Source organism: Bacillus cereus group sp. BfR-BA-01441, from assembly GCF_022663075.1.
Taxonomy (GTDB): Bacteria; Bacillota; Bacilli; order Bacillales; family Bacillaceae_G; genus Bacillus_A; species Bacillus_A cereus.
Genome location: NZ_JAKUEU010000037.1, coordinates 1 through 48,919, shown reverse-complemented (window position 1 = coordinate 48,919; position 48,919 = coordinate 1). Strand labels below are relative to the sequence as shown.

Here is a 48,919-nt window from a genome sequence, read left to right as displayed (position 1 = left end):
AATGAATAATGCAGTTGATCAGTCCAATGCAGGTATGCAAAAAATGATTCAAGGTGTTAACCAAGCGAATTCAGGTTTGCAAGGAATGAACAATGCAGTTGACCAGGCCAATAAAGGCATGCAACAAATGCTAAATGCCACAAATAAAATGCAAAAAGGATTAGAAAAGACGATTAGTGGTGTAGACGTATCCGTTAAAGAAATTAATAGTATATTTGACGCACCTAAGAAAGCGCCACAGTCAGATTTAAAAACAATTCATTTGGATTTTGATTTCTCTAATATCGTACCTACAAGTTCACCAGAAGAAAAATTACGTCAGCAACAGCGTGATGAAGCAATGTCTAATATACTTGCTTTTATGCCAGTTACAGGTAACTTCGTCTCTCTTGCTGAATTACTTTCAGGTAAAAATTTAAATAGTGATGCTGATTTACAAGCGTCTGATTATGCATTAAATATGCTAGCCGTACTCGGTGGTGGAGAAATTAAAGCTGGTGCAGCTTTTTTAGGTTCAATAAGTAAAGTTACCAAGAGACAGAAATTTACCAACACGAAGATAGATTTATCTTGGTTAGATAAGTTTGGTGATAAATATGCAGCACATGAAGTGACAGGTACTGTTAAAGTGGCTGGGCAAACTAAAGATATTAGTAGAAGGGTTTACCGTATGAAAAATATAGATTGGGATTACGTCGCTCCACCATCCGTTAATAAAAGCGGAAAGTCGAATCTTCAATTAGCTTTAGATGGCGGGGTACCTTTTACAAAAGATAATCACAAAATTGAGTTACATCATTTAACGCAAAAAGAACCTGGAGCAATGGTTGAAATACCAGCTAATAAACATGATGAATTCACTAAAGCATTGCATGGTTTAGTAGAATCAGGAGAAAGCTTTAGAAACGACAAAGAGCTATATAAACAGTATAATAATTTTAGAAATAACTATTGGAAAATGAGAGCAAAAGAACATTTAGAAGGGAAATAAATAGATGAATGACAAGATTATTTCAATCATTTCCACATATGAAAAAGATGACGATTTTATGGGAGGGGTAAATGAAGATACAATTCGAGAAGCAGCTCAAATGCTAAACATTAATTTCCCAAACAGTTATCATTGGTTTTTAAAACAGTATGGTAGCGGCGGACTGGATGGTATGGATATCCATGGTTGTGAGACAACAGCTGAGGATTCTTCCGTTGTTTACCACACCAAGTTATATAGAGAAACATATAACCTTCCTGAACAATACATTGTTTTAAATGATATCGATGGTACTGTGACATGTTTAGATACCAATCAAATGAAAGATGGCGAGTGCCCTGTTGTCTTTTGGAGTCGTTTTTCAAAGGAACTGTATGCCATTACTTATGAAAACTTCAGCGAATATCTATTAGATTCTTTACAAGAATCTGTAGATAATTTGTATGATGAGGATTAATTGATTATAGAATACTGAGAATCATATTTTATGTAATAATATATATTTATAGGTTTCATATGATTTTATTGTTTTGATTTACAAAGAAAAAGCCGATTATCTCTAAACTTAGAGGAAACGGCTTTTTTTCTATGAAAATTTGCTTAGCGTACGCTAAGGAATTATTCGGTGTCTTTTTTTAATATATCAATTAATAAAATGAGCTATATAAATAATTTGTTATACTTCCGTGTACCCTAGCTGATATAATGTATAAGGCAATTATTGGTTAATGAATAGCGTACATATATTAGGGAGGTACATAAGTCATGGAGTTAATAGTTTCTTCATTTGTATTAGTGGTAGTATTCTTTATTCTTTCGATAGTTTTAAGTGGTAAAGGTCAGCGAATAGCAAAAGAAGTTTTAAAAGAGCTTATTAATGGTCCTGAGGGGAAAATGTTGGTAGGTTTTTTTGGAACTTTAGCAGTTATAGGAGTAATTTTTGTCATTTGGCTTTTATTGAACTAAGCATTCCGGTTACTCAGGCTGATACAAGGTGCAAGAAAATTACTGGATAATTAAAGGTACATATATATTAGGAGGTACATAAGCCATGTTAGAGGTAGTTTCGTCATTGTGCTTACTAATTCTCTATTCCATTGTTTATCTCTTTTCAAGTGGAGAAACTAAGCAAATAGCAAAAAAAAATTTAAAAGAAATTCTTAATAGTCCTGATGGAATAATAATATTAGTCTTTGCTGCGGCACTTTTAATCGGGGGGATATATTTATTATCATTATGATTTCAGATATCTTAGCTTAAAACGTATAAGAAAATTAATAGCGTGCATTAGGGAGGTACATAAGTAATGATAGATATAATATTCTCATTCTTCTTAGTGGTTACTTATTTCATTATTTATCTCTTTTCAAGTGGAGAAAAGAAACAACAAGCAAAAGAAAATCTAAAAGAAGTTATTACAGGTGCGGATGGTAAACTCCTATTAGTTACTGTTATGGGAATTCTAATCATGGTAATCTGGTTATATTTTTATGGTTTAGGTTTATGAATATAAACTAAAATTATATCCAAGTATACGAGATAATGGTTCACCTGGGAAGTATGCGTATTATGGTGGAGAATAGGACACTGGTGGTCTTTTTGGAGAAGCTAAATGTGTTATGAAACTGATGAATCGGATAATAGGTAGTATATAAAGGTCTTATCTTTTTATAGGAAGATAAGGCTTTTTTATGCATAAAGAAAAGACACCCTAAGGTGCCTTCCTCCGACTTGAACCATCTTAATTTTAATAATATGTATTGGACGCCAATCCAAATATTATCTTACCATGTTTAGTTGCTTCATACATTGAGAAATGTTGATCAAATCTATATTGTATTATAGATATCTACGTTTGAATTCCTCAGTGAATTTAATAAAATCATCAATTAGTTTATTACAATGTGCATCTAAATCTTCAATTTTCTTTCTTTCATGAGTGAATATTTCGTCCCCTTGTATAATGTCATTATTAAAGTCTATTGAAAGTTCGATATACTCTTTTGATACATCAGCAAATCCGTCTGCTCTATATGGTTGATGTTGATACTGTTGATATGATTGAAAATGTTGTGTCGGTAAACTATAAGGATGAAGATATAGATCTGGTGGTGGATCTGGTTGTGGAATATGCCACCACCACGACGGTACTTCAGGTATCCAAGGTTTAGGTATGGTGATTAACATAGGACTCGATCTATAAAAATATCCATTCAAGTTCGTTCTTCCTAACATAAATTTGATATTTATTTGATGTATTATATCTATTTGGAAACATTATGGATATTTGTCCTTTTAGAATTGGGGGAACATCTAAAAGGGGTAGCACGCACATTTTAACTTTTTTATACGCTAAGGGATTCTCAAAACTCAATAACACGATTTGAATTAAGTTTTTGATTTAAGGATGAGTTTTGAGACACTATTTAGGCTCTTTTCAGCACCTTTTACATTGGAACGCACTTGTCTCAAATACATACGTTTTTGAGATCAGATGATTCTCTTAGAGTAGTAAAATCAACGTTTTTTCATGTTGAATTTTGCTTAGCGTATATTTTCGTTAAAATGTTGGTGATACGCCATATAGAACGGTTAAAAATTTGAATTATACTATGCCAAGACCGATTCCTTTCGATGATATAAATGATTCTATGTTTAAAAAAGAAATTGCAGCAGGATATAATGAGGGACCTTTCCATTACTCAGCTGATCATCTCTTTAAACCAAAACGAATCGTAACTCGAGCAGAGCTTGCTCAAACTTTCAAAAACGCCTTTTGGTTAAGCAAGAAATTTGATCACCAATTTGATGATATGCAAGGACACTGGGCAAATGAAGCTGTACAAATATTATATAGTAACGCTTTTACTAGTGTTGTAGGGAATAATAATTTTAATCCAAACGGTACAGTAACGCGTGAACAATTAGCAGCATTTTCATATAGAGCTATTCCAATATCAAACAGAACCCTACGAGATAATGCCAAGTAAAAAACGATTAAAAGACTGACTCTTCTGAGTCGTTTTTTTATTTGCAGGAATTAAAAAAATGCTATGGAATACTCTCACTAGGAGGTGTTGTGACGTTATGACGGACGAAATTGTTTATTCTGCGAGTGAAGTATACAAGCGATTAGGAATTTTCGATAGCACCCTTAGAAAGTACATGGAAGTATTACAACGAGAGAAATTCATCGTAAAGAAAGATAACCGTAGCAGACGCCAATACACAGACAATGACATTATGGTGATCGAGAAATTAATTGAACTGAGTAAGCATGACGGTATGACGCTAGAAAAGGCAGCGAAGATGATTGCGCAGCAAATAGAGAAAGTTAATCCGGATCTAATTAAAGAAGAGATTGAGGAAACGGACTTAGTGCCATTCCACATTAAACAACAATTACAGGAACAGTACAGCGTTATGGCGCAAGAAATGAATCAGAGTATGTTAGCAATGGAGAGACGATTAAGCGAGCAGGCAAAGCAATGAGGAAAGCAAAGCGAGCGTAGAAGCGCATAATGAACGAGTGAAAAAACGATTGGAAGCGCGAGATGATACGCTTCGTGAGATGCAGGAAACGAAGAGAATAATGCAGGAATTTCGAGATGAGGTTGCTGCAGCGAAAGAGAAGAAAAAACGTGGTGGAAGTTCTGGTAATAAAATATATAAGTAAGTAGAAAAGTAAGAAAGGAATGCTTTTCTACTTACTTATAATTCCTAAGGTCCTCTCACCAAGTTACCAGTAGCTTGTCAGAGTTTTAGCGAATATATATATGTAATTCAACTAAAGAAAATAGAATAAAAAAGCCACCGGCAAATGTTAAAAATATTAAGGAAAAAATTAAATTTGAAATTAATAATATCTTTATGCATTTCTCTTTACGTAAGGACCTAATTGAAAAAGTAACACCGATAGTTAGTGGAGTGATAAACGCAAAAAATATATAAGTAAGATCACGAATAGTATCTTCTGTGGAAAATCTTCCAGGGACGGGATAAATAAGTTCATACATATAAGCATTATAAATATATAAAGCTATGCAAAATATAATATTTGCGCCAATTGCGATACATGAATTTTTTAACACTTTCATCTGTCTACTCCTTTAAGTAAGTCATTCCTGATATTACAACAAATAAAAAAAATTTACATCTTAATATTATGTCGAATACAAATAAAAAAAGGTTCCTTCGAGATATATGCAATTTGGGATTATAGATTTTATTGTAGTTCTATTATCAAATTCCGTTATAAAAAAAGCCGTGGTGGAAGTTCTGGTGAGAACAAGTAGGTTCCCTTGTGGGAGTAGGGTTCCTCTTTGTCTTTGCTACGGATAATGATGCGCTTTGTTAAACCCAATTTAAATAAAACATTAGGAGGAATGTACTTATGTCTAACGAAGTTTTGCCTTTCACAGTAAGACTAGCTGCTCCAGAAGATTTTTCGGATATATCAAATATAAACAAGCAAGTTCAACAGTTGCATATAGAGGGAAGGCCAGATATTTACTCTGATACTTCAGCTTCTTTGGATCACAATGCATACGAAAAGTGGCTTAATAATAAAACCATAGAGATATTTGTAGTAGAGGACAATAATAAAGCGATTCTTGCTTACATAATTTTAGATATTAAAGAACCATCCGAAAATCCAAAGTTAGTTGAGCGAAAAGTACTCTTTATCCGCAATATTGGTGTAAGCGAAATATGTCAAGGAACAGGAATAGGAAAAATATTAGTACAAAAAACATTTGAGTATGCTAAAGAAATACAAGCAACAAGTGTAGAATTAAATGTTTTAGAATTTAACAAAAAAGCTATACAATTCTATGAAAAACTTGGATTTAAAACACAGAGTCGGCAATTGGAATTTGTATTACATGATGTTTAAAAATATTTCCTATACTGATAATCGTGTAAATGAGCTAGTGGAGAAACCATTGGAAGTACGGGATGAGACGCTTATGAAAAACACTACGTGAGATGCAGGAATATCGGGATGACGTTGCTGCGGCGAAAGAGAAGAGAAAGCCGTGGTGGAAGATCTGGTAATGAAAAATCTCTAAGTAAGTAGAAAAGTAAGAAAGGCACGCTTTTCTACTTACTAATATTTTTTATAGAAGTAATTTTGAAGAAAAAAAGAAAAGTTTTTATATTTATTATTTTATATATTAATATAGTTAGTTTATCAAATTAAAATAAAGAAAGGAGCGCTTATTTTGTCTAAAGTTTTAGGACTTTTTAAGAAAGTAATACTTGGTGTAAATACTCAATATCTTGTGAAATCATATTTTATTTCAATTTCTATAACTGCTTTGTTTATTTACATGGAAGTAACGAGGTATAGTGGTGCGGATGTTAATGTTATTGCGGAAGTATCTAGTAGGACTACTCCATCAATCGGTGCAATTTTATATTGTTTATTAGCTTGTGTTTTATTCCCTTTTGCAACGATTGTATGGGATGATCTTATTACTACTATAACGAGTGGCAATATTCTTATTCTGCCATTACCTTTTATGTTAATTTGGAAAATATTCAAAGTGCTTGTTTTATATGGATTTGGTCCATTCGTTGCGCCTATTGGCATGATTTATATTTATTTTGGCAATGGCTACCATAGAAGATAAATAAGAGTGGATTCCTTATGAGAGGAGTGATCCGCTTTTTTCTTACTATCAATAATGTTGTGTTATGTTAACTTTATATGAATATCCTATACATCTAAAGTTACAAAAAATTGAACTTATTAATGATACAATTAGGATAATGGGGGAATATTATGGGATATTTTAATCAGTTTTATGTAATACTGTATTTTATAAGCGGCATTGCTGTATTCTCATTCTTCAATTCTGATTCACCAAAAACTAAGGATAAAAATCTAACATTCATAATGGTCAGCTTAGGGGCAAATCTATGCACAATTCCAGTAGCTTTATTTATAGGTGTGATGGCAACAGACTCTCCATATAGTACTGTACTTGATTTTTGGGGAGGATTTCTCTTTATTCAGGGAATACCGCTCCTTCTCCTACTTGTAGCTTTAATATGGTGGTTTATCCAAAAGGTAAAAGGAAAAATCGGCACATAGAATTTTAAAATGTCTTCCGCTAACGATGGCGGTTTTAATAAGAGAGAACAGAAAAAGAAGTATCCTTAATGAAAAACAGGGATACTTTTTTTTCTTTATTTATTTTCTAATGTCTCATAGAGACGTATATACATGTCTTTATATGCTTTAGAATGTCGGTTTGACTAGTTGAGAATTTACATAATGTTCAACTAGCATGTCAATGATGTTTTATCCATACCTTCTTGTTCCTGTATAAATGGTTTAAGAGGTAGCACGCACATTTTAACTTTTTTATACGCTAAGGGATTCTCAAAACTCAATAACACGATTTGAATTGAGTTTTTGATTTAAAGATGAGTTTTGAGACACTATTTAGGCTCTTTTCAGCATCTTTTACATTGGAACGCACTTGTCTCAAATACATACGTTTTTGAGATTAGATGATTCTCTTAGAGTAGTAAAATCAACGTTTTTTCATGTTGAATTTTACTTAGCGTATATTTTTGTTAAAATGTTGGTGAAGTAAATGTGCTAAGAGTTGCTGTAGAAACTGTACAGTCTGGGAATTAAAACGTTGATTGAGTCCTTCCTTCTGGACTCATAGAAATACCTGTGTTAGCTTCTAATCGACTACATAGTTGTGTCAATGAAGTATTTGCTATGTTTTCACTTAACCAAATACAAAGAGCTACTAAATCTTGTGCAAGATATTTACTTTTTCGTTTCACAAATCCTATCTTTCTAGCTGATTGCTCCAAAACATGTGGTGACATATATCGTTGCAACTCTTCAGAAAACAATTTTAGTTTATCAGAAGTCGATAATTCCATATCAAAACGCCATCCTTTCTGTATATTTCTACAAAAGAGTAGCATTTTTTAATTATATGGATACAATTTTTTTTAGTTTGATGGTGATAACGTAGGACTTCTACTACAAAAGTAGTAGGTTTTTATTTGAAGTTCATCCTTATGATTGATTTGTCTTGTTGTTTCTTTTGATAAAATAGTAATTAGATATATTGAACTTACAGGTGTATTACAATGATTACACTAGTCGAATTCGCCATATAAAACCTCAAAGTGGGTTCAAGAAACAGGTCCCAATAGAGAGAAGGCCATGAAGGGGATAGTCATTGAATATCCATTTTATTTCAAAACAGATATTGAATACAAATGATAAAGGCTATATAAAGGTTAATTGGGAGGATTAATATGAAAGTTTTCGATTTATCTAAAACGGTTATTAATCAATCAAAGAATGATCTTATTTATAAAACAGAAGATGAAAAGTATTGGGTGTATGAAGTTATTTTTCGATCAAAGGAAGGTATACCACCTCATAGTCATCCGTTTGGAGAAGACTGTGCCGTTGTATTGTCAGGTCATTTAGACTATTACGTTTCTAATAAGAAAACAATACGGGCATCTAAAGGAGAAATTGTATTTGGATGGAAAAATCATATTCATGGTTACATAAATAACGAAATTGAACCATTACACCTATTAATTCTCGTTACGCCGAACAAAATCGGATTAGAGTATTTACCCGATGATGATCCGAAAATCATTCATGTATCTGAAGAAAAACGACTAATAAAGCAGCTCGAATATCGAGTAGCAAGTTCTCCATTTTCTTCTTTTGAAAAAATAATAGTAGATGGAACATATTCTGAAGCATGCAGTGGGAAAGAAATTGTAGCTTTTATTCATTGTGAAGATAAAAAAGTATACATATTTGAGAATGAGTATACCGAGATAACTACCACAAATCCTACAGTGTTTATCAAGTATAGTGCTAAAATTTAAGCATAGACATCTCCACATCAACATCAACTTAAAAATTTAATAGTGTCCCCAGAACGAAACTTTGTGTTACTTTATAACAAAAAAATTGTACATTTTCATTTGAAGATGTCAATTTTCTCGTTTTGAGGTATTTGCTTTTCTTAGTTTGATGGGCATGTGGCGGCACCCCTATATACAGAATTCACTAGTAAGATATACTCTTGTTAGAAATGCGACAAGAGTGGGAGTGAGGCTATATCATACCTTACATGATCTCTGGTGTACTTAATGAACATCCACGTGTCGCCATGGCTTACCGTGATAGCGTCGATCGTGACAAATTCGTAGATTTTTATGACAAGGTAACATTACCCGAAGTCACTCTGGCTCCAGCATCGAAATAGGTTAGATTGCTAAAGGTACCTCTATTGTTTCTCGTAGACGAAGCATACACTTCTCAAACATGCCCTTGTTGCCAAAGAAGAAAGAAAGTGCGGACACGTAACTACGTTTGTGTGTGCGGCTACGAAGAACACTGGGACATTCACGGTGCCCGCAACATTTTGGCAAAAGAACTGTACGGAAAGATGTGTCATATCCCGGAAGAAACGAAGAGAAAGTATTTGTGGATTGCGTAAGCAAAAAGTAGTAGACGGTGTGTTCCCACCCTTCTGCATGTGCAGAAGTTGCTTAGTCAAATGAAGAAAAGGAGTCCCTGCATAGGTGCAGAGAGGAGATGGAAAATCCGCTTCTCATGGGACCTTGTCTTTGTTGATGCTAAGAAATCCCCACTTCAAGCGGAAGCGAGTAAGTGGGGGAGGTTCATAGTGAATTATCTTTGTACTTAAATCACTTAATCTCTAAAATCATTGCTAGATCGATTGCATAATTCGTGCGAGTTCTTTTTCTAAAGCAGCGGGCTCGTTTGCATAATTGTAAATCCCTAAAAACTTCTCTATAGCCTCTGGATGGGAACTGATTAGCTTGTTGACAGCATCCTGTTGTTCAGATATGCGTTCATTCTTCGAAATTTGGCATCCCATGTGAAACCGAACCATAAACTCATCTTCTATTGCCTTTTGATATTCTTCAGACATTTGATTTGATTGATCGGATTGTCCCTTATATTTTGATAGAATATTGGATAATATACGTGCTCCACATATAGCATCATGGATACCCTGCGCCATGCCAGGATCTTTAAAACAAACTGCATCTCCAACCAACGCCCATCCTTTTCCCATTCCTTTATACCAGTAATTATCATATCCGAGAATGCCTTTGACCGGTTCTACTAGTTCTGCATTTTTCAAGCGCGCCCCAATTGTTGTATTCGGAAAGTTATCTGTAAAGAAATTGCGTAGACAGCTTTCCGGATTTAATTTCAACCGTTCTATCAATTCCTTATTTTCTAATGGGAAAATGCCGACAATTACATATAAATCATCATTCGTCGGAAAGAGAATGGCTGTGTTATCTTTTATCTTGTATACTTCAAATTTAGGGACATTATCGTGGCGAAATCCAGAGAAATACCCGAAATAGATGCCGACTGTTGCCGGAATACTTATTTTGAGTTCACTTTTTACCAGTTTGCGAATAATAGAGGATCGGCCGTCTGCCCCGACTACCAGGCGAGCTAAAAATTCTTGTTTCTCGTTGTCGCCGTCTAAACCTTTCACGCCTATCACTGTTTCGTCATCACGGATGACATCCGTCACACGAAATCCTTCTAAAACAGTTACATTCATTTGGGATTTGGCTTGTTCAAGTAGAATATGATCGAGATAAGTTCTTCTAATACAATAACAACTTTCCTCTCCGTAAACCTCAGGGATGAGACCTTCTATCACGGTATCCTCAAATTGAAATTTAATATCCCGTACCGGCGGTGCTTTTGTTTCCAATAACTTGTCCAGGACACCAGTTTCTCGAAGAAGAGCGACAGTATTATTGAAAAAGGTATGGGTTGATAATGTGTCCCTTGGAAAATTCGCTCGGTCCACTAACAACACATGGAAACCTGCCTTAGCAAGATAAATTGCCAGGGTAGAGCCGGCACATCTAGCACCGGTAATGATGACATCATACGTCTTATTCATCGTATCACTCCATTTTCAAGTATAATTATTAACTTGCTTATCCATTAGCAGGGTTCTAAAGTTAATGCCCCTACGAGTTAAAGTAATGGGGAAAATTGATAAGAATGCACTACATACATAAAGTATGGAAGCTAAAACGAAATAAGTACAGAAAATTCTCACCTGCTATACAATTAAAAAGAATTTGTGGTAAAAATCGGAATGATAATTTAAGTATTAAATAAAGGTCCGTTTACTTGTCTCGTGAAGAGTTAATAGATGTATATTCACAAAAATGGTTGTTAAAACATCGACTCCAAACTCCTTGTATAAAGTTTTGGAAATCAAGTCCATTTGCTATGTTAAATGCGCTATAATTTTGGGGTAGTCGTCCTTATCATATGTTGAATGAATTATATCCAAATCGTTTTAAAGAGTGGGAATTAAAAAAACGCCTACAGGATTCTGGACAAAAGAGAAGGGACTCGAAGCATTACGTTGGACAATTGAAGAAAAAGAAAAATTAACAAAAGTTGATTACAAATATATAGTAAAAGATGGTTAAGGGAACAAGGATTATCTACACCTTTACAAAGGTTTTGGAGAGGAAATATAAATTTAATGTAGCAAGATTTATATAAGGTTCCGTTACCCAAATGACATAAATCCTATACTAGGGGTCACTGTACATGCCCATCAATTTGAGATTATAAACAAACTGAACTTTCGTTTAGCTGGATTAAAACATTCTTAAAAATGCGCATACCAAATAAGCCCTAACGGGTTTCACTTTTTTAATTATGCAATTTTCATTTGTTTTCTCAATCCATTATACTCATAGACAACTCCCATAATATCAAATACAGTCTTCTTCTCATATCTGTGAGATTTTCGTCCATTCTTTTGTAGAAGATGAAACAGGCGGATTAAAATCTTTGTTATTTCTTGGGTGTTTTGCTGTGTGGCTTGATAAAGAATGTATAGATGGTCTTGAATCATTCCAATGGCTTTATATTCGCTTAATTCTCTTTTCTTCTTTTGTAAAATTAATTGTCGCATCTTAAACATAGTAGAAGAACATAGAAAAATAGCGATAAGTTTTCCGTAAATGTGGCATTCTAATCGCTCTCGTTTGATATTGTGCCAATCATGGATTTGAAATAAGGATTTCCAAGTTTTAAAGATAATTTCAATCTGCCAGCGAAGGGAATAAAAATCATGTATTTGTTCCATCGGAACCCATTCCAAAGGTGTATTGGTAACATAAATGTTCATACCAGCTAATCGTTTGCTTTTCTCTGAGTACGTAATACCCTTTTTATTTTCCGTATACACTTGTTTTTTCTTACGTTCTCGAAGTTGTTTTTCAGTTAAACGATATATAATAACTCGTGTAAATAGTTTTTTATCCTTTCCAATATAAGCATCTGTTATTTCATAGACCTGTCCTGGTTTTAAGGTATTCATAATGTGTTCTAAATCAACTTTGATGTACTGAGACTGTTTTTTTACTGTCCCATTTCGAAAGTATTCAGGAAACTCATTTTTGATATATACCATATTATTTAGTTTAAGCCGCGATATATAATACACGCCACGTTGGTCTATTTGATCTAAATCGTCCAGTGAATAATAGCCTAAATCCCGAATACATAGATCGCCAGGTCGTAAGGTCGCTAAACATTCTGTTCCAAAGGTCTTATCATTATTCTTCGCCGGTCCAACTTGAAAATTTAAAAACTGTCCGCTATGTAAATCATATTCTAATTGAATCTTTATACCCGCTGTTTGTGCACAACCCCTGACCCAGGATACACACTAGTTAAATGTTTTGTCACTTGAAAAATCGTTGCATCTAAAATACGAATCCGTTGAAAATAGGTAATTGAAGAGCTTGGAATCACTGATGTTTCACAAATTCTATTTTTTAATAATATGGAGAAAATATGTTTTTAAAAGCAAACAGCCTTCTTATTGAAACGTTTATTTAGTCCTTCTGGACTCATAAGAGTTCCTGTAACAGCATGAAGTTGACTACATACACAATCGCACTAAAGAATCACTCGCTACCCGTTGACTTATCCAGACACAGATAGTAGCTAAATCACGACCTGAAAACTTACACTTTCGTTGTACAAAGTCTAGTTCTCTAGCAAGCTTCTCTAAAAATGAAGGACTAAGATGTGGATATAATTCTTCAGCAAATAATTGTAGTTCACTTTGAATCGGGAGATTCATAAAAAACGTCATCCTTTCTAATCTAGCTTGTTTAGAAAGAATAACGTTTTTTATACCTTAGGATAGTGAAAACTTCGAGTTTTTCTTACAAATATCGTGAATTCATTTCGAATTAGCGAATTTTTCTGTTAATTAAAAGGGACAAACTTGGATATATATGCCAATATCAGGGGGGGTGTAAAGAAAACTGAAAAAATGGAGGCAATTATGAAAACTTTCATATATATGGTGAGACACGGGGATTCACCGAAATTTGGAAAAGAAGAGACAAGAGGATTAACTGAAAAAGGAAAATTAGATGTTCAACGAATAACAGATGCATTACAAGGTGAGGAAATCGACGTTGTTATCTCGAGTCCATACAAACGCTCAATTCTAACTGTTCAGCAGTTAGCGAAGCAAATAGGAGAAGAAGTTATAGTATTTGAGGACTTAAAAGAGAGAATTTTTATTGCTGAAGAGGAACGAATGTCGGATAAAGAATTATTCCCTTTGATAGAAAAGTCATTCATAGATCCCAACTTCGCTTTAATGGGAGGAGAGTCGAATGTCGACTGTCAGAAATGTGCTATAAAAGTTTTAAAAGAATTATAAAACACCTATCGAGGACAGAAAGTAGTATTAGGCACTCATGGAGCTGTAATGACTCTGATGATGGGATATTATGAAAGTAAGTATGATTTTAATTTTTTATTACAGACATCAAAACCAGATATATATAGAATGGAATTCAATGGGCAGGAATTGGTGGAAGTTAAAAGATTGTGGGAAATTTCATAGATTGACTTTATTCATCCATAGCTTACCTAAATGACGTGTATTATAAGAAAAAGGGTTACTACGGTAACCCTTTTTCTTATGACATTGACGGGGATTGAGTTTAACAATATAAAAATTCGGTTTCTTAGCGTACAAAACTCACGTTTTGTTCTTGCTATCCCGAGGTGAAATGGGAGGGAATGTTTTTGGGCAGGATATTTTTAAAGTTATTTTTTAAATCAATCCTATTTGTTTTCTTATGTGGTATTGTTGTTTTTTCTATATTTCAGATTATTTTTGTCTGGAGTGTTTCGACAGGATTAGGAAGAGATGATATAGTCGGGTTTTCTGATAATAAATATGTAATCGGTCGTCCACCTGTTAGCTATAATTTATATAAAAAAGATAGTGGGGAAACTATATTAGATAATGTTATTGGTTATAAAAAAGGAAAAACTAAAAGCTATATTCGGAATGAAATTGAGTTTGTAGTGATAAATGAGACAAAGGGTAGCTATGAATTGTATGAAATAGAAAAGGCTTCAGAAAAGGATATAGAACGGCTGAAAGAAATGAAGAAATTAGAATAAAAGAGACTATCTGAAAGATAAAAATGTCCACTAGTTATTGTTAGATCTAAAAAATGTTTTAGACTGATAACTGGGATTTATTTTATGAAAAGAATTATTATTAAAATAAAGCATTAGGGGTTCAGTACCATGCTCTCAAGCTAATATTTTGAGGAACTATCAACTTAAGAATTTTATAACACCCCAAAACAAAAAATTGTACATTTTCACATGAAGATGTCAATTTTCTCGTTTTGGAGGTATTTGTATTTCTTAGCTTGATAGCGATGTGGTGCTATCCCAATATGAATAATCGGGGGATATTACTTGTATCATGCAAGTAATTTGAAATATAATGCGTATTGTACAAAGTTCAAATTGTTTACTTGTTAATTTGTAAGAAGGGAAGGATGAAATGGGCAAAAAAGAGAAAGATAGCATTGAGATTATTGAGCATGAAATCGTCACGCTTATGCGTAGAGCTGATTTTAAGCGAACTTTGGATGGACATAAAGACAGCTTGGATCGTTCTGGTTATTTAATATTAAAGCTTTTGGCGGCTGAGGGTCCGCTTTCAATAAGAGTGATCGCGGAGATTTTCCATTTAAATATGTCTACTGTAAGCCGACAGGTACGAACACTGGAATCAGGCGGACTAGTAAATCGAAAGCCTGAGAAATCTGATGCAAGAGTTAGTATCATCAGTATGACTGATGATGGAAAAAATAAATTAGAATCATCGAGTAAGTACAGATGCGAAAGTTATATGGAAGTATTGGCAGATTGGTCGGAGGATGAAAAAAATATTTTCGCAAGCTTATTAACTCGTTTAAATCGAGCCATTGAAAAAAGAAGAAAATTACAATAGTGATTAAACAGGGGGACTAAATATGACATCATCATTAAATATTAACTTCAATAAAACAGCTCTAGTATTAATTGATTTACAAAAAGGAATTGTAGCTATGCCTGGAGGAGATGAAGTAGTAGAAAAATCGGTAAAGCTTGTTGAACGTTTTCGTAAAAAAGGTGGATTTATCGCTTTTGTTAAGGTTGATTTTCACGATGGAAAAGATTCGCTAAAACCTGTAATAGATAACCAAACAAGTGGTAGTACGATGGAAAAGCCTAAAGACTGGGCAGTGTTGGATCCAAGATTAAATGTCATGGACAATGATTATGTGGTGACGAAGCGTCAGTGGGGAGCATTTTTTGGAACAGATTTAGATATTCAGCTTAGACGACGTGAGATAGATACCATTGTACTTTGTGGTATCGCAACAAATATCGGTGTGGAAAGTACGGCACGTGAGGCCTTTCAATATGGATACAATCAAATCCTTATTACAGATGCAATGACAACCTTTAGTCCAGAAGAGCATGATATGTCGGTGCGATATATTTTTCCTAGGATAGGTCAGCTTCGTACAACAGAGCAATTTTTAGAACAGGTGAATAAATGAAAAATTGGCAAAACAAGCGGGGCTTATTCTTAACTGCTATAGCAACTGGTACGATGCTAAACCCGTTGAATTCTTCTATGATATCACTTGCTCTCCATAGTATACAAAAAGATTTCCAGCTTTCTTTTACGACTGTTTCATGGCTTATTTCTTCCTTTTACTTAGCCAGTGCAATCGGGCAGCCAGTTACCGGAAAGCTAGGAGACCTTATCGGAAGAAAACGAATGTTTCTAATTGGTTTGGTCTTAGTAGCTGTGTCAGCATTTGGTGCACCATTAGCTCCTACTTTTTCAATATTATTGATTATGCGACTAATTCAATCAGTTGGAAGTAGTGCCGTTTATCCAGCAGGTATCGGTCTAGTTCGAATGCATATCCAAGAAAAACAAGCATCTGCTCTGGCTGTTCTTTCAATCTTCTCATCTGCAATGGCTGCACTTGGACCGACAGTCGGTGGTTTTTTAATCGTTTGGGGAGGCTGGCCATCCATCTTCTTAGTGAATTTTCCATTTATTTTCCTAAGCTTCGTACTTGGATGGTATGTCTTACCGAAGGATTCTAAAGAAAATAAAATGAAGCTGAAAGCACTGATTAAACAAATGGATATTATGGGAATCCTGCTGTTTGCTGTAGGAATGATATTATTGTTATGGTTTTTATTATCTTTTAAAACCACCCCTCATTATTTATCAGGCATTTTAGGAGTGTTATTTCTCGGTGCTTTTGTATGGAGAGAACTGAAAGCGAGTACACCGTTTATTGATATACGACTTTTTAAATCACATCCTACTTTAACATGGGTGTATTTGCAATTTATCCTGCTTAATTTATTTAATTATTGCTTGTTCTTTGGCTTGCCAACCTATTTTCAGGATGAAATGGACTTTAGTATAAAAGAAAGCGGACTACTTATGCTATTTATGTCAGGTATCAGCATTGTTTTTTCTCCGATTTCAGCTAAATGGGTGGAGAAATCTGGAGCAAGACAGCCGATTGTATTTGGATCCTTTCTTATGCTAATTGGAGCTGTTTTGTTAACGATTTTCTTTATTCACGTTCCGCTAATTATTATGTGCCTAATTCTTATGCTAATTGGTATTAGCTATGGAATTGGAAATGTCGCCTTACAGGTAGCCATGCTTGATGCATCTCCAGCTAATATAGTTGGAACGTCATCCGGACTTTTTCAAACATGCCGTTACCTTGGCTCTATATTATCTTCTGTCGTCCTGGGATTAGTTTTTGGGGAAGAAATTACCCCAGGACATTTTGAAATCCTTGGTTCAGTCATGATTGCTGTAAGTATCATAAGTGTCCTCATGAATATGAAATTCTCAAAAGCGGCTTCACTTAAAGAGTAGACCTATAAAGGTTACTCAGCTTGTAGAGAAAGATACACTTTTTTCTTCACAAGCTTTTTTATTTAGTCTTATTTCTTTTTTTTCACGATTAGAATTTCTTAATAAAAAATTGAATAAAACAGATCGCTTTCCCTTATCCTAGCCTCGCTAGGTGGATTGCGATCTATTTCATATTTTGACACGCTGCAGTGAGTAGCACTTACTCACTCGCATTGTGTAATCCCCGTAACCTGCAATAGCGTAGCCTATGCAGTTCTTTTGAATCTGCGAAGCTTCACTCGAATTTCTCTTTTCTAAATTTATAGAGCATTTTTTCCAGAAACGGATAGTCTGTTAATATGCACCTTAAGTATGCAATTACCCCTTAACTATCAAGCTAACAAGAACAAGTTATCCCAAAACAATAAATACTAGCAACCTGCACAAAATTTTCGTTTTGGAGGTATTTGTATTTTTTAGTTTGATGGAGATATTTCTGTACCCCTAGATAGGTCTAAAAATTATACAGTTTTCTTTTGTCCTCTTAATCCAGTATACTCGTAAAAACCCCAAAAAACATTCTCATATGGGTGAAGTTTTCGTTGTTTTAGCTAGAAATATGTTCATTAACTGTGTATATAAATCATGGAGGATAGTTTAAAATCTAGAACGGTGAATCGTATCACAAATAAAGGGGAGTTTTGCAGACACCATTTTAAACTGATTGTTATGCTAGAGTTGCGTTAAATTACTTTTTGGGAAAAACTTATTTTACAGATGCTTCAAGTTCATTTAGGCGAAATAATAATGGAAAACCAGCGTTATATAATCAATTAATTACGAACATGCAAGGGGGCTTGTTAGGAGTGAAAATAAGCGAACTAGCACGATTGACCAATGTCAGCATACGATCCATCCGGCATTATGAAAATAAAGGACTTCTAAACGCCGATAGGTTGGAGAACAATTACCGGGATTTCGACGAATCGGCCATAGAGCGAGTCAAAGCAATTCAATTATACTTGAAGCTTGGATTAACAGCAGATGAGATTAAAGTATTGTTCAAGAGCGAAGCGGCAAATCCTGACGAATATGAATATTGCGAAGAGATGCTGGAAACGTATGTAAAAAAGCTAAGTAATGTGAATTATCAAATCGAAGCACTTCATGGATTAAAGAGATTACTGGAGAGGCAAATCGCTTTAACGATTAGGAAAAAGAGAAATGTTTAATGTAGAAATGGTCCCGAGCATGATGAGTTGCTCCGGGGCCATTTTTGTTTGTGTTGACATTGACACTAGTGTAATCCTTTATGATTTACTTAATTTCATCTGAAAGGGGTTTTTTCATTGAAAAGTAATAGCCAAAATGAGAAAAATGGTTCTGAAACTACAAACGCGGTTGGGAACCGAAAATCAGTAACAGTCATAGGATTAGGGCCGATGGGTCAGGCGATGGCAGACGTTTTTCTGGAATACGGGTACTCGGTGACTGTGTGGAACCGGACTTCAAGTAAAGCAGAGCAGCTTGTAGCAAAAGGAGCCATCAGGGTGTCCACGGTCAACGAGGCTTTAGCTGCTAACGAGTTGGTAATCCTTAGCCTTACAGATTACAATGTGATGTACTCTATTCTTGAACCCGTCTCTGAGAACTTATTCGGTAAGGTGCTCGTTAACTTGAGTTCGGATACTCCGGAGAAAGCTCGTAAGGCGGCTAAATGGTTGGAAGACCGTGGAGCACGGCATATTACTGGAGGGGTGCAAGTTCCACCGTCAGGCATAGGTAAATCGGAATCTTACACATACTATAGTGGTGATCGAGTGGTCTTCGAGGCTCACAGGGAGACCTTGGAAGTGTTAACAAGTACTGATTACCGGGGCGAGGACCCCGGATTAGCCATGCTATACTATCAGATACAGATGGATATATTCTGGACAGCAATGCTGAGTTACCTACATGCTCTTGCAATCGCTAACGCAAACGGCATTACGGCGGAGCAATTCCTACCATACGCTTCGGCGATGATGTCGTCACTGCCGAAATTCGTAGAGTTTTATACCCCGCGTCTCGACGAGGGTGAGCACCCTGGTGACGTGGACAGACTCGCAATGGGCTTGGCGAGCGTTGAGCACGTTGTTCATACTACCCAAGAAGCCGGCATCGACACCGCTTTGCCAGCAACTGTTTTGGAAGTCTTCAGGCGCGGCATGAAGACTGGTCATGCCAGTGATAGCTTCACCAGCCTCATTGAAATCTTCAAAAATTCCGATATTCGTTCATAAAAAATAGGCCATTCCTTTCGGGATGGCCTTTAATGGGGCACGGAAACATCGCCATCAAGCTAAGGAAAAGAAGATACCCTCAAACCGAAAAAATGAGCTTTTTTATTACAAATTAGCATAAAATCTTGTTCAGGGGGTAGTTGTATTTTCTTAGCTTTATAACGATGTGACGGTACTCCTTATACACTATATAAAGAAAAAGCACCCTAAAGTGCCTTCCTCTGACTTGAACCACTTTAACTTTAATAACATCATTTTACAACTACAAATATATCTTTAATCTTTCATATAATATTTTATCATTTTTTTCAGTTAATTGCATGTAACTGAAAAAAATAGGCTATTTCTTGTAAACTCCTTTTCTCCATACCCACTCAATAGGACCATAGCGGAAATATTTACTCCAAATTTTGCTGAATATTATTTGTACAAATATAATTAAAAGTCCGAAGATACATAGTTGCCAGTAATATACGTGTGAGACATCTTTAAAGTACAACGAAAGAATGACAAGAGTTAGTATACTTTGACTAATGTAATTTGTTAAAGCATATTTACCTACGTTCATAAAGGGCTGCAGCCACTCTATATATTTTTTATTCTCACAAACTCTAAGTAGGGTACAAATATAGAATATAGCTAGCGTTTTCCCTCCAAATAGAATCCATAGTTGTATATCCTGAGAGTAATAGACATCCGTTTTTATAAAGTAGTAGATAATAGGATAGGAGAGAAGACATGAAATACATAATGAACTCCACTGTAAAAATCTAATTTGCTTTATTAATTCCGGTACCCTTTTAAAAATATTTTTCTTGCCAGACCATAAACCGATTAAAAATAACCCTATATATTCCGGAATTCCTATTAGTAGTTGATGGGATTCCTCTATCATCAGAAAGAATAGACGTGCTTTTACTTGTTGTAAATAATGTGTAAATAGATTTACATTGTGATTGGTAGTGTTGCCTGTAAACATATATTGATAGTAATTTGGTACTTCAGGAAAAGAAGAACTTGCTCGCAAAAATAGAATAATATGTAATACATAACTAACTAGTAGGAAATTACAACCAGCTATAAAAATAAGCTGAGTAGATCGCTTATAAAAGAACAATAGAATAAATCCAGCTATAGCATACGCATGTAGAATATCTCCATACCAAAGAAAGGTGAAGTGGAGTAAACCGAAGACTAGTAAGATACACAGTCTCCGACTAAACAGCCTATACATGGGATATCCTTTTGCTTTTGTATTTTTCATAAAAATGTAAAATCCTACTCCAAATAAGAATGCGAAAATAGTATAGAATTTTGCCTGTATAAACAAATCTACTAAAAAACGAATCACTTTATCTGTACCAATATAACCTGCTTGATTAAAGGGATCTAGTCCCGTCATAGTGGGTAGATTAGCAAACAGGATACATAGTATGGCTATACCTCTTATTATGTCTAACGAATGAATCCGGACGTTTTGTTGCATGTTAATTCTCCTTTCTTACAAAGAAAAACGAGCACTATACTAGCTAGCGCTCGAATTACGTCTTGCAAAGAATCCATCATAGGTAGCAGCTGAAACAGCTCCTTCTAAACGCTCAACTTCTTCACCTCTGTTATAAGCTACAACAACTGGAGTACCTGGAATGTCGAACTCTTGAAAGGCACTTTGATTTTCTGGTGTAGAGATATCAATACGATAAATAGTTCTATCATGCTTTTTTGACATACGATTGATATCTGGTGCAGCTTTTTTACAAAAATGACAGGTAGGTTGATAGTAATACGCAATGAACTCTTCATGGGATTGTATTTTTTCCTTTAATTCTTCTTTTGAAATATCTTTTATATTTTCAGGTAATCTTTTTACATCTGCAGCAGATACAATTGTTTTTTCCGGTGTTATAGTTTCTGTTTTGACTGATTCATTCTTAGTTAAAGTAAAGATCGCGATACATGCAACGCATAAAGTTGTGATAACTGTACCGATTTTGTAGACTTTTTTCATAGTAAATTCCTCCTTAAAATAAAAAAAAGGACAAACCTCGCCCGAGTTAACTGGGCGTAAGGTTTGTCCTTCACGCTACGTACAATAGAGTATAAACAATGGAAACAAATTTTCTATCTATATAATACCATAAGATTTATATAGAATGCTATAAGAATTTTAAAAGAAAAACAAAGGAACAACTTAATCATAAAATTTCATGTACCAGATTACATATTAAAAACAATAAACAACATAACAAGGGGATTCTCTGTGGTGTATCCAGCTGATAGGGACACTATCCCTCTCCAATAAGCATAAAATCATTCAACAAACACATCTCAAAAAGTGTGTGTACTTATGAAGTGTGTCTTAAGTACATTTTGATACCTTTTGAAGTTGTTTACGCTGCAAAGAATATACTATATGGGGTACGGAAACGATTATCGGTATGAGGGGCCACTCTGGGATTTAATCACAAATCAAAAAAGAACTTTATTCAAGAATTTTGATAAGTGCTATTGGTAGGGGAAATATGCAATTATGCATATTTATATTTTTTTATTTTAATAACAATGAAACCTAATATATAATTGAAAGGTTTTTTACGAATTGATAAGGAGATGCGAGTTTGAAGAAAATCAAAGGACTTATATTATCATTATTTTAATTATTTTCTACCTATGCACCAATGTTTACAGAGGAAGTCGAAGTTTTAAATCAAATAGGTCGCGTCAAAGAGAAAGGAGACTGGTATTATTATGGATCTTGTCAACATAATGCGAATTTTATACTAAGGGATTTTCAAATTAAAAAAATTAGTTTTTCTGTATATTAAGAAGGTTCTATAAACGGACTGCTACATTAAAAAAATGAAACATCTTATGAATTAATTATTGTTTAGACAGAATGACTTAGGTTGTCCTTATGCGAAATATCAGTATGAATAGAAATTTGATAATCATATAAAATGCCGTAAATGAGGGATAAAATAAGTGCTGATTTTGCAATGATATTTTTAACAATTGAATAGGAGCTATTATGAATACAATTAAGAGATTATTTTTAAGTTTTATGGTATGTATTTTATTATTCAGTACAGTAGGAACAGCGTATGCAGAAGAAAATGGTCAAGTGAATTCATCATCTTTTATTGACGTCCCTAAAACTCACTGGGCGTATAAAGAAATGATGTATATGGCGGAAAATAAGATTATAACAGGATACGGAAATGGGTATTTCGGTGCAGCCGATCCTATTATTCGCGAACATCTTGCTGCTTTCTTGTATCGGTATTTAAAACCGCAAGATAGTACAAATAATCCATTTGTTGATATTGGTGACAGCAATTTCAAAAAGGAAATCTTGGCACTTACTGCACGGGGTGTATTTAGCGTAAATGCAGAGAAACAATTCAACCCCAAAAATAATATGACACGCGCTGAAATGGCTGCAGTGCTTGTTAGAACATTCGATTTAAAACCGCAAGGGAATTTTGAATTTACGGATATGAAAGGTCACTGGGCCAACGAATATGTCAAAATATTAGCTGGGAATAAAATAACAAATGGTACAGGGGACGGCAATTTTAACCCAAATGGCATTGTTACTAGAGAGCAATTTTCTATGTTCTTATATAGGACGATTATGAAAGTAACAGATATGCAAAATGATGAATCAGTTGGTTGGGTGAAGGAGAAAGAGAATTGGTACTATTACAACAAAGATGGTAGTAAGCAAAGAGATAACATTACGTTAGATGGAATAGAGTACTCCTTTTTTAAAGATGGAAGGCTATTCCAAGGGAGAAAGCAGGTAGGAAAAGATACTTTATATTATAGTGAACCTGGTAAACTAAAGACTGGCTGGAGTTTTTCTGCAACTTCATGGAGCTATTTAAAAGATGGGAAGTATGTGACAGGAACATTTACCTATCAAGGAAAACCATTTGAAATTAATAAGTATGGGGATATGGAAAAGGGATGGATTACTCTACGTTCTGCTGTTAAAAGAATCTATCCAAAGCCAGAAACAAAATTTTTATTGAAATCTAAACCTGTAAAGGATGGAGATGTTTTAGAAGTTATCTCAAAACAAGGTTTATGGTACCAAGTCAAATATCAAGGGGAAATCGGATATGTCCGGGTACTAGAGTCAGTTATAATTGGTGAATCACCAGTTCGTTCATGGGATGTAGCAAAAGAAGCAACGAATTTGTCTCATTTTATGATAACTGAGTATCATAAAGATCCCGAAAAATACTTTCCACCAAATATTCAAAAGAAATTTGATAAACAACTTGATAGTGATCTAAATGTTCTTGCGAATGGATTACAATGGATTGATCAATTAAAAGAAGCACTCTATTTAGATAATAAACAAGGGTGGGTACAAGAAGAAGGAAAATGGACGTATTATAAAAAAGACGGGCAAAAAGTAACAGGTTTCCAATCAATTGATGGGAAACGTTATTATTTTGGTACCGATGGGGTTATGCAATCAGGATGGGTACATACAAATGGATATGATTATTATCTGGGTACCGATGGCGTGGTGCAAACTGGAATCCAACATATTGACGGAAAAACCTATTACTTTGGCCCGTTAGGTCCTGTACAATCTGGATTTACACATGTTGATGGGAAACCGTATTATTTTGATGCTTCTCATGAATCAAGAAATGGTTGGATGAAACAAGAGTTTAATTGGTATTTACTACAGCCTTCAGGTGCATTACAAACAGGAGATTTTACATATAAAGATAAGAAATTCTCCTTTAATCAAGATGGAGAAATGGTTAAAGGGTGGGTTACATTAGAATCCCTTGTTAAAAAAGTATATCCTGAGGCAGACTTGAAAAAAGCATTACGTGCAAAAAGTGTAAATAAAGGTGAAGTAATAGAAGTAGTGGGGAAAGTCGGTTCTTGGTATGAGGTTAATTACCAAGGAGAAAAGGGATATGTGCGCATTCATGATGCCATTATTTTTGATCAGGAGGCTAAAAGTCCACTCACTTTGCTTGATGGAAAAGTAAAGATATTTGAAGGTGTATTAGACTATTTAAAAAGTGATGAAACACTCATAAATAACACGATTAAGATTTTAGAAGAAGAAGAAAATCGTTTGGTAGATGATGCAGAGAATTGGGAAAGTATTTCAAGGAACGTAAACAACGCAAAGCAAGATGTACAGTATAAAATACAAGTGATGAAAGAAGCACATGGTAAGTTACAAGAACTAGTAAATGCAATGAAAGGTGATATAAAAAATTTAACCGTTACCCAAAGGAAAGAACTTGTAAAATTACTTGGAGCTGATGGAAAAGAATTACTAGATTTTGGTGTAGAGACATACAGTTTTATACTCCAGTATTATGAATCACTTATTGAGGCCTATGTTGGTTATTATCAAGCATTAGATGTGGTTTCGGCCAAAGCCATTGAATGTCAAAATGAAATTAATAAAGATATTCATCAAATCACATTGAATATGCAAGAGTTATCGAAGGGGTTATCTGGTGTAGTTAAAGATTTAGGACCAGTTGTAAATAGCTCCATTAATCTGAAACATTCCATTGATGAGGCAAAACCTGGGATGGAGGAACTTGTACAAGTAACAAGAAAAAACACTCCAATTATTGCGCAAGATTTACAAGCATTGGATGCGAAAGTCCCAGGATTCTTCACAGATTTCAACATGGGATTAGACCTTGCAAATACATTTATGGACTCAGCTAATAAAATAGCAAGTCATAAGATTGATATACCTGCTGCTGCCATCAATGTTGGAAATATTGACTTGAGTAATGCACTACGTGATTTAGGTGGCGATCCATCTAGAGTATATGATCGTAAAAATGATGGAGATGTATCATTCGTATTGGGTATGACGCCTATAATTGGTACAGGTAAAGAAATTGGACAACTCATCAAAGGGGAAGACTTAGTAACAGGTCAAAAATATGATCCAGAAGATTATGTATGGGGTACATTGGCTGTCGTCTCTGGTGGTACAACACGGGTTATCGGTAAAGTTGTAGGGAAGGTTGGAGACCTTGAGAAGAAAGGTAAGGCTTTAGAAGCGGCAGCCAAAAATACAAAATTCACGAAATATCCTACGGGTTTTGATGAAGTCGCTCAGTATATAAAACAAAATAAGAAATTACCGGATAATTTCATCACAAAGCAACAAGCTGAAGCTTTAGGATGGGATAGAAAGAAAGGAAATCTCCACGAAGTAGCTCCAGGAAAAAGTATTGGTGGAAATGTTTATTATAATCATGAAAGGCTATTACCAAGTGCTCCAAATAGGACTTGGTATGAAGCGGATATTAATTATTCATCAGGGTATCGAGGTAATGATAGAATTCTTTATTCTAATGATGGATTAGTGTATAAAACTTCTGATCATTATAAAACGTTTACCGAAGTAAAATAGGGAATAGAGGGATTAAATTTATGGATATAGTAAAATTAGATGGAAGAACATTTACTAGTAAAGAAGTATTGCACCAAATATTAAAAAAACAATTAGATTTCCCTAGTTTTTATGGGGAAAATGCAGATGCTTTGTGGGACTGTTTAACTGGATTTATAGGTCTTCCTATAACAATAGAATGGGAATCTTTCGAGAGTACTCAAAAAATGTTAGGACCTTATGCGGATTTAATTTTAAAAATATTTCAAGATGCACAAAATGAAATGCCAGGTAAGTTCTATATTGTTGTAAAATAATTAAAAGGAGATCTTAGGTAAAAATAAAAACCGTGGAAATATTTAATTTCTACGGTTTTTATTGTATCAATTAGGTTTTCTTTCATAGTGGCCCCTCATACCTCGAATCGTTTCCGTACCCCTATATCTAAAGGTGTGCCTTTTTGAAGGGATAATGGAAGTAAGTTGATTTCGTAATAAATTGGGTTTTTAACATTTTACAATCAATACCTTGTTAATACTGTGTAAAATATTCCAAGGATATTTTTTGAATAATTTAAAAATTAAAAATAAGTTTGTTTCCAAAGTTCCAATTAACCATACCATATATAGAATTAAATAAGTTTTTATGGAGGTTTAATTTATGAATCAACCTATTTATTACTATCACCCTTTTGACCAATATTGCTATTACAGCTCATTTAACGATGGACATTTTTCAGATTATAATAGACAAATAATTCGGCCAATTTATTCGTTTCCTCACATACCGGGACATTCCCCGTTCATAACAGATACACAAATGCTGTGGAGACTTATTTTCGCAAAAAGAATAAAGGAGGGGAAAGGTCCGATACACAGGAGTCCTCGTTTAGATAAAGTAGCCACATTAAAAGCGCATGATATGGCTAATATTAATGCTTGTCCTGCGAGTCATTACAGCTCAACCTTTGGTGGAGACGAGGGTATTATGTTATCACAAGCTGGTATTTCTGGAGCAGCAGGTTGGATTATTTATTGTGGAAAACCTGGGACATATGCCGATGCTTTTAATTGGTGGATGAACATTAGTACTCATGGTCATAGAGAAAATATTTTAAATCCTCGTTGGAATGCCCTTGGTGTAGGAAAAGCCACATCGCAAGATGGAACGGTTTACTGGTCAGTAATTTTCCATGAAAATTGGTCTGTATGATGAATCCCCAGTATCAACTTTTTGAGATTCAATAATTTCAGATCTAGGTTCTATGCTAAGCTAATGATCTGTAATCTTTATTTTCCCTTTATTTTTAACTTCTTGTTTTTCTGTATTCCCTTTAGAAACACTATTTTTTGTTCTCTGAAATTTGAACTAGAGCATCCTACTAACATAGAAATTGCTATAACGTATGATATCTTCATAAATACCTTTTTATTTTTCATTAATATCTCTCCTTTTTAATAAGATTAATATTTATTTGAATATTTACACTTTTATACAGGTGTAAAAGTGTAAAAAATAGTCAGCATAATAGTTGGGGTACAGGGGGTCTCGCCACATCGCCATCAAGCTAAGATTTTAAATTACCCCCAAACCAAATTTTTTTTAAATTGATTGATAGTAAACAAGAAAGGTTGAGAAATTTTCAATCTTTTTTATTTGGTGATTTTAAATTTTTCATTATAATTTATATTTTTACTCAAAAATAACTTTGACATATAATATACTTTATTTTATAGTAAGTACTACACTAACTACTAAAGGAGTAATTATGGAAGAACTTTATAAAGAACTTCAGAAATGGGGATTTTCACAATATGAATGTAAAGCGTATATAGGCCTTTTAAAAAATTATCCCATAACAGGATATGAAATAAGTAAACGGTCAGGTGTACCTCGTTCAACGATTTACGAAGTGGTGGCAAAATTAATTGATAAAGGTGCGGTTTATACGGTACCTTCTGATCCTGTAACCTATGCCCCATTGCCAGCTAAAGAGTTAATCCGTCGATTACGAAACAACTTCGAAAATTCTATGGATTATCTTGAAAAGAATTTATCTGCTTTAGAAAGTGAACAAGAAGTAGATGTGATTCATCGTATCAGTAGTGATGAGCATGTTGTTGCTGAAATGATTGATATTATAAATAAAGCAGAAAAAGAAATATGGTTGTCGATTTGGGAACCACAAGCCTCGTCTTTAAAAAGTGCTATAGATAGACGAATAAACGAAGAAATCCATGTTTTCTCTATTCTTTTTGGAGCACCAGATATGCAGCTTGGTGTAACTACTCATCATAATTATATGGCTCCCGAAGTAGCTGAGGAACGTATGAATGGTAGATTAACAATTGTAGCACGGGATAATGAAGAAGTATTAATTGCAAATTTTTCTCCAAATACACCTGCATGGGCAATAAAAACAGAAGATCCAGCCCTGGTATTAATCGCAATGGAGTACATTAGACATGACATTATGTTCTCAGAATTAGTTAAAGAAGTTGGTCCGGAGAAAACGGAATCTCTTTGGAAAAATGATTCTAATCTATTTCATGTTGTCACTGGAAAACGGTTCAAATAAATTGAACCGTATTTTCTTTCATTTTTTCGTAGTAGTTAGTGTGTTAGCTTCTATTTTTAAAAATAAGGAGGGAATGAAATGAGTCTGTCGAACGTCCAAGTGAATTCATCTCAGAGAGATGGAGATAGCTTTATCAAAGGAGTAAAAGATTGTATCCCTACATTACTAGGTTATTTAAGTATCGGAATAGCGGCAGGTGTTATTCAAAAGACTGCGGGACTTAGCATAGCTGAAATAGTTCTAATGTCTTTAATCCTTTATGCTGGCTCTGCTCAATTTATTGTTGCTGGGATGATGGCAACAAGCAGTTCTCTTTCTGCCATTATTATTACCATTTTCTTTGTTAATCTTCGGCATATTTTACTTAGTGCAGCACTAGCACCTTATTTTCGGCATCTTTCTCCATTTAGGAATATGTTAGTAGGCTCCCTACTTACCGATGAGACATTTGGTGTTGCTATTAGCGAAGCTGCAAAGAAAAAGAAAATCAGTGAAAGATGGATGCATGGCCTTAACATAACAGCTTATATAAACTGGCTTCTAGCTAATTTGGCAGGAGCATTTTTGGCACAGTGGATTTCCAATCCTGAAGAATTCGGCCTAGGATTTGCCTTGCCAGCGATGTTTATAGGGATTCTTATTTTAACAATGTTAGGAAGAAGTACAATCAAACTAGATATCATTGTCGCAATTATAGCAGTTGTTATTGCTGTAGGAAGTTCTTTCATATTGTCCAGTAGTATGGGGGTTATTGTGGCTACAATTATTGCTTCAACAATAGGAATGGTGGTGGAAAAATGGAAGTAAGATGGAGCGTTTTTTTAATTATTCTAGGTTCAGCTATTGTAACGTTTATTCCAAGGGTCGTTCCTCTTATGGTACTAAGTCGTTTCGAATTACCGGAATGGGTAATGCGATGGTTAAATTATGTTCCTATTTCTGTTATAGCTGCTTTGATTGGTCAGGAGATATTTATACATGATGGAAAGATTGTATCACTTACAAGTAACATTGAATTTTTTGCATCTATCCCAACTTTCTTTATTGCTATAAAAACACGTAGTTTAATGGGAACCGTACTGGGAGGTATTATTTCAATTATAGTTTTGAGCTTTTTGTTTTAAAACTAATTACTGTATTCAATCAATTATTACGTTTGAATGCCAATCCATTGCACAAAAAATAACTATAGAGCCGCAGGATAGAAAATAAGGATTGAAATATATGTTGAATTAATATCTTAGTATACTTGAATTGAACTAATATTTCGGGTTTTAAAAATCTTGTAAAGCCCCAAAATAAAAAATATGCATTTTGGGGTATTTATTTTTTAAACTTGATAGCGATGTGGTGGTATCCTGGATTGAAGAAGTATATATTCAATTTATCAACATGCTTTTAAATTTGAGTTTTTAGCCTCAATTTAAGTATTGAAATTCTCTAAATTTCGATGTATTATATTTTAGTATTTTCTCACTTTCCGAAGCCGAGAAAACATCATCACTTTTGAAAGGACCTGAACTCCAGCGGGTTCTTTTTATTTACTTGAACTCATTTTCGAATTATTGTATTATATTTTCGGGTCTTACTTATATATATCATTATCAGGAGAATCTGCATGTTTGTAGGTTCTTTTTTATTTTACTGAAAGTAATTTTTTACCCATTTGTTTACTTTCATTTTTTTGAATCATTGAGTTTATACTATCTCTTTACATTTCGTATAAATAGAGAAAAGTATACACTTAAAACACTGTTTTTGCGGAGGTTGTAAATTTTCTCTGTTTTTTCATAAAAAATACTCTAACAACTTAATAATTATATGTCTGTGTCCGATTAACTAAAATGAATTATCAAATCGAAAAGGAGAGTAGGACACATGAAAATAAAATTCAATGCGGGGAAATTGAAAGTTGATTTCGAGATTAACAAAGGTAAATGTAAAGTAATTAGCGGTTTAATAATCAAAAATTTTTTATGATGGACAAGAGAGTATTAGTTTACTCTTTTTTTCTTTGTTATATAGAAATTACATATTAATCTCTCTATTTGAGACATCTATATAAGGAGAGAGATGATGATTGAAGAGACGAATAAATATCCTCATGACTAATAGTTTTGTATAACTATCTATGCATTACAAATATATATTAGTTAAATATATAGAGACATCAAGATTAATTAACTATAAGAAAATGAGTTTTACGTTATAACTAAATATAATTCTTGAATATATGTAAATGGGATATTCTTATCTTTTTTATTTATGTTTTTTTCATTTTGTAAATGTATTTATCGCCTTGCCTTTCACTATTTTCTTTGGAAAACATAGTGAATTATGAGAAAGAGCGCTACAAGATCAACTTCAAAGAAGTAGTGCACTAAACCTCTTAATTATTACTTTTAAAACTTTACTTCCGAGAATGAATTTTATGTGAATAAGCCGTCCATATGATGGGCGGCTTATTCTAAAATTATTTTATCCATTATTTGGGGAACCACCAATTATTAGATATAACAACCATACAAAGAAGTTTAATACTATTTCCATAATACGTACTCTTATTAAAATCAATACTAATCATTTTTTTCCAAAGCATATTAAGCCACTCTTGATTATTATCATTTACCATAGCACTAACCGCAAAAGGAGAAATAAATTCTAAATGATTTTCTGACGAATTAGGTAAGTCTCTACCATCTAAATAATATCCGGATTTAATTTTATTTGGATCATTATTTGTTTTTGTTCTTATCCAAGCATTTAATTTGTTTAATAACATTAATGCTCTGTTATCACCTGTTAACAAATAATCCAAAGACAATCTCCAAGGTGTCCTACAAGCATTTGTAAAATAATAACCATCATATTCACCTTCTAAATACCCTTCTTTTACTGGTTTAAAATGCCCATTTTGTTTTTCTGCAAAGTCTGGTAATAACCCAGTATATAAATTATGAATTTGATTTGTAATTATATACGTTTTATCTATTACTTGAATCCATCTCGAATCACTGGTTTCTTTTTGAAATGCTTTTAAATGATCGATCATGAAATCAGAAGGACGAGTCCCTCTACCATACTTCGAATTATCATTTGGCACCCAATCCCCTAATTTTAAAAAGAAATCTATTGAATTTACATCACTCAACATAATTGCTTTTATCATTCTCTTTGCTTCATTTAAATAATTAATTTCTCCATTACTTCCCCATTGATAATGCGCTAATAAAAGGGAATAAGCAATATCCATATCCCCATCTGTTGCTGAATCTGGTTTATCAGTAGATGATTCATAATTCACTATATTTCCATTCTCATCCTCAATTTGTTTCCATGCCATTAATAAATCATTATTATTGCTAGAATGATCTTTATAAAATCTATATAGTCCATCAAAATATGTTTTTTCAGAAAAATCATCCGTATTAGCCATAATAACCATTAAAAGCATACCATGACCATGACTTTCAGAAATAGATACTGTATTTTTCGGTTCAAGCATTCCTTCAATATTACTATTAATATAATATTGATTTGGTTTCATAGAAGATTTTATCAAATACTTTGATTTCCACATTTGATAAAATTCTTTTACTTGTTGATCTAGTTTTTTTTGATTTATATAATTAGGTTTAATTGTTCCTATAGTATATTTTGTATGCTGAGGAAAAGGCCTCATCGTTAATTCTGTACGTGATTTTATCATGAAATTTCTAAATAAATCTTTTATCCCCATACTTCAAGTCCTCCAATAATAAAATCTAAACTTAAATTTATTTTTTATATACTTTATTTCAAAAAACTAAAGAAATACCATATATAAACACATTAAAATAATGAATTAAAGGATATTTATAAACCTATGCTTTACTTCTATACTTTTACTCAAAATACACAAATCTCATAAAAAGTTAAAACCACTTACTTAAAGTGGATGGTTTTATTTTTTTATGGAATTAATAATTCATAAACCAATTCATTATCAGTCATAGTAGAACACTTTTGCCAAGGATGAACAAATTTATGCCAATACTGATTTGTCCAACCATTTTTATAAATACATAATTTCCATCGATAATGAGAATGGTGATAATCCTGACGATCATAATCATAACTAATAAAATCTGATTGAATGTATGAATTAAACAATATAAGACCTCCTATAAAAAGTACTTAAAATATCCTATTACATATGAATGTCCCAATTCATAAAGCAAATGCCCAATAATAAATATTTATTATTATTTATCTAAAAAAAAGATAAATAATCTAAAATGAAAAGAGATCTTTATTTAAAAGATCCCTTTTTTTATTTACCAAACAAACGACTCCAAAATGATGAAAGATAAAAAAGAAGAACTGAATACTCTTTTAAAAAATAAAAACCTTGATTGGACACTAATTAGACTACCTTTTGTAAAAAAAGGTTTTGAAGTTAGAACAGTGAAAAAAGTCTTGCCAATATGCCTGGAATAATAATTCTAAAAAAAGAAATAGCAAATTTTATAGTTAGTCAAATTGATAACAAAACATATATTCATAAAATACCTTTTATTGCAATTTAATATAAACCTATTTTATGCAACAATAGATTTTAACTGTATAACCACATTATGGGGTTCCACCACATCGCTATCAAGCTAACAAAATAAAATCCCCCTAAAATGAAAAAATACGCTATTCTTTCTGTAGAATCATAGGAAAGGATGGCGTTTTTTATGTCTGTTTCTAACGAATTACAACAATTTGCTCAAGAGATTCAAAGTGCCCCATCTCCAAATGTCTTACGGGATCTTGCTAGAGATGTTGGCTTTGTACAAAGAACCAGTAAGTACCAAGCAAAAGATTTAGTCGCTTTATGTGTATGGGTGAGCCAAAATGTAGCTATGACTTCTTTAACTCAGTTATCTAGATGTTTAGAAGCATCAACAGAAGTACTTATCAGCCCTGAAGGCTTGAATCAACGATTTAATAAAGCGGCTTAAATCAAAAAAATGAAACCCGTTAGGGTTTATTTCGTATGCAAATCTTTAAATTGCCTACACGTAGCCTTTAGAAAAAAAGAAATAACCTCTACTATGATTGATGTTGTATGACCTTAGCTTGATAGTGATGGGGTTCCACCACACATCCATCAACTTAAGGATTTAGAATTACTCTAAAACGAAATTTTGTTACAATTTAGCACAAAACTTTGTTCTGGGAGTACAATAAAATTTTAAAATAACACAACTTTTCAATAAAAAACAAACAGCTTAAACCCATTAGAATTATAGGTCAGAAAAAAACTGGCAGATTAACAAGAGAACGAATTTTACTATGATTATAATTTAATTGATCCGGTTTGATTGCTAGGCGAAGGTTAGGAAGCCGCTGTAGCAAAGTACCTAATGCAATTTGTCCTTCTAAACGTGCTAATGGAGCCCCCAAACAGTGATGTATACCAGCCCCAAAGGCTAAATGATTATTCTCTTCTCGTGAAATATTCAATGTTTCCGGATAAGTAAATTTCTGTGGATCAATATTTGCAGCAGTCAAAGAGAGTAGAACTAAATCACCTTTGCGAATCATTTTTCCATGTATTGTCATATCTTCACTAGCAAGTCGGCTAATAAACATAACTGGGCCGGAATAGCGTAATAGTTCGTCAACAGCGGAAGGAATCAGGGAAGGGTTTTCCCTTAGTAAATTCATTTGTTCGGGATATTGAAGTAATGCCAGTACACCATTACTGATTAGATTAACTGTCGTTTCATGTCCAGCGATAATGAGCAGCCAAATTGTCGAGAGAAGCTCGTTATTACTCAACTTGTCTTCTTGCTCTTTTGTTTGAACGAGCTCGCTTATCAAATCGGCATCAGGATTTAGGCGCTTTTCGTTAAGCAGTGCCTCGATGTATTGAATAAACTTTTCAAGTGTTGTTGTAACTGCAGCTCCTTCACTAGGGTCCACAGAGGCGTTCATGAGTACTTTTGTCCATTCACGGAACTGGCTTCGATCAGTGGCGGGAATCCCAAGCATCTCTGAAATAACAATAATGGGTAGTGGGTAAGCAAAATCTGAAATAATTTCCATCTTTCCTTGTTCCTGTACAGCAACCAACAATTCGTCGGCAATTTGCTGAATGCGGGGACGAAGATCCTCTATCATACGTGGTGTAAAGGCTTTAGAGACTAGACGACGTAGGCGAGTATGATCAGGTGGATCTACCGTAAGCATATTCGGCATATTCATCAGCCAGTCAAACAGTTTACTCGCAGCTGGATTTTCCAAAATTGGATGCTGCTTATCATGGAGTGGTGTGAATTTCCGTAAATCTTTGATAAAACGAGAATCTTTTAGAATAGTAATCACATCATCATAGTGTAATGCGACCCATGTCCCTCCCATGCCATAAAAGTCATCAATTTGAAAGAAACGCTCTTGTTGCTTGATGAGGTTTTTATAGAACATAATGGGATTACGCATGGTCTTTGGCGAATTCAAATCCTTAAAAGTAAGTTTTTTCACTAGTATCCTCCTTATCATTATAACTATTGAATGATCTGAAATTACATGTCTCTTTACCATACTATTCTATAATCGTTCATAATAAAAAATGATACATCCGATTCCTAGACTTGTTTGGTTGAAAATATATTCCTAAAATCAAAAAAACACTAATACGTTTTTCTTTATATTTCTTCCGGAATATACAAATATTGATTATATAACAGCCTATATGGCTCACCATACATGTTAAGAAAACAGATTTACCGAAAAAAAAATGAGCATTTTTATTACAAGTTAGCACAAAATTTCATTTTTAGGATAGTTGTCTTCTCTTAGCTTGATGGGGATGGGGGAGCACCACATCACAATCAAGTTAACAAAAGTAAATACCCCAAAAATGAAAATTTTATCCTTTAATACGAACTCCAACATATTTATGTTTTGTAAAACCATGCGATCTTTAATTTGCTGACAACGTGGATTAATACAAAATATAAATAGAAAAAATCCCTAACAATATCCAAAACAATGGTTAGGGATTTTTTCTATTTATTAAAAGATTAACAGGTGACTTGCGAAGCAAGTTACCTGTTTTTACTATAGATTTCTTAGGCTTTTCTGACTCACTCTCTTTATTTGCCGCTTCTAAAAATGTAGCAACATAATCCAATAGAAAAAATATTTACACTATCATTATAGGTTTATATATCTATACTAAACATTCAGTATATATATTCTCAATTCAATTGCTACTATACCTGTGTTAAGTTATTAGTGAAAAATAGATTTTAACAATTAATATTACAAGACATAAGTAATTGCATCATTTTAGTAATATGGATACGAATAGAATGGAGGAATAATTTTGTATAAGGTATCACAATTTAATGTACCTTTCAAAAGAGATAATATTAATTTTCTATATAATAGCCATACAGGAGCGTTCGTTAAAATTTTTGATGAATATAAGGATACTATAAAAAAAATTAGCAAAAGAGACTATAATGAAATTCCTAATTTACATTTAGAAGAATTAACTAGGGCTGGTTTTATAGTAGAAAATTCTTTAGATGAATACGGAGTTTACCATTATTTAACTAATAAAAGCCGTTTTGGAAGTGAATATTTAGGTTTAACCATAGCAACTACATTACAATGTAATTTTCGATGTCCATATTGTTATGAGGATCATGTAGATGAATATATTGAGGGACAAAAAGAAGAAGATTTGAAAAACTTCATTCAAAATAACTTGAAAAATAAGACTGAATTTTCTGTTACATGGTATGGTGGTGAACCATTATTAAAAAAAGATCTTATAGATAGAATGTCAAAGTATATATTAGCAATATGTAAAGAAAAAAATATACAATATAGAGCTAAAATAGTTTCAAATGGATATTTACTTAATAGAAAAATTGCAGAACATTTAGTCCAAGAGAATAATGTTAAATATGTACAAATTACATTGGATGGTGGCCCAGAGACGCATGATGTGACTAGAATCTTAAGAAATAAGCAAGGTTCTTTCAATAAAATTTTAAATAATATTAAAGAAATACAAGACATTATACAAGTCGGAATTCGAGTAAATGTTTCAAAAGAAAACGTTGCAGATGTCTATAAGCTATTTCCAATCCTAATGAACCACGGATTAAACAACAAAGTTTCCTTGTATTTTGCTCCAGTAGGGGCATACAATGACGTTTGTCAATCTATTAGTGAATCCTGTCTAGTAACAAGGGAATTTGCAAAATGGGAGACAGATTTGATTGAATATGCGGATAAGATTGGCTTCAATATGGGAAATCTTTATCCTAGAAATCGTGGTGGTTGGGTTTGTCAAGCTGTAGATAATAACTCTTTTGTTGTAGATGCCTATGGTGATTTATTTAAATGCTGGCATGAAGTTGGAAATAAAAAATTAAGAGTAGGAAATTTAGCAGAAGGCATTACTTCGTTACAAACCTTAACAAAATGGATGAATTGGGAATTGCCAAACAAATGCAAGACATGTAATATTATGCCTCTTTGTAAAGGAAGATGCCCAGAACTAAGTTTAGAAAAACAAGATTTTGAATGTGACCAATTAAAATATAATATCAAAGATAGATTATATAGATATTACATAAAAAATCCTATCGATAAACAAAAAGTACCGGAAACTGAGGTTATTAAACAATCTAGTTAATAAGAAAGTTGAAATATACTTTCAGTGAAAGGAGGTGAATATAATGGAGTACATTGTAAAGCCAATTACATTAAATCCTAAGGATAACAGTGATCGATTAGAGTGTGGTATTAAGTTTAATTAAAACTTAATGATAACAGAAATCGATAAGAGTAGGGTTTTAACAAAAGGATATGTCTTTTCCATCAAATATGGTAAGATATATCCTTTTGTTTATTTGTCTTTTATTAGCTACATAGGGATGTGGTACAACCCTTTGTTAAAGTTTTTTTAGTAATTTAATTTGCATAAACATATTTATGTTCAAATAATATTATAGAGTATATAAAAAGACACTATACTCTATATAGTGTCTTTTTATATGTTGACTAGTTCTGAAAGAAAATGTAGTGATTAATCATAATTTGTTGGATGCTTCTTGGTTAATTCCATTATAACATTATTATAGAAGAATTTAAATGCATTTATGCATATATATAATTTTAATATATTTTAGACACATCTGAATTTTTTCTTTCGATTACCAAAAATTCCAGTTTCTTTATTTTTATATCTATACTATAATTTAACTGCTAAATCGTAAAAAAGGAGTTCTAATAGATATGGAGATGAGAAACTTACAAAAATTAATTGAAGACAAGAAAGTAGAATTAATTAAACTAGTAGATAAATATGGATTTAGACATCAGCAGGTGCTAAGTTTAAGTCAAGATATAGATAAGTTAATAAATCAGATTATTTATATAAATCACAAATGTAAGTAGAACCCTACATTTATAATTGCAGTTTAATGAGGGTTACTTTGGAATATTTTAATTTAAAAGTAAAAAAGAGAATATTGAATTAGAGGAAACTTTTCATTTTGCACCAAAATATAAAAAATGTATGCTCTAGACCACGTGTGCAGAGGATATGCAGCAGAATTTATTATTAATTCTTATCGTGAAATGATTAATAGTTGAACTACTCACCACTTAACGTCCTAACGGACTGTTTGAAGTGGGAGATTCCTGCGAACACCGGTGTATCCACCAGTTATCTTAGCAGGCTCTACCCGCAGTCCCTACGGTGAGAACATAAGTATCTTGTACGCTGACTCACCACACTACCTACTTTAGCTTGGTTTTCGCAATTTTGAGAAGCGTGGGGCGATAGAACGTTGAAGATTTTACGGTCGCAACGTTTTTCTGCAACCAACCTCATATCTTCAGTTTTCGAAGAGCAATCTGTACAAGCAAATGATAGCAAATATGTTGGCTTATGCCAACTGACATTCATCTCCCACCTAAAATTGGTGTTTCACACCTTCACATTTTTGAGGAAGGAGTCTTCTGTCGGAAAACGATAAAAATATGCTATCTGATTACTGTAAAAAGACATGAAAGTAGGAACTTATTTTATAGTGTAATATATTGAATTATCTACGGGGAAAGTTTATTTAGTATCCATTTTCTTGTCCACATATCGGGACAAGAAAATGGATATTTTTTTAAACGGAGACACTAAAGTGGATACTTTTTCACATACAGACAACAACCAAGTGGGTACTTTTTAAAAATAGCTGCAAACACAATGAATTTTTAACTACTACACGTTGAATTTTTAGGAGCTGGTTTCAATTTTAATTTCTAACTCTTATATCAGAGCTATTAATATAAATTTGAAATAAAAAGGGATTAGATAAGTTTTTGTAGAATATATAAAGGTTAAATTTCTGACTTTCAATAAAGCTGCTTAACATTAGACTAAAATTGAGCATTTTCTTTAAATATTTTTATATAGACAACATATAAATTTCATCCATAAATTAAGGAGATGTTGTAATGACCAAAAAATTCGTAATTACTAAACCTAGTGACCTAGCTGGCTTTTCATCTTTTAAGTGTTCATTATGCGGGGAAGAATTTAAATTACGGCCGGATGAAGTACAAGAAGATGACGTTTTAGAGCTGTTTTGCCCAAGCTGTGGGATTCCAAGTTCAGTTTCTACATACTACACTGAAGATATAAAAGAAAATGCCTTAATTATTGCAGAGAATGAGATAGCAAACATGATAAATGATTTATTCAAAGGGTTAGAGAAGACCTCAAAAAAAAGTAAAAATATAAAATTTAAAGCAAAGAAGCAAAATACATCAAAACCAATAAAAGAACTATATGAAAAAGATGATCTAAACGAAATTTTATTTTTATGTTGTAACAGAAATGCAAAGTTATCGATATTAACAACAGCAGGACACCAGCCATTTTGTCCATATTGTGGGGTGAATTAATTGGAATCAACTGTTCTAATCCCTATTAAAAAATTTAAAATTATATCTAAGAGTTTTAGAAGAGTCTCTGGGGATTTATTATATTCCACTGATATTCATGAGACTATGAGATTAGCTATAAAGTTTATTGCTTATATTGAAAATGAGTCTATTATTTATGACTTTATACGTAAATGTCACACACAAGACTATGATATAGAAGAAATCCTAAACTCAAAGGAATATGAATCGAAATATGACATTCCAATTGATAATAACGAAGAAATTAGCTTTATTTATCAACTATTAAAGTATGCGACAGAAAATTTATCTTCTTATAATCAATTGACATATGGATATGCTTTTTACAAGGGAGCAAAATTTTCGGATCAAGTACGTGAATTTAATTATCAGGTAGTTAGGCTTTTAGTAAATCACATTACAGATTATTTAGAGGAGATGGCGATTGAATTGGGAATTGATGAAAAACCGAACGCAAAATTATTAATTCAAGGAAATGTTGGTCAGTTTAATTATGCAGAGCAAGGGAATATCGAAGCTATTCAAACTAATAACCAAGGTGAAAATAATGACCTTCAAAAGGTAGCGCAAGAGTTAATCGAACTATTAAAAGGTACTTCTTTAGAAAATAAAGATATTCAAGAAGATGCTATAGACTTTGTTGGAGAAGTAGCGCAAAATATTGAAGAGGGGCAGTCACCAAAGCCATCTCTTCTTAGAAGAGCAAAAGAATCCCTAACGGATATTAATTCGATGGTGGAGAGTGGTTCTCAAATCGCTATTAAAATAGGTCAATTTTTAAGTCTGCTTAACAGTTAAATTTAAAGAGTTAATTATATTGTTGGATCTCTCACTTGGATTTATTATTAAAAATAACTACCTTTTAATAAAAAGACAATTACTTATGAATTAAAGTAATTGTCTTTTTTAATACAAGTTTTTAATTAAAATAATACCAGTATACGTGCATTGATATATATACCATTTATAGATGTTAGTTCAATAGCATCTATAAATGGTATGGGAATTTTCCCATTTGAAACCTATTGCTTATTTTTCCATCTTTTCGATGATAGGAGCTTTAGCGGATAATTCACCGGTTGCCATATTATTCATAAAATATGCCCCATAAATAGTAATAGTATCTCCAATATTTATATCCTGTAAGATTTCAGGGGAAACGATAGCACTAACAGTCGAATCCTCATTAGAAATTTCAATAGCGTCATTTGATTTATTGATTACATTTCCAGTGTGCATTTTATATTGTTTTTTTAGCACGTTTTCTTCATTTTCTTTTTGAACAATAGCATATTTAGCTGTATCGGGCTGGCCAAATACAAGACCATCTATAAAAATAGGTGCATAAATAGTAACGGTATCTCCAATTTGAATATCTTTAAGGATTTCAGGGGAAGAAACGATAGCATCTAAACTTGTATTTTCATCAGAAATAATTAAAGACTTTTCTGTTTTAGCAGTTACTTTACCAGAACGTTTTTTGTGTTGATTTAGTAAAGCTTTTTCTTTTTTAGCGGCTTCTGATATCGACTTCGATTTATCCATACCTGTATTAGGAGTAACTGTCTTACTTGCCAACTTTTCGATGATAGGAGCTTTAGCGGATAATTCACCAGTTGCCATATTATTCATAAAATATGCTCCATAAATAGTAACGGTATCTCCAATATTTATATCCTGTAAGATTTCAGGGGAAACGATAGCACTAACAGTCGAACCTTCACTAGAAATACTAATTGAGTTATTTGTTTTATTAATTACATTCCCAGTATGCTTTTGGTATTGGTCTTCTAGAACATTTTCTTCATTTTCCTTTTGAACAATAGCATATTTAGCTGTATCGGGCTGGCCAAATACAAGACCATCTATAAAAATAGGTGCATAAATAGTAACGGTATCTCCAATTTGAATATCTTTAAGGATTTCAGGAGAAGAAATCATAGCATCTAAACTTGTATTTCCATCAGAAATAATTAAAGACTTTTCTGTTTTAGCAGTTACTTTACCAGAATGTTTTTGGTGTTGATTTAGTAGAATTTGTTCTTTTTTATTTTGTGTTGAAACAGCTGTCTCAGTAGTTAAAGATCGATTTTCTATTGAAATTGACTCACCTTCTTTATTATTGATATCCATATCCTTACTGTTGACTTTTTCTCTCAATTTATCTTTTATTTCTTTAGAAAACATATCTGTTTTAGCAGTAAGTTGAGCAGCTTCAGCTCGTGTTATGAATCTATTTGGTTGCCAGCCGTTATCCGTACCATTGGAAATTTTTAAATCAATTAAAACATTGGCGAATTTTTCACCCCAATGTCCTTTTAAATCCTCAAATTTACTTTGGCCATTTTCATGTGTTGTACTTTGTAGTTTATAAGCATTTACTAGCATCGTTGCCATGGCAGCGCGTGTTACTTTCCCAGATGGATTGAAGATTCCATTCCCTTCTCCTTTAACAATGCCAGCTTTTTCAGCTGCAGCAATATACGGAGCGCCCCAGTGGTCTTGAGAGTCTGTAAAAGAAGGTTTGGCTTTTGGATCAATTTCTATTCCTAAAGCTTTTGTTAAAATTGTTGCAGCGGAAGCTCGATCTAACGTAACGTTTGAGCCAAAAGTGCCATCTGGATAACCAATTAACACTTGTTTATCCACTAAGTAATTAACAGATTGCTCTGCCCACTTTGGAACATCAGGGAATTTGTGAGTATCTGCAAAAATACTAGAAGAATAGGATAATATAGCCCCTGCAAGAAGACCTGTTGTGATTAATTTGCGCTTCATAAAAATATACACCTCTACCAATCTATTGTATTACCAAATTGAGATTTTTTATTTTTATTTTTATATTTATATGTTTGTGATAATGTTGACATCTATTCAATTTGGTGTAACGATTATAGTTACTTATATGCATAAGTGTCAATGAATAAATTTAACAAAAATGTTTTATATTTACATAATAAATATAAATTAATTTTATTTACTAAAAATTAATAATGTGTTGACGTATTAATATATACTTAATTATAATTAATCGAAATTAATTGAGATTGATTTTCAAGTTTGTTTACTAGTTTAACAAGTATACAAACTTGAATTTAAATAAAAAAGTTGAATATAAACTTATATTTGTTCATTGGCACTTATATACAGGTAACTAAAATGGTTGAACCAAATGTATGTTAAGCTTAAAATTTTTTTAAAGATACATATTGATAGAAAACCTTTCCTCTAGATATTCTTTTGGATAAAAAAACTTTATTTATGCAATTCCTTATATATATTATCCATTAACAATATAGTTAATTATTCAATAAGCTCACCAACATTTATTGCAATTTTTTATTATTACTTCTTAATAAAGGGATAATATAAATTAAATGCATGAAAATGGATAGGAATTAAGATTTAGAAGGAGAATATTTTATGAAATCCAAGTTAATTGCTACAGGAATTATTGCAGGAAGTCTACTATCCTACTCATCTAATACATTTGCAGATACTCATAAGTTTCCAGATGTTCCAGCATGGGCGGACAAATCCGTTAATTATTTAGTTAATAAACAGGTATTGAATGGTTATCCAGATGGAACTTTTGGTTCTCATGATTCATTAGACAGAGCTTCGGCCACAAAAATTATGACAAAAGTTTTAGGAATAGAAATTGACTTCGATGCAAAACCATCTTTTACAGATTCACAAAACCATTGGGCTACCCCGTATATTGCTGCAGCTGAAAAAGCTGGCATTGTTAAAGGAGAAGGGAATGGAATCTTCAATCCATCTGGGAAAGTAACACGCGCTGCCATGGCAACGATGCTAGTAAATGCCTATAAACTACAAAGTACAGCACATGAAAATGGCCAAAGTAAATTTGAGGATTTAAAAGGACATTGGGGAGAAAAATATGCCAATATCTTAATTGACTTAAAAATTTCCAATGGTACGGATAACGGCTGGCAACCAAATAGATCTATAACACGCGCCGAGGCCGCTCAACTTACTGCCAAAACAGATATGTTGAAACAAAATCAAAATAATGGTTTAAAAGAAAAAGAAATCATTACTGCTACTTCGTATGAGGATTTAAATTTAACAGTGGCTTCGAAAATTACAGCTCAAGAGATTGATAGTTTTATTGCAAAATACCATTCAGATAGTCCATTAGTTGGACATGGGCAAGATTTTATTAATGCGCAAAATCAATACGGTGTAAATGCACAGTATTTAGCAGCACATGCAATTTTAGAGTCTGGATATGGAAAATCAGAAATCGCATATCGAAAACACAATTTATTTGGGTTACGCGCATATGATAAGGATCCGTTTAAATATGCAAAATATTTACCAACCTACGGTGACAGTATTGCATATAATGCCAATTATGTACGAGAAAGATATTTAGAAGAAGATGGTATGCATTATAATGGACCGACATTAGCTGGTATGAACGTAAAATATGCATCAGACAAAGGCTGGGCTGGAAAAATTGCAAATATTATGGAACGTATTAAACCTTTCCGTGCGGAAGACTATTCATCTGCAAAAAAATTACCAAAGAATCCTGAAACATTAAATGTTGAAGCGTTATCTAATAACATTCCATATAACATGTATGAAGATGGGACAACAGCAAATGTTGTATCAACAGCTGCTTATTACCATGTACCGTATCCATTTAACTTAAAAATTAAAAGTAAATCAGATGTAGCAGTCGAGGAAAATAGAGTTGGTACAGTAACTCGTGGAACAAACATATTTATTTATCGTGAAGATCCAAATGGATGGGTGGAATTCTCTTTTGACACTACTGGAGAAAAATACTGGACATTAAAAAGTAAATTAAGTATGTAATTAGAAAGCTCTCTTTCACTACTCATAATCGTTTAGATTTAAATGACATATAATTCTGAGACAAGTTTTTTACTTTTTAAATATAGTTATGTATACAAAAAAGTTAGAGAATTATTTTCTCTAACTTTTATGCGCTAGTACTTGAAATTAAAAAGATGGTGGGGTTACTCCAAATATAACAGTGACTTTGTGTAAAGAAGTGTTTTCCCATTTATGTTTTGCGTATGGTGGGATTTTAACACTATCACCTGGGTTAAGAAGTAAAACTTCATCATTTAGATATAGTTTTACTTGTCCTTCCATAACAAATGCTATTTCTTCACCTTTATGTGCCATAGGCTCCATAGAAGAAGCGGTTTGAGGTAACAGATTCATTAAAGCTAATTCCAGTGATCCATTTAAATTAGGTGATAATAACTCATACGAAACATTGCCGCTTTCAGGGAAAGTTATTTTTTTTCTTTGATTAGCTCTTACAACTAATTCTTCTGTATTGGTATCTTCTAAGAAAAAATTAAATAAAGCAATATTTAATGCTGCAGAAATTAGTTTTAGTGTTTGTAAGGATGGATTCGTGATTCCTTTCTCAATCTGACTTAACATGGAAGGTGTTATATCAGCTAATTCAGCTAATCGTTTACTAGTTAGTCCAGCGCCTTTTCTAAAGGCCATAATTTTTTCACCGATATTAATATTGTTCATATGCGTAATCCCCTTTAAATAAGTGAATAAAATTAAAATTAATTTTATTCACTTATACTAAACATGTTGTTAATATACTTAATTATAATAAAGTATGATTAATTTTCAAGCACCTGCATAGTTGTGAGAATAGTAATAAGACGAGAAATGATTGATACTTATTCTTCCATGTGAACCATTAAGTATGATGACCTGATTATATGATTGAATTTCTGTATAAGATTTTGGGATTGACAATAATGCAATAGCGGATGGACTGGCACTTGGAATAACATCTGGGTTTGTAAGGAAAGCAATGGCAACATTTTTAAGTGGGGCATATAAAGTTGGTGATAATCATTTATATAAGCTATTAAAAGAAATAGTGGGTAAAGAGGATATTTAGCTAGAACCAACAACATTAGCAGAGACCTATTAAATTGCATAAAAGGGGGAGAGGCTATTTACAAAATAATGATTTAAAACATAAATTGAATCAAGGTACACAAATTGTATAGGGAACAGGAGGAAGTATGATTCCCACAAAAAGTAGTGGAAGAATACTATCAAACAAGTTCTCAGTTAATTAAAAAGAAGTTCTAATAAGTAAATGACAACATATGGGTAAACACCAATGCTTTATTATAAAATTTTTTAGGAAGTGAAAACATTATGAAATCAGCTTTAACTAACATTATGATCTCCTTGATTCTTGCAGTAGGAGGGATCATTGCGCATTTTATGGGAAATCAAGGTTGGGTCTTCGATTGGGTAGGGGTATTACTGGCATATCTATCTTTGGGCATTTTAATAGGTTTATATAACAAAACTGTGTATTATAAACCATTTCCTAAAATACTAAATAGAACTGTATTTATTACCTTTAATGCTACAGTATTAGGAACAATAATAGGGTTAACATGCCAACTATTAGGAAAGGCGAATCTTACTATAATGATGTATTATTGGTTGATAATGTTATTGCTACATTTCATTACTATAATAACATTGGTTATCCTAGTATTTGCACATCAAAATAGTCAAAAATACAGTCCGCTATATACATTTATTGTAATTTTAAACATTTTTCTTACCCTAGGACCAGTATTATATCCTTTGGTTCTAACTATTATAGGAAATGGCATGAATGCTAGTGCAGGACACTAATTTTTACCTATATAGATTATTAAAATAAGTAATCCAAAATTGATATTTGTTAAGTTAAATAATTTTATAAACTAATATAATAATATAACTAAACAACATAAAGTGGAATAATAGGATAGAAAGAAGATTATAATATGAAAATTAAGCTTAAGAAAAAAAGAATTATAAGTATATTGTTGGCTATTACATTAGTAGCAATAGGGTATTACATGTTTCAATCTATTACGAATCCTAAGCTGGTAAATGCGGAAGAGGTAAACAGTGTTCAACAAGTGAGCAGTCTACCTAAAAATGAATTAAAAAAATCGATACCTAATTGTTTTGATGGTAAAGAAAGAAAAGTTGCATATTTAACTTTTGATGATGGACCAGGAAAATATACAGCTAACCTATTGGATGTATTAAAGAAAAACAATGTGAAAGCAACATTCTTTTTAATTGGCGATAATGTGAAAAGGTTCCCAGATTTAGTGAAACGAGAGCATGTTGAGAACCATTATGTGGGTATGCATAGTATGACACATGATTTTAAAAAGTTATACACCAATCAGGAATATGTTAAGGAAATGAAAGAGGATCAATCTTTAATTAGAAATGTTATTGGAAACTCACCGAAATTAACACGCCCACCATATGGATCAATGCCTGGGTTAAATGAATCACTTCGAAATGAAGTGGTCGGAAATAATTTAAAAGTATGGGATTGGACAATTGATTCTTTAGATTGGAAATACAATAAATTATCCGTTGATGTAGCGTCCGCAAAAATTGTTCAAAACGTCTTAGCAGGTGCGACGTCTTCAAAAGAAATTATTTTAATGCATGATATTCATCCGCAATCTGTCGCGGCAGTTCCAGCAATTATAAAAGGATTAAAAGAAAAAGGGTATGAATTCGAAGCTTATGATGAGAATAATCATTTTTCAATAAACTTCTGGCATGATAAGCGAATATAACAAGTATTTATAATTTAAATGAATGGAATAAGAAATTGATATAGGGTTTAAATATATGTAAGAGCGCGTTGACCTAAATATATAACAACACGCTCTTTTAAAAATTTATTTTTTATTATTTAAATTTAAGTATAGGATTTTTCATTATATAAAAAATAATCAAATGTCCTTTATTTTTATACTTTCGATTACTTAATTACTATATAACAATGAGGTGGATTTAATTGTCGTTTTTAAAAAACAGTAAAATTGGTACAACACTTAACGTAATGGTAGTTATAGCAAGTGTCTCGTGTATCATATTATCTATACTAGGATTTTGGGGCCTTAAAAAAGGGGAGCATGCTTCTACTACTATGTATGAAGATAGTTTATTACCAATTCAGTGGATAGGAGCTATAGAGTCTAATTTTTATCTAATCAATATGAATGTAAAGGAAACGATCCTATCAAAAGATGAAAAACGAATAAAAGAACTTTTAACAGAAATAGATGTGGCTCGTGCAGAAACTGATAAGTTATTAAAGAAGTTTGAGACAAGAGTTAGTTCTAATAGAGAAAAGGAATTGTATAACACATTTTATACAATATTCAAAGACTTAAGAACACAACTGAAAAAAGTGCAAGATTTGGGACAATCTAATAATGAAGAAGCATATGCTTATTACCTAAAAGAGGTTGATCCTAATATGAAAAAGTCAATTCAGGCAATTCGCGAACTTATCCAATTTAATAATAATAATGCAGATCAATTACAAAAAAATAATACTGACAGTGCAACAAATACCATGATGCTGTTTATTAGTATCTCCATTATAGCAATTGCAATTGTTATTTTTATTGGCTATATCATTAAAAGTGCGATTAAACAACCAATTGTACTATTAGAAAGAGATATGAAAGGGGTATCTGCAGGTGATTTAACGTTACGTACTTCTTATAAATCAAATAATGAATTGGGAAGCATTGTGAAATCTTTTAATAACATGTTGGATAACTTACAACAATTAATTGGAGAAGTAAAAAACACAACACAGGAGGTTATTTCTTCAACCGATGGGATGTTACAAGATACTAAACGAGCATCTCATATATCAAGTGAGGTTGTTCAAACTATTTCTGAGGTTGATAAAAAAATAGAAGGACAAGTTACTAGTATTCAAGAAAGTGCATCTTCAATGGAAGAAATTGCGACTGGAGTTCAAATAGTAGCTGAATCCTCAGCAACGGTTACAGAAGTGGCTGTCACAACAACAGAACAAGTCAATTCTGGTAGTGAAGTGATAAAACAATCTATACTTCAGATGAATAGTATTCATGAGGTTGTTGAAGAAACTTCTAAAGTAATTGAGAGGCTTGTTACACGTACGCAAGAAATAGATAAAGCTCTGGATGCAATCACTAATATTGCTGAACAAACAAACCTACTTGCCTTAAACGCATCAATTGAAGCTGCACGTGCTGGAGAAAACGGTAAAGGATTTGCAGTAGTGGCAGCGGAAGTAGGAAATTTAGCTGAGCAGTCTAAAACATCTGCATTTGAAATCAATCATTTAATACAAGCCATTCAACAAGATACAAAAGATACAGTTGCTGCAATGCAAAAAGGCCAACAAAAAGCTTCGGAAGGAAAAGAAACAGCTAATAAAGCAGATCAAGCATTCTCATCCATTCTGTCGGCTATTAATAAAATCACTAGTCAAATTCAAGAAGT

The 48,919-nt window shown here is 32.9% G+C and carries 42 protein-coding genes and 9 pseudogenes; 38 read left to right on the top strand and 13 right to left on the bottom strand.

Going from position 1 to position 48,919, the window contains the following annotated elements; translation table 11 throughout:
* From MR107_RS16765 to MR107_RS16745, 5 genes are all read left to right on the top strand, one after another.
* A partial coding sequence (locus MR107_RS16765; RefSeq protein WP_242292553.1) for an HNH/ENDO VII family nuclease occupies nt 1-991 on the top strand: 991 nt, incomplete at its 5' end.
* Nucleotides 992-995: 4 nt separating this feature from the next.
* Entirely contained in the window at nt 996-1,448 is a 453-nt protein-coding gene (locus MR107_RS16760) for an SMI1/KNR4 family protein (RefSeq protein ID WP_080478551.1), read from the top strand.
* Between the two features lie 308 nt (nt 1,449-1,756).
* The gene (locus tag MR107_RS16755; protein ID WP_000420484.1) at nt 1,757-1,957 is read left to right on the top strand and encodes a hypothetical protein; all 201 of its coding nucleotides are present in this window, start codon (nt 1,757-1,759) and stop codon (nt 1,955-1,957) included.
* Nucleotides 1,958-2,042: 85 nt separating this feature from the next.
* Complete coding sequence (locus MR107_RS16750; RefSeq protein WP_242292552.1) at nt 2,043-2,231, top strand: hypothetical protein; 189 nt, start codon at nt 2,043-2,045, stop codon at nt 2,229-2,231.
* A 66-nt stretch (nt 2,232-2,297) separates the two neighbouring features.
* On the top strand, nt 2,298-2,498 hold the full coding sequence (locus MR107_RS16745; protein ID WP_000565399.1) for a hypothetical protein: 201 nt from the start codon (nt 2,298-2,300) through the stop codon (nt 2,496-2,498).
* A 332-nt stretch (nt 2,499-2,830) separates the two neighbouring features.
* Here MR107_RS16745 and MR107_RS16740 read toward each other — a convergent pair whose 3' ends face one another.
* The gene (locus MR107_RS16740) at nt 2,831-3,178 is read right to left on the bottom strand and encodes a hypothetical protein (protein ID WP_242292551.1); all 348 of its coding nucleotides are present in this window, start codon (nt 3,176-3,178) and stop codon (nt 2,831-2,833) included.
* A gap of 413 nt (nt 3,179-3,591) precedes the next feature.
* Here MR107_RS16740 and MR107_RS16735 point away from each other — a divergent pair, with 413 nt between their 5' ends.
* Entirely contained in the window at nt 3,592-3,981 is a 390-nt protein-coding gene (locus MR107_RS16735; RefSeq protein ID WP_242292550.1) for an S-layer homology domain-containing protein, read from the top strand.
* Between the two features lie 97 nt (nt 3,982-4,078).
* Nucleotides 4,079-4,651 (top strand): annotated as a pseudogene (locus MR107_RS16730) (MerR family transcriptional regulator).
* Between the two features lie 101 nt (nt 4,652-4,752).
* Here MR107_RS16730 and MR107_RS16725 read toward each other — a convergent pair.
* Nucleotides 4,753-5,088 (bottom strand): hypothetical protein, encoded by a 336-nt coding sequence (locus MR107_RS16725; RefSeq protein WP_242292549.1) that lies wholly within the window; start codon nt 5,086-5,088, stop codon nt 4,753-4,755.
* Nucleotides 5,089-5,384: 296 nt separating this feature from the next.
* Between MR107_RS16725 and MR107_RS16720 the strand changes: the two genes are divergently transcribed.
* From MR107_RS16720 to MR107_RS16705, 4 genes and pseudogenes are all read left to right on the top strand, one after another.
* Nucleotides 5,385-5,885, top strand: coding sequence for a GNAT family N-acetyltransferase (locus MR107_RS16720; protein ID WP_242292548.1), 501 nt, complete (start codon nt 5,385-5,387; stop codon nt 5,883-5,885).
* A gap of 28 nt (nt 5,886-5,913) precedes the next feature.
* Nucleotides 5,914-6,046: pseudogene (locus MR107_RS16715) on the top strand (DUF3967 domain-containing protein); the annotation flags it as partial.
* Between the two features lie 167 nt (nt 6,047-6,213).
* Complete coding sequence (locus MR107_RS16710; RefSeq protein ID WP_065705108.1) at nt 6,214-6,624, top strand: hypothetical protein; 411 nt, start codon at nt 6,214-6,216, stop codon at nt 6,622-6,624.
* Nucleotides 6,625-6,776: 152 nt separating this feature from the next.
* Nucleotides 6,777-7,088, top strand: a complete 312-nt coding sequence (locus tag MR107_RS16705; protein WP_242292547.1) for a hypothetical protein — start codon at nt 6,777-6,779, stop codon at nt 7,086-7,088.
* A 496-nt stretch (nt 7,089-7,584) separates the two neighbouring features.
* On the opposite strand, the pseudogene MR107_RS16700 reads toward MR107_RS16705, so the two are convergent.
* A pseudogene (locus tag MR107_RS16700) lies at nt 7,585-7,900 on the bottom strand (IS4 family transposase); the annotation flags it as partial.
* Between the two features lie 384 nt (nt 7,901-8,284).
* Here MR107_RS16700 and MR107_RS16695 point away from each other — a divergent pair.
* The 3 genes and pseudogenes from MR107_RS16695 to MR107_RS16685 all read left to right on the top strand — a co-directional run bounded on the left by MR107_RS16695 (nt 8,285) and on the right by MR107_RS16685 (nt 9,495).
* On the top strand, nt 8,285-8,878 hold the full coding sequence (locus tag MR107_RS16695) for a cupin domain-containing protein (protein WP_242292546.1): 594 nt from the start codon (nt 8,285-8,287) through the stop codon (nt 8,876-8,878).
* A 200-nt stretch (nt 8,879-9,078) separates the two neighbouring features.
* Nucleotides 9,079-9,261, top strand: a pseudogene (locus MR107_RS16690) (nucleoid-structuring protein H-NS); the annotation flags it as partial.
* Nucleotides 9,262-9,267: 6 nt separating this feature from the next.
* On the top strand, nt 9,268-9,495 hold the full coding sequence (locus tag MR107_RS16685; protein WP_098088251.1) for a zinc ribbon domain-containing protein: 228 nt from the start codon (nt 9,268-9,270) through the stop codon (nt 9,493-9,495).
* Between the two features lie 234 nt (nt 9,496-9,729).
* Here MR107_RS16685 and MR107_RS16680 read toward each other — a convergent pair whose 3' ends face one another.
* Nucleotides 9,730-10,959 (bottom strand): NAD(P)/FAD-dependent oxidoreductase, encoded by a 1,230-nt coding sequence (locus tag MR107_RS16680; RefSeq protein WP_001044754.1) that lies wholly within the window; start codon nt 10,957-10,959, stop codon nt 9,730-9,732.
* 415 nt (nt 10,960-11,374) lie between these two features.
* On the opposite strand from MR107_RS16680, the gene MR107_RS31380 reads away from it, so the two are divergent.
* Entirely contained in the window at nt 11,375-11,503 is a 129-nt protein-coding gene (locus MR107_RS31380) for a hypothetical protein (RefSeq protein WP_255854486.1), read from the top strand.
* A 233-nt stretch (nt 11,504-11,736) separates the two neighbouring features.
* Here the strand turns inward: MR107_RS31380 and MR107_RS16675 are convergent.
* Nucleotides 11,737-13,176, bottom strand: a pseudogene (locus tag MR107_RS16675) (IS4 family transposase).
* A 207-nt stretch (nt 13,177-13,383) separates the two neighbouring features.
* On the opposite strand from MR107_RS16675, the pseudogene MR107_RS16670 reads away from it, so the two are divergent.
* The 5 genes and pseudogenes from MR107_RS16670 (at nt 13,384) to MR107_RS16650 (ending at nt 17,328) form a co-directional block, all read left to right on the top strand.
* Nucleotides 13,384-13,956, top strand: a pseudogene (locus MR107_RS16670) (histidine phosphatase family protein).
* Nucleotides 13,957-14,141: 185 nt separating this feature from the next.
* Nucleotides 14,142-14,525, top strand: a complete 384-nt coding sequence (locus MR107_RS16665; RefSeq protein WP_149216838.1) for a hypothetical protein — start codon at nt 14,142-14,144, stop codon at nt 14,523-14,525.
* A 394-nt stretch (nt 14,526-14,919) separates the two neighbouring features.
* Nucleotides 14,920-15,372, top strand: coding sequence for a MarR family winged helix-turn-helix transcriptional regulator (locus MR107_RS16660; protein WP_000516603.1), 453 nt, complete (start codon nt 14,920-14,922; stop codon nt 15,370-15,372).
* Between the two features lie 22 nt (nt 15,373-15,394).
* Entirely contained in the window at nt 15,395-15,967 is a 573-nt protein-coding gene (locus MR107_RS16655) for an isochorismatase family protein (RefSeq protein WP_242292545.1), read from the top strand.
* Nucleotides 15,964-17,328, top strand: a complete 1,365-nt coding sequence (locus MR107_RS16650) for an MFS transporter (RefSeq protein ID WP_242292544.1) — start codon at nt 15,964-15,966, stop codon at nt 17,326-17,328. The genes MR107_RS16655 and MR107_RS16650 overlap by 4 nt, the downstream gene beginning before the upstream one ends.
* Nucleotides 17,329-17,491: 163 nt before the next feature.
* On the opposite strand, the pseudogene MR107_RS16645 reads toward MR107_RS16650, so the two are convergent.
* A pseudogene (locus MR107_RS16645) lies at nt 17,492-17,672 on the bottom strand (transposase); the annotation flags it as partial.
* Nucleotides 17,673-18,173: 501 nt separating this feature from the next.
* On the opposite strand from MR107_RS16645, the gene MR107_RS16640 reads away from it, so the two are divergent.
* The gene (locus MR107_RS16640) at nt 18,174-18,539 is read left to right on the top strand and encodes a MerR family transcriptional regulator (protein WP_242292543.1); all 366 of its coding nucleotides are present in this window, start codon (nt 18,174-18,176) and stop codon (nt 18,537-18,539) included.
* A 117-nt stretch (nt 18,540-18,656) separates the two neighbouring features.
* Nucleotides 18,657-19,589 (top strand): NAD(P)-dependent oxidoreductase, encoded by a 933-nt coding sequence (locus MR107_RS16635; protein WP_242292542.1) that lies wholly within the window; start codon nt 18,657-18,659, stop codon nt 19,587-19,589.
* Nucleotides 19,590-19,929: 340 nt separating this feature from the next.
* Here MR107_RS16635 and MR107_RS16630 read toward each other — a convergent pair whose 3' ends face one another.
* Together MR107_RS16630 and MR107_RS16625 are read right to left on the bottom strand one after the other, a co-directional pair.
* Nucleotides 19,930-21,075 carry a DUF418 domain-containing protein gene (locus MR107_RS16630; protein WP_242292541.1) on the bottom strand — a complete coding sequence of 382 codons (1,146 nt, stop codon included), beginning with the start codon at nt 21,073-21,075 and terminating at the stop codon, nt 19,930-19,932.
* 39 nt (nt 21,076-21,114) lie between these two features.
* On the bottom strand, nt 21,115-21,597 hold the full coding sequence (locus MR107_RS16625; protein ID WP_242292540.1) for a thioredoxin family protein: 483 nt from the start codon (nt 21,595-21,597) through the stop codon (nt 21,115-21,117).
* A 1,020-nt stretch (nt 21,598-22,617) separates the two neighbouring features.
* Between MR107_RS16625 and MR107_RS16620 the strand changes: the two genes are divergently transcribed.
* From MR107_RS16620 to MR107_RS32000, 7 genes and pseudogenes are all read left to right on the top strand, one after another.
* Nucleotides 22,618-26,013 carry an S-layer homology domain-containing protein gene (locus MR107_RS16620; RefSeq protein ID WP_242292539.1) on the top strand — a complete coding sequence of 1,132 codons (3,396 nt, stop codon included), beginning with the start codon at nt 22,618-22,620 and terminating at the stop codon, nt 26,011-26,013.
* A gap of 20 nt (nt 26,014-26,033) precedes the next feature.
* The gene (locus MR107_RS16615; RefSeq protein ID WP_098675511.1) at nt 26,034-26,309 is read left to right on the top strand and encodes a barstar family protein; all 276 of its coding nucleotides are present in this window, start codon (nt 26,034-26,036) and stop codon (nt 26,307-26,309) included.
* 343 nt (nt 26,310-26,652) lie between these two features.
* Entirely contained in the window at nt 26,653-27,204 is a 552-nt protein-coding gene (locus MR107_RS16610) for a CAP domain-containing protein (RefSeq protein ID WP_242292538.1), read from the top strand.
* Nucleotides 27,205-27,760: 556 nt separating this feature from the next.
* The gene (locus MR107_RS16605; RefSeq protein WP_088028560.1) at nt 27,761-28,570 is read left to right on the top strand and encodes a TrmB family transcriptional regulator; all 810 of its coding nucleotides are present in this window, start codon (nt 27,761-27,763) and stop codon (nt 28,568-28,570) included.
* 78 nt (nt 28,571-28,648) lie between these two features.
* Nucleotides 28,649-29,377: an AzlC family ABC transporter permease gene (locus MR107_RS16600; RefSeq protein WP_242292537.1), complete on the top strand. Its 729-nt coding sequence runs from the start codon at nt 28,649-28,651 to the stop codon at nt 29,375-29,377.
* On the top strand, nt 29,368-29,694 hold the full coding sequence (locus MR107_RS16595; protein WP_000453929.1) for an AzlD domain-containing protein: 327 nt from the start codon (nt 29,368-29,370) through the stop codon (nt 29,692-29,694). The genes MR107_RS16600 and MR107_RS16595 overlap by 10 nt, the downstream gene beginning before the upstream one ends.
* A gap of 1,172 nt (nt 29,695-30,866) precedes the next feature.
* Nucleotides 30,867-30,965 (top strand): annotated as a pseudogene (locus MR107_RS32000) (transposase); the annotation flags it as partial.
* A gap of 90 nt (nt 30,966-31,055) precedes the next feature.
* Here the strand turns inward: MR107_RS32000 and MR107_RS16590 are convergent.
* Nucleotides 31,056-32,309, bottom strand: a complete 1,254-nt coding sequence (locus MR107_RS16590; protein ID WP_242292536.1) for a family 8 glycosyl hydrolase — start codon at nt 32,307-32,309, stop codon at nt 31,056-31,058.
* A gap of 212 nt (nt 32,310-32,521) precedes the next feature.
* Nucleotides 32,522-32,722 carry a hypothetical protein gene (locus tag MR107_RS16585; RefSeq protein ID WP_242292535.1) on the bottom strand — a complete coding sequence of 67 codons (201 nt, stop codon included), beginning with the start codon at nt 32,720-32,722 and terminating at the stop codon, nt 32,522-32,524.
* A gap of 569 nt (nt 32,723-33,291) precedes the next feature.
* On the opposite strand from MR107_RS16585, the pseudogene MR107_RS16580 reads away from it, so the two are divergent.
* Nucleotides 33,292-33,555: pseudogene (locus MR107_RS16580) on the top strand (IS4 family transposase); the annotation flags it as partial.
* Between the two features lie 295 nt (nt 33,556-33,850).
* On the opposite strand, the gene MR107_RS16575 reads toward MR107_RS16580, so the two are convergent.
* Nucleotides 33,851-35,083, bottom strand: coding sequence for a cytochrome P450 family protein (locus MR107_RS16575; RefSeq protein WP_242292534.1), 1,233 nt, complete (start codon nt 35,081-35,083; stop codon nt 33,851-33,853).
* Between the two features lie 847 nt (nt 35,084-35,930).
* On the opposite strand from MR107_RS16575, the gene MR107_RS16570 reads away from it, so the two are divergent.
* From MR107_RS16570 to MR107_RS16555, 4 genes are all read left to right on the top strand, one after another.
* Nucleotides 35,931-37,256, top strand: coding sequence for a radical SAM/SPASM domain-containing protein (locus MR107_RS16570; protein WP_242292533.1), 1,326 nt, complete (start codon nt 35,931-35,933; stop codon nt 37,254-37,256).
* A 602-nt stretch (nt 37,257-37,858) separates the two neighbouring features.
* Complete coding sequence (locus MR107_RS16565; protein ID WP_098519096.1) at nt 37,859-38,020, top strand: aspartyl-phosphate phosphatase Spo0E family protein; 162 nt, start codon at nt 37,859-37,861, stop codon at nt 38,018-38,020.
* Nucleotides 38,021-39,079: 1,059 nt separating this feature from the next.
* Nucleotides 39,080-39,529, top strand: coding sequence for a hypothetical protein (locus MR107_RS16560; RefSeq protein ID WP_242292532.1), 450 nt, complete (start codon nt 39,080-39,082; stop codon nt 39,527-39,529).
* A gap of 105 nt (nt 39,530-39,634) precedes the next feature.
* Nucleotides 39,635-40,348: a hypothetical protein gene (locus tag MR107_RS16555; protein WP_166696201.1), complete on the top strand. Its 714-nt coding sequence runs from the start codon at nt 39,635-39,637 to the stop codon at nt 40,346-40,348.
* A gap of 231 nt (nt 40,349-40,579) precedes the next feature.
* Here MR107_RS16555 and MR107_RS16550 read toward each other — a convergent pair whose 3' ends face one another.
* Nucleotides 40,580-42,328 (bottom strand): S-layer homology domain-containing protein, encoded by a 1,749-nt coding sequence (locus tag MR107_RS16550; RefSeq protein WP_242292530.1) that lies wholly within the window; start codon nt 42,326-42,328, stop codon nt 40,580-40,582.
* A gap of 645 nt (nt 42,329-42,973) precedes the next feature.
* Between MR107_RS16550 and MR107_RS16545 the strand changes: the two genes are divergently transcribed.
* Entirely contained in the window at nt 42,974-44,401 is a 1,428-nt protein-coding gene (locus MR107_RS16545; protein WP_242292529.1) for an S-layer homology domain-containing protein, read from the top strand.
* 147 nt (nt 44,402-44,548) lie between these two features.
* Here the strand turns inward: MR107_RS16545 and MR107_RS16540 are convergent, their stop codons facing one another.
* Entirely contained in the window at nt 44,549-45,103 is a 555-nt protein-coding gene (locus MR107_RS16540) for a helix-turn-helix domain-containing protein (protein WP_088114181.1), read from the bottom strand.
* 651 nt (nt 45,104-45,754) lie between these two features.
* Between MR107_RS16540 and MR107_RS16535 the strand changes: the two genes are divergently transcribed.
* From MR107_RS16535 to MR107_RS16525, 3 genes are all read left to right on the top strand, one after another.
* The gene (locus MR107_RS16535) at nt 45,755-46,249 is read left to right on the top strand and encodes a DUF3902 family protein (protein ID WP_088114182.1); all 495 of its coding nucleotides are present in this window, start codon (nt 45,755-45,757) and stop codon (nt 46,247-46,249) included.
* 134 nt (nt 46,250-46,383) lie between these two features.
* Nucleotides 46,384-47,205 (top strand): peptidoglycan-N-acetylglucosamine deacetylase, encoded by an 822-nt coding sequence (locus MR107_RS16530; RefSeq protein ID WP_242292528.1) that lies wholly within the window; start codon nt 46,384-46,386, stop codon nt 47,203-47,205.
* A gap of 224 nt (nt 47,206-47,429) precedes the next feature.
* The coding region (locus MR107_RS16525; RefSeq protein WP_242292527.1) for a methyl-accepting chemotaxis protein at nt 47,430-48,919 on the top strand (1,490 nt) is incomplete at its 3' end.

Coding starts and splice junctions, on each gene's coding strand:
- MR107_RS16760 (WP_080478551.1), top strand. CDS start 996: ATGAATGACAAGATTATTTCAATCATTTCCACATATGAAAAAGATGAC.
- MR107_RS16755 (WP_000420484.1), top strand. CDS start 1,757: ATGGAGTTAATAGTTTCTTCATTTGTATTAGTGGTAGTATTCTTTATT.
- MR107_RS16750 (WP_242292552.1), top strand. CDS start 2,043: ATGTTAGAGGTAGTTTCGTCATTGTGCTTACTAATTCTCTATTCCATT.
- MR107_RS16745 (WP_000565399.1), top strand. CDS start 2,298: ATGATAGATATAATATTCTCATTCTTCTTAGTGGTTACTTATTTCATT.
- MR107_RS16740 (WP_242292551.1), bottom strand. CDS start 3,178: ATGTTAATCACCATACCTAAACCTTGGATACCTGAAGTACCGTCGTGG.
- MR107_RS16725 (WP_242292549.1), bottom strand. CDS start 5,088: ATGAAAGTGTTAAAAAATTCATGTATCGCAATTGGCGCAAATATTATA.
- MR107_RS16720 (WP_242292548.1), top strand. CDS start 5,385: ATGTCTAACGAAGTTTTGCCTTTCACAGTAAGACTAGCTGCTCCAGAA.
- MR107_RS16705 (WP_242292547.1), top strand. CDS start 6,777: ATGGGATATTTTAATCAGTTTTATGTAATACTGTATTTTATAAGCGGC.
- MR107_RS16695 (WP_242292546.1), top strand. CDS start 8,285: ATGAAAGTTTTCGATTTATCTAAAACGGTTATTAATCAATCAAAGAAT.
- MR107_RS16680 (WP_001044754.1), bottom strand. CDS start 10,959: ATGAATAAGACGTATGATGTCATCATTACCGGTGCTAGATGTGCCGGC.
- MR107_RS16660 (WP_000516603.1), top strand. CDS start 14,920: ATGGGCAAAAAAGAGAAAGATAGCATTGAGATTATTGAGCATGAAATC.
- MR107_RS16655 (WP_242292545.1), top strand. CDS start 15,395: ATGACATCATCATTAAATATTAACTTCAATAAAACAGCTCTAGTATTA.
- MR107_RS16650 (WP_242292544.1), top strand. CDS start 15,964: ATGAAAAATTGGCAAAACAAGCGGGGCTTATTCTTAACTGCTATAGCA.
- MR107_RS16630 (WP_242292541.1), bottom strand. CDS start 21,075: ATGCAACAAAACGTCCGGATTCATTCGTTAGACATAATAAGAGGTATA.
- MR107_RS16625 (WP_242292540.1), bottom strand. CDS start 21,597: ATGAAAAAAGTCTACAAAATCGGTACAGTTATCACAACTTTATGCGTT.
- MR107_RS16620 (WP_242292539.1), top strand. CDS start 22,618: ATGAATACAATTAAGAGATTATTTTTAAGTTTTATGGTATGTATTTTA.
- MR107_RS16615 (WP_098675511.1), top strand. CDS start 26,034: ATGGATATAGTAAAATTAGATGGAAGAACATTTACTAGTAAAGAAGTA.
- MR107_RS16610 (WP_242292538.1), top strand. CDS start 26,653: ATGAATCAACCTATTTATTACTATCACCCTTTTGACCAATATTGCTAT.
- MR107_RS16605 (WP_088028560.1), top strand. CDS start 27,761: ATGGAAGAACTTTATAAAGAACTTCAGAAATGGGGATTTTCACAATAT.
- MR107_RS16600 (WP_242292537.1), top strand. CDS start 28,649: ATGAGTCTGTCGAACGTCCAAGTGAATTCATCTCAGAGAGATGGAGAT.
- MR107_RS16595 (WP_000453929.1), top strand. CDS start 29,368: ATGGAAGTAAGATGGAGCGTTTTTTTAATTATTCTAGGTTCAGCTATT.
- MR107_RS16590 (WP_242292536.1), bottom strand. CDS start 32,309: ATGGGGATAAAAGATTTATTTAGAAATTTCATGATAAAATCACGTACA.
- MR107_RS16565 (WP_098519096.1), top strand. CDS start 37,859: ATGGAGATGAGAAACTTACAAAAATTAATTGAAGACAAGAAAGTAGAA.
- MR107_RS16560 (WP_242292532.1), top strand. CDS start 39,080: ATGACCAAAAAATTCGTAATTACTAAACCTAGTGACCTAGCTGGCTTT.
- MR107_RS16555 (WP_166696201.1), top strand. CDS start 39,635: ATGAGATTAGCTATAAAGTTTATTGCTTATATTGAAAATGAGTCTATT.
- MR107_RS16550 (WP_242292530.1), bottom strand. CDS start 42,328: ATGAAGCGCAAATTAATCACAACAGGTCTTCTTGCAGGGGCTATATTA.
- MR107_RS16545 (WP_242292529.1), top strand. CDS start 42,974: ATGAAATCCAAGTTAATTGCTACAGGAATTATTGCAGGAAGTCTACTA.
- MR107_RS16540 (WP_088114181.1), bottom strand. CDS start 45,103: ATGAACAATATTAATATCGGTGAAAAAATTATGGCCTTTAGAAAAGGC.
- MR107_RS16535 (WP_088114182.1), top strand. CDS start 45,755: ATGAAATCAGCTTTAACTAACATTATGATCTCCTTGATTCTTGCAGTA.
- MR107_RS16530 (WP_242292528.1), top strand. CDS start 46,384: ATGAAAATTAAGCTTAAGAAAAAAAGAATTATAAGTATATTGTTGGCT.